General features: G+C 70.5%; 42 protein-coding genes (1 of these 42 running past the window's edge). 33 read left to right on the forward strand and 9 right to left on the reverse strand.

The window, feature by feature from the left end; all coding sequences use genetic code 11:
* The 5 genes in view from ACIBZJ_RS05525 to ACIBZJ_RS05545 are tightly spaced (at most 16 nt apart) and all read left to right on the forward strand, a layout consistent with a single transcriptional unit that may run on beyond the window.
* Positions 1-155 carry the 3' end of a phosphotransferase family protein gene (locus ACIBZJ_RS05525; RefSeq protein WP_395925795.1) on the forward strand. The gene continues 886 nt to the left of window position 1, outside the view, so the window shows 155 of its 1,041 coding nt (coding positions 887-1,041); the start codon falls outside the window, past its left edge; the stop codon is at positions 153-155.
* Between the two features lies 1 nt (position 156).
* Complete coding sequence (locus tag ACIBZJ_RS05530; RefSeq protein WP_395925797.1) at positions 157-906, forward strand: SDR family NAD(P)-dependent oxidoreductase; 750 nt, start codon at positions 157-159, stop codon at positions 904-906.
* Positions 907-922: 16 nt separating this feature from the next.
* Entirely contained in the window at positions 923-2,224 is a 1,302-nt protein-coding gene (locus ACIBZJ_RS05535; RefSeq protein WP_395925799.1) for an acyl-CoA dehydrogenase family protein, read from the forward strand.
* On the forward strand, positions 2,221-3,477 hold the full coding sequence (locus ACIBZJ_RS05540) for an acyl-CoA dehydrogenase family protein (protein ID WP_395925801.1): 1,257 nt from the start codon (positions 2,221-2,223) through the stop codon (positions 3,475-3,477). Before ACIBZJ_RS05535 ends, ACIBZJ_RS05540 begins: the two co-directional genes overlap by 4 nt.
* Positions 3,474-4,562 carry an acyl-CoA dehydrogenase family protein gene (locus tag ACIBZJ_RS05545; protein WP_395925803.1) on the forward strand — a complete coding sequence of 363 codons (1,089 nt, stop codon included), beginning with the start codon at positions 3,474-3,476 and terminating at the stop codon, positions 4,560-4,562. Before ACIBZJ_RS05540 ends, ACIBZJ_RS05545 begins: the two co-directional genes overlap by 4 nt.
* 21 nt (positions 4,563-4,583) lie before the next feature.
* On the opposite strand, the gene ACIBZJ_RS05550 is transcribed toward ACIBZJ_RS05545, so the two are convergent.
* The 3 genes from ACIBZJ_RS05550 to ACIBZJ_RS05560 form a co-directional block, all read right to left on the reverse strand.
* Entirely contained in the window at positions 4,584-5,399 is an 816-nt protein-coding gene (locus tag ACIBZJ_RS05550) for a FadR/GntR family transcriptional regulator (protein WP_395925805.1), read from the reverse strand.
* A 147-nt stretch (positions 5,400-5,546) separates the two neighbouring features.
* Positions 5,547-5,969: a MaoC/PaaZ C-terminal domain-containing protein gene (locus tag ACIBZJ_RS05555; protein WP_395925807.1), complete on the reverse strand. Its 423-nt coding sequence runs from the start codon at positions 5,967-5,969 to the stop codon at positions 5,547-5,549.
* Complete coding sequence (locus ACIBZJ_RS05560; RefSeq protein WP_395925809.1) at positions 5,969-6,460, reverse strand: MaoC family dehydratase N-terminal domain-containing protein; 492 nt, start codon at positions 6,458-6,460, stop codon at positions 5,969-5,971. The genes ACIBZJ_RS05555 and ACIBZJ_RS05560 overlap by 1 nt, the downstream gene beginning before the upstream one ends.
* A 99-nt stretch (positions 6,461-6,559) precedes the next feature.
* Between ACIBZJ_RS05560 and ACIBZJ_RS05565 the strand changes: the two genes are divergently transcribed.
* Together ACIBZJ_RS05565 and ACIBZJ_RS05570 are read left to right on the forward strand one after the other, a co-directional pair.
* Positions 6,560-9,007: a CaiB/BaiF CoA transferase family protein gene (locus tag ACIBZJ_RS05565; RefSeq protein ID WP_395925811.1), complete on the forward strand. Its 2,448-nt coding sequence runs from the start codon at positions 6,560-6,562 to the stop codon at positions 9,005-9,007.
* Positions 9,008-9,098: 91 nt separating this feature from the next.
* Positions 9,099-9,317: a hypothetical protein gene (locus tag ACIBZJ_RS05570; protein WP_395925813.1), complete on the forward strand. Its 219-nt coding sequence runs from the start codon at positions 9,099-9,101 to the stop codon at positions 9,315-9,317.
* A gap of 51 nt (positions 9,318-9,368) precedes the next feature.
* Here the strand turns inward: ACIBZJ_RS05570 and ACIBZJ_RS05575 are convergent, their stop codons facing one another.
* Entirely contained in the window at positions 9,369-10,253 is an 885-nt protein-coding gene (locus ACIBZJ_RS05575) for an SDR family oxidoreductase (RefSeq protein WP_395925815.1), read from the reverse strand.
* Positions 10,254-10,352: 99 nt separating this feature from the next.
* On the opposite strand from ACIBZJ_RS05575, the gene ACIBZJ_RS05580 reads away from it, so the two are divergent.
* From ACIBZJ_RS05580 to ACIBZJ_RS05655, 16 genes are all read left to right on the forward strand, one after another.
* On the forward strand, positions 10,353-10,778 hold the full coding sequence (locus ACIBZJ_RS05580) for a Zn-ribbon domain-containing OB-fold protein (RefSeq protein WP_395925817.1): 426 nt from the start codon (positions 10,353-10,355) through the stop codon (positions 10,776-10,778).
* Positions 10,778-11,950 carry a thiolase family protein gene (locus ACIBZJ_RS05585; protein WP_395925819.1) on the forward strand — a complete coding sequence of 391 codons (1,173 nt, stop codon included), beginning with the start codon at positions 10,778-10,780 and terminating at the stop codon, positions 11,948-11,950. Before ACIBZJ_RS05580 ends, ACIBZJ_RS05585 begins: the two co-directional genes overlap by 1 nt.
* Complete coding sequence (locus ACIBZJ_RS05590; RefSeq protein ID WP_395925821.1) at positions 11,947-12,990, forward strand: NAD(P)-dependent alcohol dehydrogenase; 1,044 nt, start codon at positions 11,947-11,949, stop codon at positions 12,988-12,990. The genes ACIBZJ_RS05585 and ACIBZJ_RS05590 overlap by 4 nt, the downstream gene beginning before the upstream one ends.
* Complete coding sequence (locus tag ACIBZJ_RS05595) at positions 12,987-16,391, forward strand: thioester reductase domain-containing protein (protein ID WP_395925823.1); 3,405 nt, start codon at positions 12,987-12,989, stop codon at positions 16,389-16,391. The genes ACIBZJ_RS05590 and ACIBZJ_RS05595 overlap by 4 nt, the downstream gene beginning before the upstream one ends.
* Positions 16,391-17,284, forward strand: coding sequence for an enoyl-CoA hydratase (locus tag ACIBZJ_RS05600; RefSeq protein WP_395925825.1), 894 nt, complete (start codon positions 16,391-16,393; stop codon positions 17,282-17,284). The genes ACIBZJ_RS05595 and ACIBZJ_RS05600 overlap by 1 nt, the downstream gene beginning before the upstream one ends.
* A 129-nt stretch (positions 17,285-17,413) precedes the next feature.
* Entirely contained in the window at positions 17,414-18,037 is a 624-nt protein-coding gene (locus ACIBZJ_RS05605) for a TetR/AcrR family transcriptional regulator (RefSeq protein WP_395925827.1), read from the forward strand.
* Between the two features lie 138 nt (positions 18,038-18,175).
* The gene (locus ACIBZJ_RS05610; protein WP_395925829.1) at positions 18,176-19,402 is read left to right on the forward strand and encodes a cytochrome P450; all 1,227 of its coding nucleotides are present in this window, start codon (positions 18,176-18,178) and stop codon (positions 19,400-19,402) included.
* Positions 19,399-20,883 carry an aldehyde dehydrogenase family protein gene (locus tag ACIBZJ_RS05615; protein ID WP_395925831.1) on the forward strand — a complete coding sequence of 495 codons (1,485 nt, stop codon included), beginning with the start codon at positions 19,399-19,401 and terminating at the stop codon, positions 20,881-20,883. The genes ACIBZJ_RS05610 and ACIBZJ_RS05615 overlap by 4 nt, the downstream gene beginning before the upstream one ends.
* On the forward strand, positions 20,880-21,755 hold the full coding sequence (locus tag ACIBZJ_RS05620) for an SDR family NAD(P)-dependent oxidoreductase (RefSeq protein ID WP_395925833.1): 876 nt from the start codon (positions 20,880-20,882) through the stop codon (positions 21,753-21,755). Before ACIBZJ_RS05615 ends, ACIBZJ_RS05620 begins: the two co-directional genes overlap by 4 nt.
* A gap of 72 nt (positions 21,756-21,827) precedes the next feature.
* Positions 21,828-22,220, forward strand: a complete 393-nt coding sequence (locus ACIBZJ_RS05625) for a Zn-ribbon domain-containing OB-fold protein (protein ID WP_395925835.1) — start codon at positions 21,828-21,830, stop codon at positions 22,218-22,220.
* Between the two features lie 11 nt (positions 22,221-22,231).
* Positions 22,232-23,425, forward strand: a complete 1,194-nt coding sequence (locus ACIBZJ_RS05630) for a thiolase family protein (protein WP_395925837.1) — start codon at positions 22,232-22,234, stop codon at positions 23,423-23,425.
* Positions 23,426-23,450: 25 nt separating this feature from the next.
* Positions 23,451-23,747, forward strand: coding sequence for a hypothetical protein (locus ACIBZJ_RS05635; RefSeq protein WP_395925839.1), 297 nt, complete (start codon positions 23,451-23,453; stop codon positions 23,745-23,747).
* Positions 23,748-23,762: 15 nt separating this feature from the next.
* Entirely contained in the window at positions 23,763-25,256 is a 1,494-nt protein-coding gene (locus tag ACIBZJ_RS05640; RefSeq protein ID WP_395925841.1) for a class I adenylate-forming enzyme family protein, read from the forward strand.
* Positions 25,249-26,124: an alpha/beta fold hydrolase gene (locus tag ACIBZJ_RS05645; RefSeq protein ID WP_395925843.1), complete on the forward strand. Its 876-nt coding sequence runs from the start codon at positions 25,249-25,251 to the stop codon at positions 26,122-26,124. Before ACIBZJ_RS05640 ends, ACIBZJ_RS05645 begins: the two co-directional genes overlap by 8 nt.
* Before the next feature lie 32 nt (positions 26,125-26,156).
* Positions 26,157-27,281, forward strand: a complete 1,125-nt coding sequence (locus ACIBZJ_RS05650) for an amidohydrolase family protein (RefSeq protein WP_395925845.1) — start codon at positions 26,157-26,159, stop codon at positions 27,279-27,281.
* 123 nt (positions 27,282-27,404) lie between these two features.
* Entirely contained in the window at positions 27,405-28,427 is a 1,023-nt protein-coding gene (locus ACIBZJ_RS05655; protein WP_395925847.1) for an alpha/beta hydrolase, read from the forward strand.
* Between the two features lie 86 nt (positions 28,428-28,513).
* On the opposite strand, the gene ACIBZJ_RS05660 is transcribed toward ACIBZJ_RS05655, so the two are convergent.
* From ACIBZJ_RS05660 to ACIBZJ_RS05670, 3 genes are all read right to left on the reverse strand, one after another.
* A complete protein-coding gene (locus ACIBZJ_RS05660) occupies positions 28,514-29,587 on the reverse strand; it encodes an enoyl-CoA hydratase/isomerase family protein (protein ID WP_395925849.1) in 1,074 nt (357 codons plus the stop codon).
* 122 nt (positions 29,588-29,709) lie between these two features.
* Positions 29,710-31,086, reverse strand: a complete 1,377-nt coding sequence (locus tag ACIBZJ_RS05665) for an amidohydrolase family protein (RefSeq protein WP_395925851.1) — start codon at positions 31,084-31,086, stop codon at positions 29,710-29,712.
* The gene (locus tag ACIBZJ_RS05670; protein ID WP_395925853.1) at positions 31,080-32,192 is read right to left on the reverse strand and encodes a CoA transferase; all 1,113 of its coding nucleotides are present in this window, start codon (positions 32,190-32,192) and stop codon (positions 31,080-31,082) included. Before ACIBZJ_RS05670 ends, ACIBZJ_RS05665 begins: the two co-directional genes overlap by 7 nt.
* 398 nt (positions 32,193-32,590) lie before the next feature.
* Here ACIBZJ_RS05670 and ACIBZJ_RS05675 point away from each other — a divergent pair, with 398 nt between their 5' ends.
* Both ACIBZJ_RS05675 and ACIBZJ_RS05680 read left to right on the forward strand, forming a co-directional pair.
* Entirely contained in the window at positions 32,591-33,100 is a 510-nt protein-coding gene (locus tag ACIBZJ_RS05675) for a YbhB/YbcL family Raf kinase inhibitor-like protein (RefSeq protein ID WP_395925855.1), read from the forward strand.
* 213 nt (positions 33,101-33,313) lie between these two features.
* Complete coding sequence (locus tag ACIBZJ_RS05680; protein WP_395925857.1) at positions 33,314-34,666, forward strand: CHAT domain-containing protein; 1,353 nt, start codon at positions 33,314-33,316, stop codon at positions 34,664-34,666.
* Between the two features lie 59 nt (positions 34,667-34,725).
* Here the strand turns inward: ACIBZJ_RS05680 and ACIBZJ_RS05685 are convergent, their stop codons facing one another.
* Positions 34,726-35,676: an alpha/beta hydrolase gene (locus ACIBZJ_RS05685; RefSeq protein ID WP_395925860.1), complete on the reverse strand. Its 951-nt coding sequence runs from the start codon at positions 35,674-35,676 to the stop codon at positions 34,726-34,728.
* Positions 35,677-35,786: 110 nt separating this feature from the next.
* Here ACIBZJ_RS05685 and ACIBZJ_RS05690 point away from each other — a divergent pair, with 110 nt between their 5' ends.
* The 5 genes from ACIBZJ_RS05690 (at position 35,787) to ACIBZJ_RS05710 (ending at position 43,684) form a co-directional block, all read left to right on the forward strand.
* Entirely contained in the window at positions 35,787-36,257 is a 471-nt protein-coding gene (locus ACIBZJ_RS05690; RefSeq protein ID WP_395925861.1) for a MarR family winged helix-turn-helix transcriptional regulator, read from the forward strand.
* A 474-nt stretch (positions 36,258-36,731) separates the two neighbouring features.
* A complete protein-coding gene (locus ACIBZJ_RS05695; protein ID WP_395925863.1) occupies positions 36,732-39,866 on the forward strand; it encodes an FtsX-like permease family protein in 3,135 nt (1,044 codons plus the stop codon).
* On the forward strand, positions 39,863-42,556 hold the full coding sequence (locus ACIBZJ_RS05700; RefSeq protein ID WP_395925865.1) for an FtsX-like permease family protein: 2,694 nt from the start codon (positions 39,863-39,865) through the stop codon (positions 42,554-42,556). The genes ACIBZJ_RS05695 and ACIBZJ_RS05700 overlap by 4 nt, the downstream gene beginning before the upstream one ends.
* Before the next feature lie 286 nt (positions 42,557-42,842).
* Entirely contained in the window at positions 42,843-43,526 is a 684-nt protein-coding gene (locus tag ACIBZJ_RS05705) for a DsbA family oxidoreductase (RefSeq protein WP_395925867.1), read from the forward strand.
* Positions 43,523-43,684 carry a hypothetical protein gene (locus tag ACIBZJ_RS05710; protein ID WP_395925869.1) on the forward strand — a complete coding sequence of 54 codons (162 nt, stop codon included), beginning with the start codon at positions 43,523-43,525 and terminating at the stop codon, positions 43,682-43,684. The genes ACIBZJ_RS05705 and ACIBZJ_RS05710 overlap by 4 nt, the downstream gene beginning before the upstream one ends.
* On the opposite strand, the gene ACIBZJ_RS05715 is transcribed toward ACIBZJ_RS05710, so the two are convergent.
* Positions 43,681-44,091: a winged helix-turn-helix transcriptional regulator gene (locus ACIBZJ_RS05715; protein ID WP_395925871.1), complete on the reverse strand. Its 411-nt coding sequence runs from the start codon at positions 44,089-44,091 to the stop codon at positions 43,681-43,683. The genes ACIBZJ_RS05710 and ACIBZJ_RS05715 overlap by 4 nt on opposite strands.
* Positions 44,092-44,184: 93 nt before the next feature.
* On the opposite strand from ACIBZJ_RS05715, the gene ACIBZJ_RS05720 reads away from it, so the two are divergent.
* From ACIBZJ_RS05720 to ACIBZJ_RS05730, 3 genes are all read left to right on the forward strand, one after another.
* Entirely contained in the window at positions 44,185-44,865 is a 681-nt protein-coding gene (locus tag ACIBZJ_RS05720; protein ID WP_395926040.1) for an SDR family NAD(P)-dependent oxidoreductase, read from the forward strand.
* Positions 44,866-45,037: 172 nt separating this feature from the next.
* Positions 45,038-46,267, forward strand: a complete 1,230-nt coding sequence (locus tag ACIBZJ_RS05725) for a cytochrome P450 (RefSeq protein ID WP_395925873.1) — start codon at positions 45,038-45,040, stop codon at positions 46,265-46,267.
* Positions 46,264-47,025 (forward strand): MBL fold metallo-hydrolase, encoded by a 762-nt coding sequence (locus ACIBZJ_RS05730; protein ID WP_395925874.1) that lies wholly within the window; start codon positions 46,264-46,266, stop codon positions 47,023-47,025. Before ACIBZJ_RS05725 ends, ACIBZJ_RS05730 begins: the two co-directional genes overlap by 4 nt.
* The last annotated feature ends 732 nt before the right edge of the window (positions 47,026-47,757 follow it).

Genomic DNA, 47,757 nt, shown 5'->3' on the forward strand with positions numbered 1-47,757 from the left:
AGTGCCTCGCGCTGTTCAAACTGGCGGTGATCCTGGAAGGCACCTACGCCCGCGAAGCGGCCGCCGGGGTACCCGAGGCGGACAACTCGATGGCGCATCTGGTCCCCCGGCTCACGACCGCCGCTGCGGACTTCGCCCGTGGGAGGCGGGTCTGAGGTGGGTGCCTTCGACGGAAGAGTCGCCGTCGTCACCGGCGGGAGCCGGGGCATCGGCTGGTCCATCGCTGATGCGTTCGCCCGCGAGGGCGCTGACGTGGTGATCGCGAGCCGCAAATTCGACGCCTGTTCGGTGGCGGCGGACCGGCTGCGCGCCGAGTACGACGTCCGGGCGCTGCCGGTTGCCTTCCACGCGGCGCGGTGGGACGACTGCGACCGGCTCGCCGAGACCGTGGACAAGGAGTTCGGCCGGTGCGACGTACTCGTCAACAACGCCGGGATGTCCCCGTCGTACCCGAGCCTGCGCGAGGTCGACGAGGCGTATTACGACAAGGTCAGCGGCGTCAACCTCAAGGGGCCGTTCCGGCTCTCGATCCTGCTCGCCGAGCAGATGAGCGACGGCGGGGCGATCGTCAACGTCAGCACGATCGGCTCGCTACGCCCGGGCGTCGACGAACTGGTCTACGCCTGCGCCAAGGCCGGGCTCAACGCGCTCACGGTCGGCCTGGCGGCAGCCTACGCACCGACGGTCCGCGTGAATGCGCTGCTCCCGGGCCCGGTCGAGACCGACATCGCGTCCGGCTGGAGCGACGAGACACGGGCGACCGCGGTCGGCTCGATGCCACTGGCTCGCATGGGCCGGGCCGACGACTTCGCGGGCCCGGCCCTGTGGTTGGCCGGCGCCGACTCCGCGTTCGTGACCGGCACCCTGATCCGCGTCGACGGCGGCTTGTACCGCCAGACGTCCTGACCGCGAGGAAACGACCATGTGGGAGTTCAGCACCGAGCCCGAGTTCGAGAAGCAGCTGGCGTGGATGCGCGACTTCGTCACCGCGGAGGTGGCGCCGCTCGAACTGCTCTGGCCGCACCACCACCACAAGGTGCCGCCGCCCTGGCTGCGTGCGGTCATCGACCCGCTCAAGGACGAGGTGCGCACGCGTGGGCTCTGGGCCTGCCACCTCGGACCCGAGCTCGGCGGGCAGGGATTCGGCCAGGTCAAGCTCAGCCTGATGAACGAGATTCTCGCGCCGTACCAGTGGGGTCCGACGATCTTCGGCGTGCAGGGACCCGACACCGGCAACGCGGAGATCCTCGCCCACTACGGCACCCCCGGCCAGAAGCAGCGCTACCTGGTACCGCTACTGAACGGCGAGATCTTCTCCGCGTTCTCGATGACCGAACCCCAGGGCGGCGCGGATCCCACCGGCTTCCGGTGCGCGGCTCGGCCGGACGGCGACGGCTGGGTCATCGAAGGCGAGAAGTTCTTCACGTCGAACTCCGAGGAAGCCGCGCTGCTCGTCGTCATGGCGGTGACCGAACCGGAGGCCGCACCGCACCGCCGGATGTCGATGTTCCTCGTGCCACGGGAGACACCCGGCATCCGGACCGTCCGGCGCACTCGGTACATGAACGAACCCGACGACGCCATGGATCACGCGCTTCTCCGTTACGACAACGTCCGCGTCGCGGCGGAAGGTCTGCTCGGTGCACCCGGTCAGGGCTTCGAGATCGCGCAGACGCGACTCTCCGGAGGCCGCATCCACCACGCGATGCGCGCGGTGGGCCAGGCGCAGTACGCCTTCGACATGGCGTGCGAACGCGTACTGAGCCGCACGACGCGCGGCCGGGCGCTCGCCGACCAGCAGCTCGTCCAGCAGGCGATCGCCGAGAGCTACGCGCAGATCGAGCAGTTCCGGCTGTTCGTGCTGCGCACCGCCTGGCGCATCGATCAAGGCGATGGGTATGGCACCGAGATCCGGCGTGACATCGCGGTGGCCAAGGTGCTGTCCGCGCAAGTCGTCGCCGACGTGGTGAAGCGCGCGATGCACCTGCACGGAGCGCTGGGGCTGTCCGACGAGATGCCGTTCGGTCACCTCTGGTCGCAAGCCCCCGGCTACGGCATCTGGGACGGCCCCACCGAAGTGCACCTGGCGTCCGCGTCCCGGCTGATCCTGCGCGGCGCCCAGCCGGCCGAGGGCGATTACCCCACGCAGTGGCTACCGCCGCGCATCGAGGCGGCAAGGGCCAAGTACGCCGAAGCACTTCGAGCTGAAGCAGAGGTCCGATGATGATGGACGATTTCGTGGCCTCGGCCCGCGCGTTCCTGGATGGAGCCGCGGAGCGACGGCACGACTCGGCGCGCGCATGGGGCAGCGGCTCCGACCGCGTGACGTACTTCAGCGACGACGTACCCGACGTCGCCGCGGAGAAGGTCCAGGCGGGGCGGGCGTGGCAGCGGCGCCGCTGGGAGGCGGGCTTCGGCTGGATCACCGGGCCCGCGGAGTACGGCGGTGCCGGGCTGACCACCCTTCACCAACTCGCCTACGACACCGTCGAGGCCGAGTACGACGTCCCCGACACCGGTGTGCTGTCGGTGATCGGGCTGGGCATGATCGGCCCGACGATCCTGACGCACGGCACGCCGGCGATCCGCGACCGCTACCTCGCCGCGATGTACCGGGGCGAGGTCATCGCCTGTCAGCTGTTCAGTGAGCCGGGGGCCGGCTCCGACCTGGCGGGTGTCGAGACGCGCGCGGTGCGCGACGGCGACTCGTGGCGGCTCGACGGCCAGAAGGTGTGGACGTCGGTCGCCCAGCACGCGGACATCGGCATGGCGCTCTGCCGGACCGATCCCGACCAGCCCAAGCACCGGGGCATCACGGCGTTCCTCCTCGACCTGCGCGCCCCCGGCGTAGAGGTACGGCCGCTGCGCCAGATGAGTGGCGGCGCGGAGTTCAACGAGGTGTTCCTCACCGACGTCGTGGTTTCCGACGACCATCGGCTCGGCGACGTCGGCAACGGCTGGCGGGTCGCGCTGACCACCCTGATGAACGAGCGCGCGACCGTCGGCGGCGGACAGTCCCCCGTGGCCGGTGCGCTGTCGCTCCCCTACCTGGTCGGACTCCTGAAGTCCCAGGGCCGCGACCAGGACCCCGCCGCACGCCGCGCGCTCGCCGAGTTCTACGCCACCTACGCCGCTACCGGGTACCTGAACCGCCAGGCCCGGCGGCGCCTGGAGTCCGGTGAGCACCCCGGGCCGGAAGCGTCGGTGTCGAAGCTCATGTACGCCCGCAACCTGACTCGAGGAGCCCACCTCGCCGCGGAGATCGCCGGCCCCAAGCTGGTGGCCGACACCGGCGAGTGGGGCACGTTCGCGTGGACCGAGCTGCTGCTCTCGGTACCCGCGCTGCGCATCCTCGGCGGCACGGAGGAGATCATGATGAACATTCTCGCCGAGCGGGTCCTCGGGCTGCCCAAGGAGCCGGGCGTCGACCCGAACACCCCGTTCCGCGAGCTCAAGCGGGCCGGTGGTGCGGCATGAGCGACGAACTCGAGGCTCTCCGCGAGAGCCTGCGCGACTTCCTGGCGACCAAATCCGACGCTCGACGCGTCGTCGACGGCGACGCGGCGTACGACCGAGCCATCTGGAGGCAGATGGCCGAACAGCTCGGGCTGCAGTCGCTGGTGCTGCCCGGCGACTACGGCGGCGACGGGTACGGCTTCGCCGAACTGCGCGTCGTGATGGAGGAGATGGGCCGGGCGCTGCTGCCCAGCGCGTTCCTGTCCTCCGTGGTGATGGGAGCGTCCGCGCTCGTGGCGTCGGGGGACGCCACCGCGCAGTCGCTGCACCTGCCCGCGCTCGCCGCGGGCGACACCACCGCCACGTTTGCCGTCGCCGAGGGTGCCGGGTCGTGGGATCTCGACGAGATCGGTACCCGGGCTGACCGCGAGGGCGACCACTGGACGCTGACCGGCGAGAAGTCGCTGGTCGTCGACGGAGCCACCGCGGAGTTGGTGCTGGTGGTCGCCCGCACGGGGGCCGGACCCAGCCTCTTCGCAGTCACCGGCGACGCCGAGGGGCTGACCCGCGCGCCACTGCGCGCACTGGACCCCACCCGCAAGATCGCCCGGTTGACGTTCGCCGGTACTCCCGCCGTGCTGGTGGGCACCGATGGCGGCGCCGGACCGGTCGTCGAGCGGGTTCTGCGCCTGACCGAGGCGGCACTGGCCGCCGAACAGGTGGGCGGAGCGCGGGCGTGCCTGGAGGCCAGCGCGGTCTACGCGCGGGAACGGCGTCAGTTCGGCCGGGCCATCGGATCGTTCCAGGCCGTCAAGCACAAGTGCGCCGAGATGCTCTCCCGGGTCGAGCTGGCCCAGGCGGCCGCGACGGAGGCCGCGGACGCAGTGGACAGTGGGGACGCGGCGGCGGCCACCGCAGTGGCCCACGCTGTGTGTTCAGAAGCCTTCATGTTCGTGGCGGCCGAGAACATCCAGGTGCACGGCGGCATCGGCTTCACCTGGGAGCACCCGGCCCACCTGTACTACCGGCGCGCCAAATCGTCACAGCTGCTGCTGGGTGGACCTGCGGTCTACTACGAACGCATGCTGCGACGGCTGGGCGTGTGACCGGCGGGCGCCACCCCTGAATCAGGGGTGGCGCTGGCCGCGCGCCGGCATTTCCATGCCGCTGCTCATGAGGTCGAGCACGGTCTCGCCGTCGCGCGGCATCATGAACTCGCGGGATTCGGTGAGGTGCTTGCGCCACAGCTCCTCGGCGCCCGACGGCATTCCCGATTCGATCAGGTCGACGACGCGGTGATGCGCCTTCAACCCGAGGCTCAAGCCGAGGTCGTCGCGCGGGGCGCCGAGGTGCTCCTCGACCCACTCCCAGTTCGCCAGTTCGATGATGTGCTGGACCATGCCGGTGAGCACACCGAGGGTCTGGTTACCGGCGAGCTCGATGAGCAGGGCGTGGAATGCGGTGTGGGAGCGGATGGCCGCGCGCGGGTCGTCGGCGAGTGCGTCGTGCTCGTCCAGCATCGCGCGCAGGCGGGCGACGTCGTCGTCGGTGCGCCGCTGCGCGAGCAGCCCGGCCACCGGCGGCTCGAGGAGCATGCGCGCCTCGTAGACGTCGTCGAGGGTCGTGCCGCGGTGTTCCAGGATGAGCCCGGCGTAGCGCGCCGCGACGTCGAGCTTGGGCATCAGCACACGCGCACCACCACGCGGGCCGCGACGCACCGTGATGAGCGACTCGGACTCCAGGATGCGGTAGGCCTCACGCAGCGTCGGCCGCGACACGTTGAACAGGGTCAGCAGTTCGGCCTCGGAGGGCAGCGCGTCGCCTTCCTTGAGGTCACCGCGCACGATCTGGCGGCGCAGTCGACCGGCGATCAACTCCGCGGCCTTCGGCAGCCGCATCGGACTCAGCAGATCAGAGACACCGGACTGCACGGCCTCGGCCACGACGTTTCCTCCACGCCCGCGCGAGCGGACCCCTATGAACAGTGACCTGATTATGCTACACGCGGGCCCCGGTGGGAGACTCCGGACTCCTCAACCCCGATCAAATCGCACAAGAGGTGCGAACCTCTAGCGGTTGGTCCCCGACCGTCAGGGGTCGAGGCGCGCCGTCGCGGTACCGCTCAAAACCACGTCACCGCGGTGACTACGCGTGACCACCTCGAGGTCGACGATCGGGTCCCCCGCGACCTCCGTCAGTCCGGTCACGGTGACCGTGGTGGTCAGCGTGTCACCGGGCCACACCTGACCCTTGAACCGAACGCCGAACGTCTTCAGACGTTCGTCACCCACCCAGTCGGTCAATGCCTTGCCGGTCAACGCCATCGTGAGCATTCCGTGCGCGAACACACCAGGGAACCCGGCCGCCTTCGTGGCGAACACCTCGTCACTGTGCAGCGGGTTGTAGTCGCCGGAAGCACCCGCGTACATCACCACCTGCGTCCGGGTGAGGTCGTCGACGACCACCACCTCGCGCGATGCTCCGACCTCGATGTCTTGGCTACGGAGTGGCATCAGGCAACGGCCTCGCCCGGGGCGCGCCCGGTGACCACGCCGACCATCCGCGCGGTGACGACCAGGTCTCCGTCCTGGTTGCGGTAGTCCACGATCGTCTCGGAGAAGCGGAGGGATCCGCCCCGCCTGCCCTCCTTCGTCCAGCTCTCACCCTCGCGGCTCTCCGCGCTCAGCACGTCGCCGGGACGGAGCGGACGGTGGTAGGTGAAGTGCTGCTCGGCGTGCAGGCCCGTCCCCTCACCCTCCGCACCGGCGCTCGGCGTACCGGTGGGCTCCCGGCCGGATCCCATCCACGGCCGCCCGGGCTGCGGGCGCAACGGGTAGTCGGGGTCGAACTGCGCACCGGCCATGACGAACGTCGGCGGCGCGGTGACGGTGCCCAGCGCCGTCTCCCCCGCTGTTTCCTCGTAGTACGCCGGGTTGGTATCCCCGATCGCCTGGGCGAACATCCGGATGTGCCCGGCTTCGACCGGAAAACGAGCCACTGACATGCTTCACTCCCTCGTTCTAATTAGTTAAATTGTTTATTGCTTCTATCTCAATGCCATGGTTCCATTCTGTGACTTGGCTAACACTGGACAGGGAGCGACATGACGCAATCGATCCTCGACGGGCTCACGGTCCTCGAGTTCGGTGCCGGCAGCACGCCTGCCGCACTGGCCGGCGTGATCCTCGCCGACAGCGGCGCGCGCGTGATCAAGGTCGAGCCGCCCGAGGGCGACCGCATGCGCACCGCGGCTCCGTCCGGTCACCTCTTCTACAACCGGGGCAAGGAGAGCCTGGTCGCCGATCTGCGCACCGCGGAGGGCCAGGAGCAGGCCCGCGCCCTGACAGCAGCCGCCGACGTCGTGATCTCGGGGTTCGCGCCCGGCACCGCCGAACGCTTCGGCATCGGCTACGACGAGCTCCGGCAGCTCAACCCGCTGCTGGTCCACTGCGCGATCAACGGGTTCGGCTCGGAGGGACCGTACGCCAAGATCAAGGCCTACGAGCAGGTCGTGCAAGCCAAGGCCGGCATCTTCACCCTCGGGTACGGCGGCTTCTACGGCTACCGTCCCGGCCCCATTTACTGCAACTCGTCGTTCGCCAGCAATGGCGCCGGTCACCTCGCGGCGTCGGGAATCCTCGCGGCGCTCCTCGTCCGCGAGCAGACCGGGCACGGGCAGTCGCTGGAGGTGCCGCTCTACAACGGCATCTCGCCCTCGGACTACTACGGCACGATGACCTGGCTCTGGGACAACGGCAAGGTGACGTTACCGTCCACCCCACGGGCGGACGGTGACGAGCCGACGCGCTCCGCCCCCTCCGTGGTCGCGAGCCGGTTCTCCTACATGCCGTGCACCAAGGACGGCCGGTTCGTGTACTTCACCGCGATGCTCCCGCACCAGACGCGTGCGGTGTGTCGCGCGCTGGGCATCGAGAAGATTCTCGACGAGGAGCGGTTCGCGAAGGCCCCGCTGTTCGGATCGGCCGAGGACGCCGAGGCCTACGAGGACGCGATCTGGCAGGTGTTCCGCACCAAGACGTACGCCGAGTGGGACGAGCTCCTGCGGAACGAGCTCGACGTCGCCTACGAGCTGACCCGCACCAGCGAAGAAGGCTTGGACCACCCCCAGGTCCGGCACAACCGCGAGGTGCTGACGCTTCAGGACCCCACCGTCGGGCCGGTCGAGCAAGTGGGGCCGATCGCTCACTTCGACGTCACCCCCGTCGCGGTCACCCGGTCCGCACCCGCGCTGGGTGAACACAACGGGCCGCTGAACGGCCCGTCACCGGTCACGCCGAGCGGTGGCAGCCCGGAGTATCCGCTGGCCGGCTTCACCGTCGTCGAGTTCGGCTACTTCTTCGCGATGCCGTTCGCCACCCAGACCCTCGCCGCGCTCGGAGCCCGCGTCATCAAGATCGAGGACCAGCGCGGCGACCCGATGCGCTCGGCGTTCGGCGCGCCCGAGACGGGCGCCGCACGGGTGATGGAGGGCAAGGAGAGCATTTCGGTCAACCTACGCACGCCGGAGGGACGGAAGGTCATTCACGACCTCGTCAGCCGTGCGGACGCATTCGTCAACGGGTTCCGGTCGGGAATCGCCGAGCGCAACGGACTGGACTACGACACACTCTCGGCGCTCAACCCGGAACTGGTCTATCTGCACGCGACCGGCTACGGCGTCGACGGTCCGTCGTCGACCCGGCCGGTTTTCGCGCAGTGCGCCATGTCCGTGGCCGGGGCCATCAACCGCCAGGCGGGCTTCTGGATGGACCCCGAACTCACCACCGGGATGAGTGTCAACGAGGCGCAGGTGGTCATCATGCCGCGCCTGCGCGCGATGGTGGACGGCGACTCGAACGCCGCTCTGGCGTGTCTCTCGGCTCTGACGCTGGCGCTCTACCACAAGCGCCGGACAGGGAAGGGTCAGTACCTGACCACGTCGATGCTCGGCAGCAACCTGTGGGCCTACGCCGACGATGCGATCCGGTACGAGGGCAAGCCGCCGCTGCCCGCGGCCGACCCCGGCCTCAACGGCATCCAGGCGTCGTACCGGCTGTACCAGGCCGCCGGCGGGGGCTGGGTGTTCCTGGCCGCGCCGAGGCAGTCGGAGTGGGAGAGGTTCGCCGCCGCGGCCGGGCGTCCCGATCTCGTCACGGACGACCGGTTCGCGACACCCGAGTCCAGGGCAGCGAACGACGAGGCACTCGTCGCGGAACTCGAGACGCTGTTCGCCGGCCGGAAGGCGGCCGAGTGGGAGGCGGCGATGGTCGAGCAGGGCGTCGCGTGCGTGGAGTGTTTTCCGGAGACCATGTCGGAATTCACCGCGACCGACCCGGTGCTCAAGGAAACGGGCCTGGTGACCGAGGTCGACCACCCGCTGTTCGGCCGGATCCTCCGGCACGGCCTGCCGGTCCGGTTCTCCGAGACCCCGGGCCGGCTCGCCGCGGGCTGCCTGTGCGGTGAGCAGACACGGTCGATCATGACCGAGCTCGGTTACCCCGCGTCGACGATCGAGGACCTGGCGAGCAAGGAAGCGGTCTTCACCCGATGACCGATGGGGCTGACATCGCGGCACTCGTGCTGCGCGTCGCCATCGGCGGCACGATCTTCGCGGCTCTGATGGCCAACCGGGATACGAGTACGTGCTGAACCTGGTCTTGGCGGCGTGTGCGATCGGTGCGCTCGGCGGAGCCGCGCTGCTGCTGGCGACGTCCTGGCGCCGCCGACGCCCCCCGGAGCCGACCGTCGCTTCCGCGGCCGCCGCAGCCACCGGCCCGGCCGAGACGGCCGCCGCGCCGACGGAGACAGCGGCGGCGACCGCCCCGGCTGGTGCGGCTCAGCCGACCGAGACCTCCGGCTGACGCTACGCCGAGGGCCCGGCCGCGGAGTGCGGCCGGGCCCTCGGCGTGCGGTCAGTACGGGCGGCGCAGGTCGAACGGAAAAGTCGCGAAGTGAGCCGCTTCCTTCTCCAGCTCGCCCACCGTCCAGCGGGACTTCTTGTCGATCGAGTCGACGATCGCCCACGGCTGGAACAGGTGCACGGATCCTCCGTGGACGAAGAACACCCGCCCCGCGATCGGGCAGTCCTTCATTGCGAGGTAGGCCACGAACGGGGCGATGTTTCCCGGGTCGTCGGCGTCGAACACGCCGTCCTCCACGCTGCCCATCGCGAACTCGGTCAGCCGGGTACGGGCCGCCGGGGCGATCGCGTTGGCCCGCACGCCGTACCGGCCCAGCTCCTCCTGGATGATCATCGTGAACGTCGCGATGCCGCTCTTGGCCGCACCGTAGTTGCTCTGTCCCACGTTGCCGAACAGGCCCGACGACGACGCGGTGCTGATGATCGAGGCGTCCACCGCTTCCCCCGACTTCGCCTTCTGACGCCAGTACCGTCCGGCCGCCCGGGTCGGCATGAAGTGCCCGCGCAGGTGCACGCGGATCACGGCGTCCCACTCCTCGTCGGACATGTGCACCAGCGTCCTGTCGCGCAGGATTCCGGCGTTGTTGACCAGCACGTGCAGGTCGCCGAACGTGTCCAGCGCGCTCCGGACGAGGTGGTCGGCCCCCTCCGCGTCCGACACGTCGTCGCCGTTCGCGACCGCCTCACCACCCGCCGCGCGGATCTCGTCGACGACCTGCTCGGCCGGTGAGGCGTCGCTGCCGGAGCCGTCGCTCGCGCCACCGAGGTCGTTGACGACCACCTTGGCGCCCTCGGCGGCGAACAGTAAGGCGTGCTCGCGCCCGACTCCGCGTCCGGCGCCCGTGATGATCGCGACCCGGCCGTCCAGTGCACCCATGCGACTCTCCTTCGCCTCTCGCCGATATTCAGGTAGATCATTGCGTGCATTAAGCCGGAACGCTAGCGTCGGCCGGAATACCGACGACGAGGGGACACCGTGACCAGCGACGCCGAAGTGGCTTATCGACTGCCGGATGTCGTGCTCGACGCGGACACCGTCGGTTACTACCGCGGATGGCTGGAGCGCCATCTGCTCCTCAACCGCTGCGCGGAGTGCTCCACGTGGCACCACCCACCCAAGCCGGTCTGCCCCGAGTGCTGGTCGAGCCGGGTCGAGCCGACCGAGGTCAGTGGGCAGGGCACGATCCACCTGCTGGTCTGGCTACGGCAGGGCCCGCCGGTCGACGGTGTGACCTACCCGCATCCGGTCGCGACCATCGAGCTGGACGATCAGCCGGGCCTGCGCTACACGAGCACGCTGGTGGGCGCGCGCCGGGGTAGGACCGCGATCGGCAACCGGGTCAGACTCGTCTGGATCGAACGCGCCGGCGAACCCTTCCCCGCGTTCGAGGTGGTCCGCTGATGGCCCGCAACCCGATCAAAGACCAGATCGCGATCGTCGGGGTGGCCTCCACCGGCTTCACCCGCGACGGGCAGCGTTCGCGCGACTCCCTCGTCGCGCAGGCCTGCATCGACGCGATCCGCGACGCCGGAGTGAGCAAGCACGACATCGACGGCGTCGTCGGCGGGCTTCCCAGCGCACACCGGGTCGTCTCGATGCTCGGCCTGCCCGAGGTCACGCACTACACCAGTCAGCCGCCGCCGTTCGTCTTCTCGATCGTCGACGCGATGAACGCCCTGTTCTCCGGATCGGCCGACGTCGTCCTCGCCTACCACGCGATGTTCCGCAACCCGGCGGTGTCCCGCGCCGCCGCGTCCGACCCGCTCCGGCGCAACCTCGGCTGGGGCGGGGCGCCCGCCCCGCATCCCTGGCGCTCCGACCCGGAGTCGGTCGCCGGTTCGGTGGGATACACCGCCTGGGCCAGCCGCTACCTGCACGAGTACGGGGCCCGGCGGGAACACCTCGGCTACGTGGCGATCAACGACCGGACCAATGCCGGCCGCAATCCCCTGGCCGCGATGCGCGAGCCGCTGACGATGGACGACTACCTCACCGCTCGCATGGTCCGCGACCCGCTGTGCATCCTCGACATGGACCTCCCCGTCGACGGCGCCGACGCGTTCGTGCTCACGACCGTCGAACGGGCCCGCGACCTGACCGACACCCCGGTGCTCATCCACGCCGCGACCGCCGGCACCACCGCGAAGAACGACGAGGACCAGATTCCCGGTCTGCACCACCACGGGCAGCAGGTCGTCGTCCGCGAGCTCCGGGAAAAGAGCGACCTCTGGATCCCTGACATCGACGTGTACTTCCCCTACGACGGGTTCAGCTTCATCACGCTCTCGTGGATCGAGAACCTCGGCTGGTGCGGCCCCGGCGAAGGCGGAGCCTTCGTCGAGAGCAACTGGGACAAGGACGGCAACCGCATCCTCATCGACGGGCGCATCCCCGTGAACCCGCACGGTGGCGCGCTGTCGGAGGGCGGCACGCAGGGCTCCGGACACATCCGCGAGGCCGTGGTGCAGCTGCGCGGGCAGGCGGGCGAGCGCCAGGTACCCGGCGCTCGCACCGCGTTCCTCACGCCGGGGGGCTTCTTCTTCAACGCGCAGGGGCTGGTGCTCCGCACATGATCCGCGCGCACGGCTACGCCGCGCACGAGCCCGGCGGAGCGCTCGTGCCGTTCGCGTTCACCCGCCGCGATCCCGGCCCCGGCGACGTCGTCCTCCGCATCACCCACTGCGGGATCTGCCACTCCGACGAGCGCGCGGTGAGCGGGTGGATGCCCAGCGCGTTCCCGCTCGTCCCGGGCCACGAGATCATCGGCGAGGTCACGGCCGTCGGCGCGGACGTCAGACGGTTCCGCGGCGGCGACCGGGCCGGCGTCGGCTGCCTGGTCGACTCCTGTCGTGCCTGCCCGGCCTGCGACGCGGGTGACGAGCACGCCTGCCACCAGCGAGCGACCCCGACCTACGGCGGTCGCGACCGGATCACCGGTGAGCCGACCCAGGGCGGATACGCCGATGTCCTCGTCGTCGACGAGCGGTACGCACTGCGTGTTCCCAGCGCACTGGACCCGGCGGGTGCTGCACCACTGCTGTGCGCGGGCATCACCACCTACTCGCCGCTGCGCCACTGGGGCGTCGGACCGGGACACGTCGTCGGCGTGGCCGGGTTGGGTGGGCTCGGCCACCTGGGGGTGAAATTCGCCAAAGCCTTCGGCGCCGAGGTGGTCGTTCTCACCACGTCCGCCGGCAAGGCCGCGGCCGCGATCGAACTCGGCGCGGACCGGGTCGTCGTGTCGACGTCCCGGGAGCAGATGCGCGCGGCGGCCGGGAGCCTCGACTTCCTGCTGGACACGGTTTCGGCCCCGCACGACGTCAATGCCTATCTCTCGACGCTTCGCCGCGACGGCACGCTCTGTCTGCTGGGCATTCCGGCCGAGCCGTTCGGCATCACCGCGCTTCGACTCATCGGTGGCCGGCGGAGCCTCACGGGCTCCGCGATCGGCGGCATCCGCGAGACCCAGGAAATGCTCGGCTTCTGCGCCGAACACGGCATCTCGACCGACGTCGAACTGATCCGGCCCGACCGGATCGGCGAGGCCTTCGACCGCATGCTTCACAGCGACGTCCGCTACCGGTTCGTACTCGACCTCGGGAGCCCGAATTGAGCCCGTTCTACGCGCGCCGCGTGCAGGAGCTCGCCCGCGACGACCGGCAGCTGCAGGCCCTCGCGCCCGACGCGGCGGTGCTCGCCGACCTCAACGCCCCGGATCAGTCCCTCGAACGCATCGTGACCACGTTGCTCGACGGTTACGCGGAGCGGCCCGCGCTGGGCGAGCGCAGCTACGAGGTCGTGCACGGGGCCCGTCGCTACCTACCCGAGTTCGACACGCTGACCTACGCGGAGCTCGGAACCCGGGTGCGCAGCCTGGCCGGTGCGTGGCAGCACGATCCCGACCATCGCCTGGGCCCGGGTGAGTTCGTCTGCGTGCTGGGGTTCGGCGGCGTCGACTTCACCGTCGTCGACCTGGCCACGGTCTACGCACAGGCCGTCGGGGTACCGCTGCAGCCCACGCTCGCGGGGGTCGATCTCACGAAGATCATGACCGACACCGCACCCGCCGTGGTCGCCGCCGGCATCGACGCCCTACCGCTCGCCGCCCAGCTCGCCGGCGGCCAGCCCTCGGTGCGCAGTCTCCTCGTCCTGGGTTACGAGGAGCGTGTCGACGACGACCGCAAGCTGTTCGCCGCGGCCGAGGAGGAGCTGGCGCGCAGCGGATCGCGGGCCACGCTCGTCCGGCTCGACGGCCTGGTCGCTCGGCGGCATCCCTGGGCACCGCTGTCGCCCTCACCGGAGGGCGACGACCGGATGGCGCTGCTCATCCATTCGTCCGGATCGACGGGCACGCCCAAGGGCGTCATCATGGACGACCGGTACGCACGGACGCAGTTCACCGCGTCGGTGCCGGTGCCGCTGCCCGTCGTCCGGCTGATCTTCGCCCCGCTCAACCACCTGATGGGACGAGGCGCCCTGTACACCACCCTCGCCCGGGGTGGCACCGCCTACTTCACGGCACGACCGGACATGTCGACGTTGTTCGAGGACTTCCGCCTGGTACGCCCGACCGAAGTGGCGATGTTCCCGCGCGTCTTCGAAATGATCCATCAGCACTACCTCACCGAGACCGCTCGACGACCCGACGCCGACGTCCGCGAGGAGATGCGCGAAACCCTGCTCGGTGACCGAATCGCGTTCATCCTGTCCGGCTCCGCGCCGACGACGCCGGAGATCCGCGATTTCATCCGCGAGACGTTCCCCGTCACCTTCGCCGATGCGTACAGCACCACGGAGGCCGGTCCGGCCGTCTTGATCCGCGACCGCATCAACTGGGACGCGGTGATCGACTACAAGCTGGTTGATGTTCCTGAGCTGGGCTATCACACCAGCGACGAGCCCTACCCCCGCGGTGAGCTGTGCGTGAAGGCACGCATCCGCACGCCCGGCTACTTCAAGAACCCCGAAGCCACGGCCCGCCTGTTCGACGCGGACGGCTTCGTGCGGACCGGCGACATCATGGAGCAGCGCGGCCCGGACCAGCTGACCTATCTCGACCGGCGCAACGATGTCCTCAAGTTGGCGCAGGGCGAGTTCGTCACGCTCGGCGCACTCGGGGCCACATTCGAGACACTCAGCGACGTCATCTCCCAGATCCATCTCTACGGCAACTCGGCGCGGGCGTTCCTGCTGGCCGTCGTCGTGCCGGAGCCCGGCGCGGTGGCCGAGCGCCTCGGTGCGGATCCGACCGGGGCACAGCTACGCGCACTGATCCGCGGCGAGCTGACGAACGTCGCGGCCGAGGCGAACCTGCGCTCGTTCGAGGTGCCCCGCGACTTCCTGATCGAGCCGGAGCCGTTCAGCCATGCGAACGGACTGCTGTCCAGCGTGCACAAGCGCATGCGCCCCCGATTCGACGAACGTTACGGGGCCCGGCTGGAACGGCTCTACGAGGAGATCGCGCGAGCGCAGGACGCGGACCTGCGGGCCCTGGGCGACCCGTCGTCGGCGATGACCCCGTTGGAGCGGATAGGCAAGGCGCTGGAGGCATCACTCGGCCTCGAGCACGTCGATCCGGAAGAGCCGCTGAACTTCACCGATCTCGGTGGCGACTCCCTCGCTGCGGTGGGCTTCTCCCAGCTGCTCGGGGGCATCTTCGGCGTCGACGTGCCGGTGAGCGCGATCCTGAGTCCGGCCGGCAGTCCGGCGCGCTGGGCCCAGCTGGTCGAACAAACCTCGGGCGCAGGCCCCACGTTCGCCTCGATCCATGGTGAAGGCGCGACGACCCTGCGCGCCGCGGACCTCGACATCGACAGGTTCCTGAGTGGCGCGGCCGTCGCCGCCGAGCTCCCGTCCACCGAAACCCGAACGGTCCTGCTGACCGGCGCCACCGGCTTCCTCGGACGGCACCTGTGCCTGGAATGGCTCGAGCGGCTGGACGCCCGCGGAGGAAAACTGGTGTGCCTGGTGCGGGCCGTGGACCCAAGCACCGCCCGCACGCGGCTCGACGCCGCCTTCGACGGAGATCCGGAGCTGGCGCGACGGTTCCGCTCGCTCGCGGCAGGCCGCCTGGAGGTTCTCGTCGGCGACGTGGATGCGCCACGGCTCGGTCTGGACGAGCAGACCTACTCACGGCTCGCCCTCGACGTCGATCGCATCGTGCACCCGGCGGCACTGGTCAATCACGTGCTCGGGTACGGGGATCTGTTCGGCCCGAACGTCGCGGGAACGGCGCGTCTCGTCGAACTGGCTCTCGCCGGGCGTCGCAAGCACTTCGATTTTGTCTCGTCGATGGCCGTGACCGCGTTACTGGACGGCCGACCCGACGAGGACACGCCGCTGCGCGCCGAAGTAGAGCTCACCGAGCGGTACACCGCCGGATACGCGGCCAGCAAGTGGGGCGCCGAGCAGCTGCTCCTGAGCGCCCACGCCCGTTATGCGCTACCGGTGAGCATCTTCCGCGGCGACATGATCCTGCCGCACCGCGTCCACCGGAAGCAGGTGAACGTTCCGGACGTGTTCGTGCGGCTGCTGACCAGCCTCATCGCCACCGGCATCGCCCCCTCCTCGTTCTACCGGCCCGGCTCGGGCCCGGCCCACTACGACGGCCTGCCGGTGGACTTCGTCGCGGCGTCGATCGTCGAGGTCGGCCGCCTCCCCCGGGAGGGCGCGGAGACGTTCCACGTCGTGAACTCCCACTGGGACGACGGCATCTCGCTGGACACGATCGCCGACTGGATCGACGCGGCGGGCTACCCACTGCGACGCGTCGCGCCGTACGGAGAGTGGCTGCGCCGGTTCGAAGACGCGTTGCGCCATCTGCCCGAGGACCAGCGCAGTCGCTCGTCGCTGGCGGTCATCGACTCGCTGCGCACGCCGGCGCGGGCCGGCGTCACCGCCGGTAGCGCCCGGTTCGACGCGTCCGCCGGTCCGATACCGCACCTCACGCAAGAACTGCTGACGTCCTGGCTGGCGGATCTCCACCAGCTGGGTCTCGTACCGGAGGCACAGTGATGGACAGTTACCGCTGGTTGCTCTACGACACCGAAGACGACGGCACGATCGCGGTCATCACGCTCAATCGGCCCGAGCACCGCAATCCGCAGAACCGTGGCCTGCTGGTGGAGCTGGACGACGCGTTCGGCCGGGCGGAGGCCGACGACGACGTCCGGGTGGTGATCCTGCGCGGAGCCGGCGCCGCGTTCTCGGCCGGGCACGACATGGGCCGCGTCTCGGCCGCCGAGCGGGCCCCGGGACCGGGCCAGCACCCGACCTACCGGGAGAACGGTGGCACCAAAGGCGGCGTCGAAGGCTGGTGGCGTCAGGAGTGGCACTACTTCTTCGACAACACCCGGCGTTGGCGCGACCTGCGCAAGATCACGATCGCGTCGGTCCAGGGGCCGGTCTACTCCGCCGGTCTGATGCTCATGTGGGCGTGCGACCTGATCGTGGCGGACGAGACCGCGGTGTTCGCCGACGTAGTGGGAACCCGGCTGGGCATGTGCGGCGTGGAGTACTTCGCGCACCCGTGGGAGTTCGGCCCCCGGAAGGCGAAGGAGCTGCTTCTGACCGGTGACTCGCTCTCCGTCGACGAGGCGCACCGGCTCGGGATGGTCAGCAAGGTCTTCCCGGCTGGGCGTCTGGAGTCGGACACGATCGAGTTCGCCCGGCGCATCGCCGAGCGGCCCACGGCGGCGGCGCTGATGATCAAGGAGTCGGTCAACCAGACCCAGGACAACCAGGGCTTCTACAACGCCCTGCAGGCGGCGTTCACGCTGCACGAGCTGAACCACGCGCACTGGGCCGTGATGTCGAAGGGCGAGAGTCTGATCCAGACGCCGGAGCTGGGCGGACCCGGCTGGCAGCAGGCCCGCCCGGTGCAGCCGCTCGACCCGCACCACCCCTGAGTCCTCCGTTCACCACGCGCGACTCCACGGCCCGGGTCATGGCCAGGTCGATGCGTCCCGCTCGGTCCAGGTCGCTGCGGCCGCGATGCTGATCACTCTCCGCCCGGCCCGCCAAGCACAATGACGGGCATGGCTACTTCCACCAACCGCACGCGGCGCCGGCCCGAGGAGGTCCGCTCGCTACTGCTGGGCGCAGCTCGCGAGCTGTTCACCGAGGTGGAGTACGACCGCGTCAGTACCCGCGCCATCGCGGAGCGGGCCCAGGTCACCCACGCCACGCTGTTCCGGCATTTCACCAGCAAGGAAGACCTCTTCGTCGCCGCGGTGTTCAATCCGTTCCGCGAGTTCATCCGCGACTACGTGCGCCGCTGGACCGACGGCGGCCACGGGCGGAACTCGTCGATCGACGACACGCGGGTGTTCGTCGAGGGTCTCTACGCTCTCTGCCACGACAACCGGCGCATGCTCGCCACCATGATCGGCCCCATCTCCGGCGGGCCGTCGCGTAACGTCGCCGGGCTGCTGGAAGAGTTGTTCGCCGAGCTGCAGGCGGAGGTGACCGATGAGGTCACGGCGACCGGTAGCCGGACCATCGAGGTGAGCTACGCGGTCCGCTTCAGCTTCGCCCTGATCTTCGGCATGGCCGTCCTCGACGACGCGCTCTACGCCGACCCGGCTTCCCGCCCGGACCAGCCCGTCCTCGCCCAGGAGCTCGCCGGCTACATCGTTCGCGGCTCGTCCCTGCGCGACTGACCGTCACACGCGCTCGCGGTGCGACCAAGATAGCGGCGGTATCTTGACACACCGCTCCTGGCACGCCATCGTTGCGCCGTAGCGGTCAAAGATCTAACTCTTCCGGACTGAATTCCCTTAACGACGAGGGAGTGCGTCATGTCCACCGACAACGTTGTCAGACCACCGTTCACCTTGGCGGAGTTCCTCGACAGCTGGGACGAGGAGAGCCCGCAGCGGGCGTTCTCGGAACTCGCTCGCGGTGACCTCCGCCGACGCCCCGACGACGGAACGGAGGTTCTTGCCTCCCGTGCCGAGATCGTGGAGTTCTTACGCCATCCAGCGGTCCGCGCTACCGACGGCGTCCACTACAACATGGGCGCGCAGCGGCCGCTGATCCCGCTCGACCTCGACGGCGATCGGCACCGCTTCTATCGCCGGTTGCTCGATCCGTTGTTCTCGCCGAGGAACGTCGCCTATCTCGAGTCCCGGATCCGCACCCGGACCAGCGCGCTGATCGACGAGTTCATCGAAGCCGGCGAAGCCGAGTTGATGGAAGCGCTGTGCGGGCCCCTGCCGTCCCTCATCTTCATCGACCTGCTCGGCCTCCCGCTCGAGGACCTACCGGTGTTCCTCGACTTCAAAGAGGCGGTGGTCCGCCCGCACGGCGCCACCCTCGCCGAGCAGCGCGAGTACATGAACCGGGCCGGCCAGGTCACCTACGACTACCTGGTGTCCGAGTTGGCCCGTCGGCGGGCGAAGCCGTCGACCGACGATCTCATCGGCGGCTTCCTCACCACGACGGTCGACGGCCGGACGCTGACCGACGAGGAGATCGTCGACATCTGCTACCTGCTCGTCATCGCCGGCATCGACACCGTCACCAGTTCGCTGTCCTGCCAGCTCGCGTGGCTCGCCAAGCACCCGGCGGAACGGGCGCGCATCGTGGCCGACGAGTCGTTGCTGGGGCGCGCCGTGGAGGAGATCCAGCGCTTCGAATCCCCGGTACCCCTCGCCCACCGCTGGGTCGCCGAGGACATCACGATCAACGGCCGCGCGTTCGCGGCGGGAACCACCGTCGAAGTGCTCTGGGCCGCGGCGAACGTCGACCCCGCGAACTTCGACGACCCGCTCACCGTCGACTTCGACCGGCCGCACAACAACCACGTCGGCTTCGCGGCGGGTCCGCACCGGTGTCTCGGCACGAATCTCGCGCGGCTCGAACTGCGCGTCGCGCTGTCGGAGTTCCACCGGCGCATCCCCGACTACCGGATCGCGCCCGGAAACACGGTCGTCTGGATCAACTACGGCGTTCGCGCGGCGCTCTCGCTCCCGATCGTCTTCACCCCCGATCGTTTCGCTCCCAGAAACGGAGGCTCCCAGTGAACTTCGAGCCCGAAGGCAGACTGTTCATCGACGGTCAGTTCGTGGAGGCCGCCGGTGGTGACCGGTTCCCGGTGATCAGCCCGGCCGACGAGACCGTGGTGGGCACCGCGGCCGACGGCCGAGCCGAGGACGTCGAGGCTGCCGTCACCGCGGCCCGGCGCGCCGCGGACGAGACCGACTGGGGCACGAACCACGCCTTCCGGCAGACCGTGCTGCACCAGTTCCAGGCCGCGCTGCGGAAAGAGGCGGACACCGCCAAGCAGATCCAGGTGGCCGAGGCAGGCACCCCGATCTCGAACATGGGCTCGCACGTCGACGTCCAGGTCGACGACATGAGCTTCTTCACCGACCTGATCGGCCGGTTCGAGTGGGAGTCCGACTTCGGTGTCTACACGGGCGTGGGACTGCCCAGCGCGCGTCGCGTGCGTTACGAGCCCTACGGCGTCGTCGGTGCGATCACGCCGTGGAACGCCCCTTTCATGTCGGACATCTGGAAGATCCACCACGCGCTGTCCACCGGCAACACGGTGGTTTTGAAGACCGCACCGGACACGCCGCTCACCGGCGCCTTCATCGCCAAGGTCGCCGCCGAGCAGACCGACCTGCCGCCGGGCGTGCTCAACGTGATCAGTTCGCAGGACAAGGCCCTCGCCGGCGAGGCGCTCACCGGCGATCCGCGGGTGGACATGTTCCACTTCACCGGCTCGCACGTCGTCGGCCAGCGCATCATGCAACGCGCCGCGGTCGGTATCCGGAAAGCCTGCCTGGAGCTCGGTGGCAAGTCGGCGAACCTCATCCTCGACGACGCCGACCTCGACCTGGCCGTGCCCCTGAGCGTCGGCTGGTGCATGTCCAACAGTGGCCAGGGCTGTGCGCTGGCCACCCGGCTCGTCGTGCACGCCTCTCGCTACGACGAGGTGCTCGAGCGGCTCGCCGCCGTGGTCGGTGCCACGCCCTGGGGCGACCCGTTCGACCCGGCCAACGTCGTCGGCCCGATCGTCAACGGCTCCCAACTCGACCGGATGGAAGGCCTGGTCGACCGAGCCGTCGACGCCGGTGCGCGGGTGCTGGTGGGCGGGCGGAAGGGCACGTCGCCGACCAACGGCAAGGGCTTCTGGTTCGAACCGGCCGTCGTCGCCGACGTCGACGAGAATGCCGAGCTCGCGCAGACCGAGGTCTTCGGCCCGGTGCTCACCGTCGTGCGTTACGACGGAGGTGACGACGAGGCCGTGCGCGTGGCCAACAACTCGCGCTACGGGCTGTCATCCTACATCCAGACGACGGATCCCGAGCGCGCGTGGCGCCTGGCCAACCGGATGAAGGCCGGCACCGTCAACGTCGGAGCCTCGTTCTACCTCTCTCCCGACACGCCGTTCGGCGGCTACGGCATCAGTGGGATCGGCCGGGAGCACGGCGAGGACGGCTTCCGCGAGTACCTGCAGGCCAAGACCATCTCCACCCCGGCTCCGGTGACCGCGTGAGCCGCCTGGCCGGTAAGACCATCCTGATCACCGGCGCGGGATCGGGCTTGGGACGGGAGAGCGCGCTGCTGTTCGCCTCCGAGGGCGCACAGGTCGTCGTCACCGACGTCGTCGAGTCCCGCGTCGACCGGGTGACAACAGAGGTGCGGGGCGCCGGCGGCTCCGCGGTCGGCATCAAGACCGACGTGCGTGAACTGGCCGAGTGCCAGGCCGCCGTGCAATTCGCGCTCGACACGTACGGGCGGGTCGACGGGTTGATGGCCTCGGCCGGCGTCCCCGAGGAGGGCTTCGGAACACTGCCGTTCGAGGACATCTCCGTCGAGGGCTTCAAGAGCATGCTCGACGTCAACCTGACGGGGGTTTTCATGGCCGCGAAAGCGGTCGTGCCGACCATGAAGAAGCAGGGCAGCGGCACGATCCTGGCGGTCTCGTCGATGGCGGGTTTCGCGGCCTACCCCGGCTTCCCCGGGTACGCCGCCGCCAAGCACGGCGTCAACGGACTGGTCAAAGGCATGTCGTTGTCGCTGGGCAACCACGGGATCAGGGCCAACGCCCTGTGTCCGGCACACGGGATGAGCATCAACTTCGCGATGCCTCCCGACGCGGAGGTACTGGGCAAGAGCTACGAGGAAATGCAGCCCTGGGACAAACGGGCCACGTCCATTCCGCTGAAGCTCGACCGGCCGCCGTCGCTGAAGGACAACGCCTACGCGGCGCTGTTCCTCATCTCGGACGAGTCCGCGTACATGTCGGGGGTGTGCCTACCGGCCACCGACGGCGGCAACCTCGCGCGGATCTCGATCATCTTCCCCGGAGACCTGGGCGACAACGCCGGCGTTCTGCCGCCCCAGCTCGCAGACGAGCTGGGATAGCGGCCCCAAACGCTTCCGCGCCGCACCTCCATCGTTTATGGTGCAATCATCTACCTAAACCTGGAGGTCGGTGTGGAGCGCATCTCACTGGTGGACTACCTGGTGCTCGACGGCGAGCCTCATCTCGTCGCGCAGGAGTGCACCGGATGCGCTGCCCGGTACTTCGATCGCCGGAGCGCCTGCGCCAGTTGTGAGTCCACCACGTTCCGGCCGGTCACCGTGCCGCCGGAAGGCACCCTGCGCACCTTCACGATCGTCCAGTTCGCGGCGGAGGGCGTTCCGGTGCCGTTCGTGGCCGGCGTCGTCGACTGCGGTGGCACCAGCGTGCGCGGCAACGTCGTGAACACGCCACCCGACCCCGAGCACGTGACGCTGGGGATGCGCCTCCGTCTGACGACGGTGCCGGTCGGCACCGATGCGAACGGTGTCGAGGCGGTCGGCTACGGCTTCGAGCCGGTCAACTGAGAGGGGCCGCAGTGTCCGAGAACGTGTGGATCGTCGGGATCCAGATGACGAAGTTCGGCAAGCACAAGGACAAGGACGTGCTCGACCTCGGCGCCGAGGCCGCGCTGGGCGCGTTGGCCGACGCCGGCTTGACGATGAAGGACGTCGGCGTGATCGGTGCCGGCAACCTCATCGGGGACAGTGGGTTCGGCCAGTTGCTGCAGAAGCAGATCGGCCAGACCGGCGTTCCCGTGTACAACGTCGCCAACGCGTGCGCGACCGGAGCCACCGCTCTGCGGGTGGCCATCATGGCGATCAAAGCCGGTGAGACCGACTGCGGCCTCGCGGTCGGCGTCGAGAAGCTGGCCGGTGCCGGGCTCCTCACCGGCAACGCCGCCCAGGACGACACGGACTGGGTGCGCCGAGGCCGGTTCGGCGCCGTGGCGCCGCTGGACGGACGGGTCGGCACGGAGACGATGCCCGGCGTGTTCGCTCAGATCGGCATGGAGTACGGCCACAAGTACGGCGGTGCCGACTTCGAGCTCTTCGCCAAAATCTCGGAGAAGAACCACGCCCACTCCACGCTCAACCCCAAGGCCGCTTACCAGAAGGCGATGACCTTGGAGCAGATCATGAACGACGTCATGATCGCCTATCCGAACACCCGCCCGATGTGTTCGGCCAACTGCGACGGCGGTGCGGCTGCCGTCGTCGTCAGCGAGACCAAGCTCCGCACGCTCTCGCTGGAGCAGCAGCGCCGCGCGGTGAAGATCAGCGCGTCGGTGCTGACCAGCGATCCGTGGCAGGAGGCCTGCCAGGTCCTGCCCGACATCAACACTCTGACCAGGCAGGCCGCGACCACCGCTTACGAGCAGGCCGGCATCGGTCCCGACGACCTCGATCTGGTCGAGCTGCACGACTGTTTCGCCACCGCTGAGCTGGTGCACTACGACAACCTCCAGCTCTGCGAGCCCGGCGGAGCCGTCGACTTCTTCCGGTCCGGCGCCCCGTGGCGCGACGGCAAGACCCCGGTCAACGTCTCCGGCGGCCTGCAATCCAAGGGGCACCCCGTCTCGGCGACCGGAATCGCCAACATCTGGGAGGTCGCCACCCACCTGCGCGGGGAGGCGGGACCCCGGCAGATCGCCGACGCCAAGGTCGGCCTCGCCCACGTCATCGGCCTCGGTTCGGCCTGCGGTGTCCACATCCTCGAAAAAGCTGCCTGACCCTCCCGATCGAAAGGCCCCTCGAATGCGCGTCGGTTCGCGATGGAAGAGCACCGTCGACACGACCGAAGTCATGGTCATCCGCGGCCCGTCGGGCGACGTCGACCTGCGCTGTGGTGGCCACCCGATGGTGACCACCGCAACCAGCGGTGGCAACACGCTGGATCCCGCGTTCGCGGACGGTACGCAGGTCGGCAAGCGGTACGTCGACGAGTCGATCGGACTCGAGGTCCTCTGCAGCAAAGGCGGCCCGGGCTCTCTCGCGGTCGCCGATCGCCCGCTCGCGCTGCGCGAGGCCAAACCGCTGCCCACCTCCGACTGAGGGACGGCACACGCCATGAACATCGCGCTCCTGCTGGAGATGGCGGCCGAGGGCCTGCCCGATCGCACCGCCGTGGGCTCTCGCGGCAGCGGCACCACCTACGCCGAGTTGCTCACCCGAGCCCGGCGCGCCGCCGGATTCGTCCGCGCGGATCCGGCCGCACGCCGGCTGGCGATGCTGGACCTCAACTCCGGCACGCTGCCGGTACTGCTGTTCGGCGCGGCTCTGGCCGGCGTTCCCTTCGTCCCGCTGAACTACCGGCTCGCTGACGACCGCCTCCGCGATCTCGTCGCGCGGAACGTGCCGGCGCACCTCGTCGTGGATCCACCGGTGATCGACCGCCTCGGTGCGACCGAGGGGCTCGCCGTCATCACCCGGGCGGAGTTCGAGGAGCGGCTGATCACCCAGGTGCCGCAGGAGACACCGGCCGACGAGGACGACGAGGCCGTAGCGGTGCTGCTGTTCACGTCGGGCACGACCGGCCCACCCAAAGCGGCCGTCCTGCGCCACCGGCATCTGACCTCCTACATCCTCAACACCAGCGAGTTCGCGTCGGCCGGCGAGGACGAGGCCACGCTGGTCAGCGTCCCGCCGTACCACATCGCGGGTGTGTCAGCGGTGCTGTCGGCGGTGTACGCGGGCCGACGACTGGTCTATCTACCGGCATTCACCGAGCGCGACTGGGTGGCGCGCGCTCGCGACGAGGCGATCACGCACGCCATGGTGGTGCCCACCATGCTCGGGCGAATTCTCGAAGAGCTCGAGTCCACCGGAACGCGGCTACCGTCGCTCACCCATCTCTCCTACGGCGGCGGGCCGATGCCGACACCCGTCGTCGAGCGCGCCATGCGGTTGCTGCCGCACGTGAATCTGGTCAATGCCTACGGCCTGACCGAGACGTCCTCGACGATCGCGATCCTGACGCCGGACGACCACCGGACGGCCGCGACGTCGGACGACACCACCGTCCGCGCCCGGCTCGGCTCGGTGGGCAGGGCGACTCCGGCCGTCGAGCTGGAGGTCCGGGACCCACTCGGCTACCCGGTGGCGACCGGAGAAGTCGGCGAGGTGTGGGTCCGCGGCGAACAGGTCGCCGGGGAGTACCTCGGAAGCGACGCGTCGGACGGGTGGTTCTCCACCCGCGACAGCGGCTACCTCGACGCCGACGGCTACTTGTTCCTGGCCGGCCGGCTCGACGACGTCATCGTGCGTGGCGGGGAGAACATTTCCCCCGGCGAGATCGAGGAGGTGCTGCTCCAGCATCCCGATGTCGCCGAGGCCGCCGTCGTCGGTACCCCTGACGAGCGGTGGGGCGAGCGTGTCGTCGCCTACGTGGTGCCTACCGCGGGTGTCACCGGGAGCGAGGCCGACCTACAGCACCACGTGCGGACGCGGCTACGGTCCACCTGCACGCCCGAGGAGATCCACTTCCTCGACGAACTGCCCTACAACGAGACCGGCAAGCTGCTGCGCCGGGTCCTCCGGGCCAGAGCGAGTACTCGTGTCTGAGGAACTGGAGCTGCTCCGCGAAGCCGCCCGGGAGCTGGACGCACCGCTGCCGGTCGTCGAGCGGCTCGACTTCAGCGATGTCAGCATGTTGCGCTGGGGGCTGGGGGTACCCCGACTGGTGTTCCTGCACGGTGGCGGGCAGAACGCGCACACCTGGGATTCAGTGCTGCTCATCCTTGGACGGGCAGCGCTGGCCGTCGATCTGCCCGGCCACGGACACTCCGCTCGACGCGCCGATCACGACTACTGGCCCTGGCAGAACGCTCGGACGCTCGCGCCGGTGGTGATCGGCCACGACTCGGTGCTGCTGGTCGGCATGTCGCTCGGCGGTCTCACCGCGATCCGGCTGGCCGCCCGCCGGCCGGACCGCATCGCGGGGCTCGTAGTCGTCGACGTCACGCCCGACGTGTCCCTGCGGATGCCGACGCTGACTCCCACCCAGCGGGGCAGCACCGCGCTGGTGGACGGCGTCGGCAGCTTCGCCACCCGCGAAGAGATGGTCGAACTGGCGGTACGCGCCTCACCACGACGTCCGGCAGCAGCCGTCCGGCGTGGAGTTCTGCACAACACACGCCGACGCGACGACGGCCGCTGGGAGTGGCGCTACGACCTCGGCGGGCACCCGGCACCGGACTTCACCCCGCTCTGGGACGACGTCGGACGCCTGCGCATGCCGACGTTGCTGGTGCGCGGGGGCGAGTCGGCATTCGTCTCCGACGACGACGAAGAGACGTTCGTGCGGACCGCACCGAACGCGCGGGCGATCACGATGGCCGGAGCCGGGCATGCGGTGCAGAGCGACAAGCCCCGCGAGTTGGCCCAGATCGTCGACGAGTTCTTTCGGTCGTCTGCGCAGTCGCACGTATAGTTAGAAGATCTACCGCTCAGGAGGAGCGCACCATGGAAAAAAAGATCTGGGCGAACTCCGGCGACTCACACTTCCTCGAGCCCGGCGACCTGTTCCAGGAGATCATGCCGCCCGCCCTCGCCGAGCGCATGCCGCGATCGGTCAAGGGCGACGACGGCTGGGAAACCGTCTACATCGACGGCGAGTCGTTACGCCGCCCCCTGCCCAAGCCGATCCGGGACGGCGAATTCAAGGGCCAGACGATCGAGACCCTGTCGGTGCGCCCACCCGGTGCCGGTGACGTCGCGCAGCGGGTCAAGGACCTCGACCAGGAGGGCATCTGGGGCGAGGTGACGTTCCCGTCGCTGGGCATGTGGGCCAACTACATCAAAGATCCGGAACTGATTCGCGAGGGCACCAAGGCCCTCAACGACTGGGCGATGTCGGAGATCCAGCACAAGGCGCCGAAGCGGCTGATCGCGACCGCGACCCTTCCGCTCCTCGATGTCCAGGACACCGTCGCCGAGGTGCACCGCGTGGCGGCCAACGGCTATTACGCCGTGTTCATCCCGACCGTGCCGCCGCCGGGCCGACCGACCTGGAACAGCGAAGAATGGGATCCGGTCTGGCGGGCGATCGAAGAGACCGGGCTGATCCTGTCCATCCACATCGGTACCGACGGCGAAACCGTCATGTACCGCGGCCCGGGTGGGGCGGTGCTCAACTTCAACGAGACCACGTACGGAGGGCAGCGGGCGACCGCACAGCTCATCGCCGGCGGGGCGCTCGATCGGTACCCGAACCTCAGGATCCTGGTCTCCGAGGGCGGCGCCGCCTGGGCACCCTTCCTGGGCGACCGCATGAACGAGGCCTACCGGCAGCACTCGATGTTCGTGCGCCCGGTCCTGTCGATGCCTCCGAAGGAGTTCATCTACCGGCAGGTCTACGTCTCGTTCCAGCACGACGAGACCGCGGTGCAGACCGTGCTGGGCATGAACTACCGGAACGTCATGTTCGGTAGCGACTACCCCCACCTCGAAGGCACCTACGGCCACACCCAGAAGACTCTCCACGAACTGTTCGAGGGCGTGGACCCGGCGGTGCGCCACCGAATCACCGTGGGCGCGTTCCTGGATCTGTTTCCGCACATCGGCGAGCCCCCCGGCAACGCTGCCTGACCGAAGGAGTCCCCGCGCCGATGCTCTCGGCGAGAGGGACGGGTTCAATCGGCTGCGTGCTGAGTCCGTGCGGGCTCAGCAGGCGGCCGAGCCGTCAGTCCGCACGCGACCCGAGGGGCAACGATGCGCTCTTTCGATCTGAAAATCGATGTGACGGGCCGGACCGATCTACCGGGTAACCTGCAGACGGCGGTCACCGTGCACGTGCCGGACTCCGTGGACGGCTCGGTGCCGGTAATCGTCGGTTTTCCTGGCGGCGGATTCGGCCGGCGCTACTACGACGTGCGCACTCTGCCCGGCTACAGCCAGGCCGAGTACCACACTGGCGACGACTTCGTGTTCGTGGCCTGCGACCATCTGCACGTCGGCGACAGCGACCATCCGGACACCTTCTCGCTGACGTACGAGAACATGGCGGCCGCGAACCATGCGACGACGGAGTCGGTCGTCGCGGGCCTCCGGGCCGGCAGCCTGGCCGACGATCTCCCGGCCATCGAGGTGGCGTCCGTTGTCGGTATCGGCCAGTCGATGGGCGGTTGCTTGCTCACGGTGCAGCAGGCCAACCACCGGTCGTTCGACGGCGTCGCGATGCTCGGGTGGAGCGGTGTCTACACGAATTTCCCCGCGCCCGACGGGTCCCGTCTGACTTATCCGATGCCGCTCCGGGGCACAGACGTACGTCCGATCGCGGACCAGGTGCTCGGTGTCGTAGCACCCGACGACTCGCACTACCGATTCTGTTTCCATTGGCCCGACGAGGCGGTGGAACTCATGGAGGCCGACCTTGCCTCCTACCGTCCTTACACGGGCGTCGTACGGGGGGATGCCGCCACTCCGTGGGGAAGCGCAACGGTCCCTGCCTGCGCGATAACAATGATGACGCCAGGCGCGGTGGCGTCGGAGGCAGCGGCCATCAACGTACCCGTGCTCGTCGCCAGCGGCGAGCGGGACACCGTCCCCGATCCGTGGGTGGAGCCCGGCGCCTACCGGAGTAGTCGACATGTCAGTCTCGCCGTCGTGCCGCGAATGGCACACATGCACAACTTCGCTCAGACACGCACCCAGCTCTGGGACATCATCGGCAAATTCGCGCGGAACGTCCCCGTGTCTGCGCACGGCTTAGCCGCGGCCGAACTCCCGGACTGAGGCCGAACACCTCGTACGTCCGCAGGGCGGCCCGGAAATGCGATCTGCTCTCGACCGCCCGATGCCGGCGACGGCGACCCGGGTCGTCAGGTGGGCGGGGTGTCCTCCACCGCATCCACCAGACCCCACTCCAGCGCGAGCAACGCGTCGACGCGGCGACCGGACAAGCCGATCCACGCCGTGCGCTGCCGCCCGATCCTCCGCGGGAGGCTGACCGTCCCGCCTGCGCCGGGTATCAAGCCGAGCCCCACCTCCGGCAACCCCGTCGACGCGTCCGGCGCCGCGACGACCCGCCCGGCGAACGCCGGGAGCTCGATGCCCCCACCGAGACACGCGCCGTGCAGGTACGCGGTGGTGCGGGCCGCTACGGAGTGCAGGAGACGAGCGGGGCTGCGGGTGAGGCGGATCAGATGGCCCAGTGCCGGGTCCGGGCGGCTGCCGAATTCGTCGAGGTCACCGCCCGCGCAGAAGTCAGGTCCGTCACCGCGCAGCTCGACGGTGAGATCCGGGTCGGCGACGGCAACAGAGAACGCGTCGGCCAGCGCGTCGCGCATCGCCGCGTCGATGGCGTTCCGGCGCCGAGGCCGGGCCAGCGTCACGCGCAGAACGTCGCCCACGCGCTCGACGTGCACTCGCTGGGGATCTGCGTCGGCCGGCTTGGCCGGCCGGCGGCTACGCCACCGGGTGAACTCGGAGCCGGACTGCAGCGCCGAGTAGGCCGCCGACTCGGCGGCCAGCCCGACCGGAACGTCCGGTCCTTCGGCTCCGCGCAGGAGCAGGGCGAGCGACGCGGCAGCGATCGGTGCCGCGTCGGCCACCGCGGTCAGCGCCGCCAGCCCACCGGCGATCCCGTCGTCCGGAGTGACGTAAGGGCGCGGAGCATCCGGGTCCTCGGTGAGCAGGACGTCGCCCAGGAGCAACGGCACGTGACCGGACCCGGTGAACACCGCGGGATCGGGCACCGAGAGCACCACCGCGCAGGGAAGCGCCCGCAGATCCACCGCGGACCGGCTCGGGTCGACGATCGCGGCCAGCCCGGCAGCGGACGCGCCATCGGCAACTTCGACCGCCAGCAGCGGCTCCCCGAGTGCGGCGGAGAACGTCTCCGTGGCCTTCGGATCCCCGAGCGCGTCGAGCAACTCGCGTACACTGAGGATCACCGCAGTGCCCTCCGACTGCCTCTGAGCGCTTCCCCTCGGGCCGGGGCGGTCGCACGGATCGTCATGCCGGGTGTGTCCTCCTGTGCGTGTCGAAACGGGGATCTCAGTAAACGCTGCGCCTCCTAGCCGAACGTCGCCCGCACGTGCGTCGACGAGGGATCGCGCAGCACCACCTCGAGCGGGACGTGGAGCAGACACACGTCCGACGGCTGGCCCGGCGCGATCCTCCGGCGGCCGCCCGCGCGATCGGGGTCCTCGAGGAACAGTCGGAGCGCCTCGGCCGGGTAGATCCGCTCGTGCGGGCCGAGGACCTCACCATCCGGTGTCCGGCGGGTCACCGCAGCGGCGATAGCCACCCAGGGGTCGGCCGGCCCGAAGGGCGCGTCGGTCGCGGCAGCGACGGTCACCCCGGCGTCGAGCAGCGACCGGACCGGGTACAGCCAGTCCCGTTCCGGCGCCGGCACGTCCCGGCGGTACACGTCGCCGCGGTCCGCGAGAAAACCCGGGTTCGTCACGACCGCGATCCCCTGCCGGGCCAGCCGCACCGCCGATCCGGGAGGCACGACCCCGGCGTGCTCCACCCGGTCGCCAGGAAGGCCACCGGCGTCCTCGATCGCGGCCAGCAGCGTCACCAGTTGCTCGACGGTCACGCAGTGCACCGCCACCGGGAACCCGGCTCGATGACTGCCCCGGATGGTCTCGGCCAGTTCGCCCGCCTCGGGCAGTGTCGTATCGTTCAGAACGATCTTGTGCGGGCCGACGCCCGGGCCGGTGATTCCCGGCGGGGACATGAGCGTGAGGTGCTGTGGAATGGCCAGGGCGGCCAGCGCATCGGTCTCGGATTGATCACGTCCGGGCGTCGCGTCGGTGAACCGCGTGACGCCACGCGCGGCGGCCTCGCCGGTCAGCGCGGACAGCGCGGCCGGGAACGGATCGGGCTCCGCGCGGCGAATGCGGTCCCGAAGCCAGTCGTCGAGCCGGTACAGGCGCCCGGTCGGCGCCCTGGAGGCGTCGCGCTCGATCCCGGCCGGCCCGGCGTTCTCAGCACCAACTACGCGTAGCGCCGCGCTGTTGAGCACCCACATCGCGCCGGTGCGGTGCTGCACTCGTGCCGGCCGGGCGCCGGTGAGCGCGTCGAGCCGGTAGCGGTCCAGCGCGCCACCGGTGCTCTCGTGCCAGCCGACGCCGCGCAGCCACGCACCGCTCGGCGCGGACACCGCCCCATCCCGCACGCGGCGGTCGAACTCGCCCGGATCGCGAACGGAGCCCAGCGGCACCGACCACCGCGTCGCGGCCCACGCCCGCAGATGCACGTGGTGATCGTGCAACCCGGGGATCAGCGCACCACCGTCCGCCGTGACGACGTCCTCACCCACCTGCGCCGCCAGCCCTCGCCCCACCGCGACGATCCGCCCCGCCCCGGTGCGGCCACCCTCGCCGGGATCGATGCGGACGTCCACCCCGGCGACGCCGTCGACCTCGGCGCCCTGAATCAGCACGACGCATCCTCGTGACGCAACCCGCCCGCCTCGTCCCGCACGTGGGCGTACCACGGCCCGTCGCCGGGCGCCGCTACCCAGCCGGCGACCCCCGCCATCGCGACGTCCACCAACTGACCGCCACCCGCCCGCCACGACGCCAGCCCCGCGGCCGCTGCGAGCAGACCCGTCAGCGGGTCGGCGATCGCATCGCCGCAGAACACCGGCGTGCCGTCGGGCGCGGACGCCACCAGTCCACCGGCCACCGCCGCATCGTCGCCGAAGGCGACCCGCTGCCCGGGATCAGCCCGGCCGTAGCCGGTGATCGAAATCCAGATCCGCCCGGAACAGGCCGCCAGCCACTCCTCGGCACGCAGCCCGAGCCGCGCCAGCGCTCGCGGCCTGCTGCTCTCGATCACCACGTCGGCCTCGGCCGCCAGCGCGGCCAGCGCCGCCCGCCCCTCGGCGGTCGCGAAATCGACGACCACGCCGGCGTGCCCAGCGTGCAACTCTTCGTAGAACGCGGCCGGACCGAACCGCGCACCGTCCGGACGCCGGACGTCCTCCACCTTCACGACCTGCGCACCGGCCCGGCCCAACAGGTGAGCGCAGAGCGGCCCCGCCCACATGGCCGACAGATCCAGGACCAGCGGAGCATCCGGCATCCGGCTCGCCTCGCCGAGAACGTGCCTCCGCAGCGGCGGCAGCTCGCGTTCGCTGCCCGCTACCGCCGCCGGAATCCCGAGCAGTTGTGCACGGCCGACGAGAGCCTCCGCCGGACGGTCCGCGGCCGCGGCCGTCAGCACGGCCCACGGATCCGATCCGACCTCCGCCTCGAGTAGCGCGGGAAGGAGTTCGACGTCGGCGGGGCGGGACAGGTTCACTGCGACCCACCCGTCGGCGGCCCGCAGCAGCCGACACGTGCCGTTCACGGAAATGCGCCCGCGACGCCGCCAGCCGTGCAGCATCGCCCGGTCCGCCAGCACGCCCGCCGGATCGACGTCCAATCCCGGAAGACAAGCGAGCAGCGCGCCGATCCGGCCCGCGGCGGGCTCGGCAGGCGCCGTCGGCGGCCCGTCCGGCAGGCCGGTCAAGTCGGCCAGCCCCCAGCGGAACCAGCTCTCCACTGCACACGCGGGAGTCGTCGCTTCTACGGGATGCGCCGCTTCTCGCCGCAGCCCCGCAGGCGCAACGGTCGTCTGCGGCCGGCACCGTGCAGTGAACACCGTCCGACGATAGCGGCGTACGGCCGGCAGTCCGACCACCGCGTCGAGGTTTTCCCTGGTGCGAGCCGTCCTCAGGCTGGGTCGGGGTCAGGGTGATGGCGCGGTGCAGGCCCACGACGTTTCCCGGTCCCGGGCGTTGCCGAAGGCCTCGAAGGCTCGCCAGCAGAGGTTGGTGCGTGGCGAACGGTAGACCGCTATCCGCAAGCGCCGACCGACCCGGACCCCGGCGTAGATCGGCCCGGACCCACGTCGTCGAGCGTGCTGACGAGTGCCAAGATGGAGCCGTGATCCGTCGGGCTGTGTTGCTGGCCGCCGTCGTAGGGCTGCTCGCCGGTTGTGATGCCCCGCCATCCTCCGCACCGACGTCGGTCCCGACCGGTCTGGTCGTCGCCACCGACACGTTTGGCGACGGCGAGACGATCCCGCCGAACTTCACCTGCAAGGCCGCGGGTTATCGACCCACGGTGAGCTGGACGCCGACCCCGGCAAAGGCGTTCGCCCTGGTCGTCGACGATCCTGATGCGCCGAAGGGCGACTTCTACCACTGGATCGTCACCGACCTCCCCGCCGGCACGAACAAGCTCGGCGCTACGGTGCCCGCCAGCGCGCACCAGGCGAAGAACTCCGGTGGCACCGTCGGGTGGACCCCGCCCTGTCCGCCGTCGGGCACTCACCACTATCGGTTCACCGTTTACGCCCTGAGCGCCCCCACTGGCGTGGCGGCTGGAGCCTCGCCGGAGAAGGCCGTCGATGCGATCAAGGCGAAGGCGACCGAACAGGGAGAAATCACCGGCCTGGTTTCCCACTGACTGCGTGACATCGGACCGGGAGCCGGGCCGGTACGGCTCTCGCGAGCGGTGGGGACCTCCGGGGCCGTCACCGCGAGCCCGACGACTGGAACAACCAGGGAAGCCCGGCTCTTCACCGAGTACCGGCGCACCGGAGACGCCGCACTCCTCTCCGACAGCATCCGATGCCTCCGCCGAGCGCTGGACCTCTCGACGGACGAGCACCGGAACGCGATGCCTACCTTTCGAACCTCGGAGGCGCGCTCGTCGAGCGGTTCCGCCTCTCCTCCGACCCGTCCGACGTCGGCCTCGCGATCGACCTGCTCAGCCGGGCCGTCGCGCGGGTGCCGGCGGGCCACCGCAACCTCGGCGGGTACCGATCCAACCTCGCCGCGGCGCATCAGGCCCGGCGTCGCCCACCAACACGACGAACTGCTGAATCGGATCCGCCAGGTACCCGGGTTCGAGCACTTTCTCCGGCCTGCCCCCTTCGACGTACTGCGCCGGGCCGCGCAGGGCGGGACGATCGTCCTCCTCAACGTCAGCGACGAAGGCTGCCACGCTCTGGCCGTCACGACCGACCGCGCCACCGCGATCCCGCTGCCGATCGACGTGGGAACCGTTGCCGCACAGACCTTCGTGTACCTGAACGCTCTCGAAGAACTCGAAGCCGCCCCGGCCGGGACGCCAGACGGGGATGCCGCCGAGGCCCACCTCGACCAGACCCTGGCCTGGCTCTGGGACGCGGTCGCCGGCCCGGTCCTGGACGCGCTCGGCCACACCGACACACCCGCCGACGGCCGTCCGTGGCCCCGGGTCTGGTGGTGCCCCACCAGCGGGCTCACGATGCTGCCGATCCACGCGGCCGGATATCACGGCGCCGCCGACGGACGCGCGGTCATCGACCGGGTCGTCTCGTCCCACACCCCGACGCTCGGCGCGCTCCTCCGCGCGCGCCGGCCCAGCACCACACCGGCGGCCGGCGCGCGATCCGTCCTCGCGATCGGCCTGCCCCGGACTCCCGAGCCGCCCGGGCTGCCCGACCTGCCCGGCGTGGACGCGGAACTGGCCATCATCAGGCGACACGTCCGGCGCCCGGCTCCCCGCGTACTCGTCGGACCGGCGGCCACCACCGCGGCCGTCCTCGATCTCCTGCCGGCGCATCCGTGGATCCACCTGGCCTGCCACGGCTCCCAGAACCTGACCGAGCCGTCGGAGAACGCCGTCTACCTCTACGACGGCCCGCTGAGCGTCCCGCAGATCGCCCGGCTACGACTCGACGACGCACAGATCGCCGTGCTGTCGGCCTGTCAGACCGCCACCGGCGGACGGTTGCTGGAAGAAGCCCTCCACCTCGCGGCCGGCTTCCAACTCGCCGGCTACCGCCACGTCATCGCTGCTCAGTGGACCATCAACGATGCCATCACCCCGCGGCTGACCGACCTGCTCTACCGCGCGCTGGCGGAGGACGGCACTCCGGACCCGGCCCAGGCGGCAACGGCCCTCCACCATGCCCTGCGCTCGCTCCGGGCCCGGCGCCCCGGCCGGCCGGTCCTCTGGATGCCCTACCTTCACATCGGGCCCTAGCTACTGCTCCCACCCCGGGACCCGGGACGAGGCTGCGTCCGCCCTGGTTACCGCGATCCTCACGACTCGACCGTCAGGCGAGGCGCCTGGCCGACCGGCGCCGCCGGCCCGGTACCGACAAGGTGATCGCGGATGAATCGGGCGGCCCGGTCGAGCGCCGCGGCCCCTTCCTCGAGCAGGCCAGAAAACGCCTGGAAGACGTGCGGCACGTCGGGGACGACGTCCAGGATCACCGGCACGTCGTCGGCCGCGGCCCGGACGGCCAGACGGGTGGCGTCGTCCAGCAGGACCTCGTTCGATCCGGCTTGGACGAGGAGCGGGGGCAGGCCGGTCAGATCGGCGAAGACGGGGCTGACCTTCGGGTCGGCCGGATCGATGTCGGTGCCGCTCAGATAGTCGGCGACCCTGGTGCGAATGGCCGCCGCGGTGATGTTCGGGTCAGCGGTCGCTTTGGTACGGAAACTGGCCCCGCTCACCGTCAGATCGGTCATCGGAGAGAACAGCACGGCTGCGGCCGGCTGCGCGAGCGCCGCCGACCGAATGGCCAGCAGGAGCTCGACGGCAAGGTTCCCGCCGGCCGACTCACCGGTCACGACGATGTTCGCCGCGCTTCCTTCACGCTCGAGCAGGGCCCGGTAAGCGCTGACCGCGTCCTCGACGGCGGCAGGATAGGGGTTCTCCGGAGCCAGGCGGTAGTCGACCGTGACGACACTCAGTCCGGCCAGACGGGCCAGGCTCGTGGCCAGGCCGACCGACCCGGTGGCCGAGCCGAGAGAGAACCCGCCGCCGTGCAGGTGAAAAAGCACTCCGGAGGCGTCCACGCCGGCCACGTCCGCAAACACGACGGGCACGCCGCCGAGTTCGCCGGTGGAGGTCCGGACGTCGTCCGGCAAGGGATGGGCGGTCAGCATGTGCTCCAGCAACGATCGCTGGATCGCGACCTCGCCGCCGAGATCGAAGTCTGCGTCCCGGAGGAGTTGATGGATCGCGGTGCGCTGCTCGCTGCTCATGATCATTCCTGTCTGCAGGTGGTGGATGCGACGCATTGCGGCGCCAGCAACCTACGATAGCGCTAACTAGCTTAGCCCTAAGCTAGTTGTGACTAAGCTAATGTCGAGCCATGGACGATGCCGGCCTGCGGAAGGTTTTCGATGATCTGGTGCGGTTCGAGACCGTGCTGTGGAACAGCGTCGATGCCCGGTTGCGACGCGAGCACGACGTCACGCTCGGCGGTCTGAACGTTCTGATGGTGGTCGAGGCGACAGCACTGTGCCGGGTGTACGACATCGCGGAAGCGCTGGCCATCACGGTCGGCGGCGTCAGTCAGGCTGTCGACCGGCTCGAGAAGCCCGGCCTGCTCTCCCGCAGGCCGAATCCGGAGGACCGCCGCTCATCCCTCGTCGAACTGACACCGACCGGCCTGAGCCTTCTCGAGGCGGCACGAGCCACGTTGGACGACGAACTCGATCGGCAACTGCGAGCACCGTTGTCGGCGAGCGCCCTCACCCACCTCGCCGGGGCTCTGGACACAGTGCGCCGCGCTGCTACACCGGGCCGCGAAGGGCCCGGACCGGGGACTCGGGAAAGCTAGCCCCCAACGAGTCGGCCGACGCCACGACGGCGCGTACGACGTGAAGACCTGGAAGGCGGAGATCCACACCGCCCGGATCCGGGCGAAGATCACCGCTGGAAGTCCGAGCCTGTCACGGCCACTGTGGGCCACCTCCGGTCGTTGAGCCAGACCTGAGGCGGCCCCCGACCGTCCTTTACCGGCACCCGGACTTCGCCACTGAATCCCCCGTGCCGGACGGCCACTACCCATTCTTCATTGCTCTGGCCGATCACTGTCGTGATCGGAGGCTGCGAGTCGTGCCGGCTGGGCGGGAAGAGCGCTTCGTGTGGCGTCGGGCTTGCTGCTCCGCCCGGTGGCGAAGACCCGCGCCCGGGCCGGGAGCTTCCCCGTCGATCCCGTGAGACCGCTTTCACTCGGGCTCCGTCCACTGTAGGTTCAGGCCCGGTCACAGCCGGGGAGGGCCATGTCCGACGCACAGGCCAGGTCGCTGTCGTGATTCGCCTGGTCGTGCGGCGCGCCCGCGCACAGTGGCCCCTGCTCGGCTGTCTGCTCGCGGTGCTCACGCTCGGCGCCACGCTGCTCGGCACCTGCGCGCTGCTGGTCACCCGCACCTCCGACCGAGCCGTCGAGGTCGCCGCGTCCCGCACCTCGGCCGCCGAGAACAGCGCCACGGTCTACGCGGTGACGATCCGGGCCGTCGACGCCCGATCGGTGGCCACCGACGCCCGGAACTTCCTGACGTCGACAGTGGCGCCGTTCGACGCGACCACCACCACGCGCGTCTCCACGGTCATGCAGCGGCTACCGGCGGCCAGCGACACCGGCCGTGGTCTGCTCAGCGAGGGCTATCTCTCCGCCGTCGACGACCTCGAGCGCGCGGCCACGCTCGTCGCCGGGCACTGGCCGCGGGCAGGCGCCCGGCAAGCCGCGCTCTTCGACACCACGGCGCGGCTGCTCGGGCTGGACGTCGGTGACACCGTGCGCCTGGGGGCACCGGTGGGCAGCGCTCCGGCCCGGCCGATCGACCTGACCGTAGTCGGGCTCGTGCACCCGCGACCCGACGCCGGCTGGGACCGGGATCCGCTTCACGGCGCGGGCTTCGACCCGGACCCCACCGAAGCCAGCTACGCGCCCCGGGTCAACGCGTACGGCCCATTTCTGACACCGCTCGAGGACCTGCTGTCCGCCGGCTCCTCGATCGACCAGCTCGAGGTCACCGCTCGCCTCGACCTCGCCTCGCCGACCGGCCGCGAGCTCGACCAGCTCGACGCCTCCCTGGCGGGGGCCGACCGCAGGCTCTCCGCGCTGCTCGGTGATCGTGCCGACTACGACCGCGTCAACTCACCGATCCCGGACGTCATTCACGACGCCCTCCGACAGCGGGAACTCGTCTCGGGATCCGTCCTGGCCTTCGCCTTGGTCGGGGCACTGCTCGCGGCGTGTGCACTCGCGCTCGCGGGACGACTCGCCGTCGCTGTGCGCGGCGACGAACAGGCGCTGTTCACCGCGCTCGGAACCAGCGGCGGGCAGCTGGCGTCGATCGCCTCGATCGAGGCCGCGCTGCTCGCCGCACTCGCGACAGCGACGGCGATTCCGGCCTCGTCCCTGCTGCATGCCGCGCTGACACACTCGGCGCCGCTGTCCGACGCCGGGCTCGCCGCGTCCCCCACCGCCACACCGACGCAGATCCTCGCCGCCCTCGCCGGCGCCTCGGCGCTCGCGGTCCTGCACGTCGTGTTGGCGCTGCGTCGGGTTCCCGAGAGCGACGGCCGTCGCGCGCACCGCGGTCCGCTCGCCCGCTCCAGCGCCGACGTGCTGCTGTGCGGACTGGCGGCCGTGGGCTGGTGGCAGCTCCGCGCCCAGCCCGCCGCCGAGGACACCCGGGTCGACGTCGTGCGGGTGCTCGCCCCGGCGCTGATTCTCGTGGCGTGCGTGGCCCTCGTCCTCCGCGTGCTTCCCCCGGTCCTTCGCCGGGCCGAACGGCTCGCGGCGACGTCCCGGGGACTCGTGTTCCCCCTGGCGGCGTTCCAGGCCGCGCGCCGGCCGCAGGCGTTCGCGGCCGGCCTGCTGATCGGGCTGGCTTGCGCGGTCGCGACGTTCGGCACCGCGTTCGGCGCCACCTGGACGGCGTCCCAACACGACCAGGCCGACCTGGCCGTCGGCACCGACCTCGCCCTCGCCCTGGCCGGACCACCCACCGCCGGGCAGGGCGCGCCGATAGGAACAGCCACCGGCGGGGTCCTCAGCCCGATCTCCGTCCGGAATATCGCCATCGGGCAGTATTCCAGCGAGGCCGGCCCCACTCCGCAGCTGGTCGCGATCGACACCACGCAGGCCGACGCGGTACTCCGCGGACGCACCGACCGGACGTGGGCCGCGGTGACCGAGCCGCTCTCCCCCACCACCCGGGTGAGCGGCCCCCAGTTTCCGCCGGCCGCGGCAACGGTTCTCACGGGCACGGCCAGCGCCGGGCCGGTCGCGGTCGCACCCCGGCTCGTGCTCCAGGACGCCACCGGGGTGCGCACGACCTGCAGCAGCCCACCCGTACCGCTCGACGGCAATCCGCATCCGTTGCCCGCCTGCGCGGCCGTCCGTGGGCTTCACCTCGTCGCCGTCGGGCTGCCGGTCACTACCGACCTGCCGCCGGCGCGCAGCCACATCGACGTGTCGCTCACCCTGCCCGGCGGGGTGACCGCCACTACGGCCGACTGGAGCGTCCACGCAGCAGTCCGCAACACCGGCCAGCTCTCCGGATCGACGATCACTGCCACCGGCACCCGGATGCGCGTCACGTCGGACGTGTCGTTCACGGATCTGGGTGACGAGAGCCGCGTGCTCGTCGCCACGACCTTCCCGGATCCCGGACCGGTCCCGGTCGCGATCTCCACCGCTCTGGCCGACGTCATCAGCGCAGGCCCCGGAACCCCGCTGCACCTTTCGATCGGCACGACGCCGATCGCGGCCGAGGTCGTCGGCGTCACACCCGCGATCCCCTCCGCGCCGGGCCGGCCCGCCGCCATCGCCGATGTGGACACGCTCTCCCGGGCCCTGATCACGCACGGCGACTTCGAGTCACCCGTCACCGGATGGTGGGTCGGCGGTCCCCGCGCCGATGCGGCGAACGCCATCGGCCGGCTGCACATCGGTGAGGTCACCACCCGCGCGTCGGAGACCGAACAGCTGACCCGCGGGCCGCTCCGGGCGTCGCTTCCGGCGGTGCTCCGAATGCTGGTCGCGGCCTCGGCTCTTCTCCTGTTCGCCGGGGTGATGCTCCACGTGTCCTACGACGTCCAGCGTCGCGCACTGGAGGTCGCTCGGCTGCGGGGGCTCGGTCTGTCGAGGAGGGAGATCCGGTCCGCGCTCCTGCTCGAGCACGCGGCGGTCCTGGGTCCGGTGCTGGCGGCGGGAGCGGTGATCGGCTCCGCCGCGACCTGGGTCCTCACCCCGCTGCTGATCCGCTCCGACACCGGGGCCGCACCGGTTCCGGCGGTGGCGGGTCACTGGCCGTGGCCGTCGATCGGCGCGTTGCTGGCCCTGCTCGTCGTCGGGACCGGGCTGGCCGTGGCCGCCGTCGTCCGCGTGCAAGCGCGCCGGGCCGACGCCGCGCACCTGCGGGTGGCGTCGTGATCCGCCGTCCGGACATCCGTATCCACTGGCCCAGCGTCCGCGGCCGGGCCCGCGCGGATGTCGGACCGCTGGGGCTGGTCGCCGCCGTCGTGCTGGTCGTGACGCTGCTCGGGGCGGCGGTCCCGCAACTGATACGCGCCACGGCCGACGACGCGACCCGGGACGCCGTCCGCCGGGCCGGACTCGACTCCGACGTCAGGGTCGACTCGCGCTGGCCCGACGACTACGGACTGGTCGGCGGGCGGTTCCGTTTCGAGCGACTGGCCGCGGACGTCGACGACTTCCGCGCCCAGGCCGTGGACACGCTCGACCCCCGGCTGCGTGCCGCGCTGCGCCGGCCGGTCACCACGGCGTCCAGCCTCTCGCTGCAGATCACCGACGCCAGCATTCCGCGTCGGTTCCAGCTCAACTACGTCCAGAACGACCACGGGGGTCCGGACGTGACCTGGGTCGCCGGGCATGCGCCCCGCGGCACGGTCGACGGCGACGTCGTGATCGATTTCCCCGGCCCACCGTGGGAGGTCCAGGTCGGCCTCTCCGAGACCGAAGCGGCGGTCCTGAAACTCCGGCCCGGCGACCACGTCCCGGTCGAGGACGCGCAGCGCACCCCGTACAACGTGCTGGTCAGCGGCATCTTCCGGCCGGTCGATCCGAACGACCCGGCGTGGCAGGTCGTCCCCTGGCTGCTACGCGGAGTTCCCGGCCTGGACAGCCCGTACAGCAGCCGCTTCGGCGGGATGCTGTCCGCGGAGTCCCTGCCCGACGGGCGGCTCGCGGTGCCCCCGGACCAGTTCCGCCGCACCGTCTGGTTCACCACCGATCCCGGGAAACTCGGCTGGGACTCGGCGCAGCGACTGGCCCGCACCGTCGTCGCACTCAAAGCCCGCTCCGGGACGTCCACGCAGTACGACACCACGCCGAAGTGGGACACCCGGCTCGACGACGTCCTGCGAGGCGTCCGTGACCAGGTCGCCGCCGCGCGGGCACAGGCGTCCCTCCTGCTCATCGCCGTCCTCACCGGGGCGGTGCTGGTACTGCTGCTCACCGCTGACCTGATCGCCCGGCGGCGGTCGACGGCACTGGCCGCGGCCCGTGAGCGCGGTGCCTCGCTCCCCAGCATCGCTGCCGAACTGCTGGTCGAAGCGGGCGCGGTGGCACTGCCCGCGGCGGCGCTCGGGCTCGTCCTGTCACTGGTCCTCGTGGGCGGGGCGGCGATCGGCGGTGCGGCCACCGTGCTGACCGCTGCCCTCCTCGCCGGCCCGGCGCTCGGCACCCTCGTCGCGGCCCGGGCCACCCGCGACCGGCGCACACCGGCCAACCGCACGGCCCGCCGCCGGCACGAACGCACGACGCAACTACGCAGTGCTGCGGTCGACGTCGCGGTCGTCGCCGCCGCGGCCGCGGCCGTGGGGGCGCTGCGACAGCGCGGCATCCAAACCGGAGGCGACGGTGCGTTGCCTGCGAGCGCGCCGACCTTGGTCGCGGTGGCCGGGTCGCTGCTGCTGCGGCGGCTGATGCCCGTCGGCATCGGGTTGACGCTCCGTCAGCTCCAGCGCTCCCGCCGCCTGCTGGCCGTTCTCGGCGCCGCACGCGCCTCCGCGACCGCCGCCCGGACGCTGCCGCTGCTCGTCCTGGTCACCACGACGACGCTCGCGACGTTCGCGCTCACGCTCGGCACGACCTCGTCCCGGGGTAGCGAAGACGGAGCCTGGCGCGTGGTCGGTGCCGACGCCCGCCTCGACGTCTCGGCCAACTCCCCCCGGCCGCGCCTTGCCATCGCCGCGGAGATCGCCGCTGCGCCCGGCGTCGACCAGGTAGTGACGGCGCAGATCGACGAGGGTGTCCGCGTGCTGGCGGACGGGAACCGGCTCACCCCGGGTCTGGTGGTCGCCGACTCCGCCGAACTGGCCGCGCTGCTGCGCCACTACCGGCTTCCGGACACCGCGGACCTGGAGCGGCTGAAGGGCTCTCGGCCCGGCCCGATTCCGGTTCTCGTCCGTTCGAGTGACGACAGTCTGCGCCCGGGAATGCACCTGCAATTGAGCCGGGCTCACGGGCCGCCCGTCGACCTGGTGGCCGTCGGCACCGCTCCCGCCGTCAACGGCGCCGAAGACCTCATCGTCGCCGACGCGAAAGCAGGACTGGGTTTCGAGCCGGACACCGTCTGGGCCAACGGACCCGGTGCGGCCCGGGCGATGCACCGAGCGGACGGGCAGGTCGTGGTACGCAGCGACATCCTGCGCGCGCGCACCGGCGCACCGTTGAACGCCGGCCTGATGGCCCTGGATCGCGCCGCGGCCGGGACGCTGCTCGTCCTCGGGTCACTGGGTTTCGCGCTGGGCGCGGCGGCCAGCGCCCCGGAACGCTGGAGCACCCTGGCTCGGTTACGCACCCTCGGTCTCCGCCCCCGCGACACGCATCGGGTCGCTGCCATCGAGCTCCTTCCACCGGTGCTGGTCGCGATCGTGAGCGGGCCGCTGCTGGGCCTCCTGCTGGTGAGACTGACGTTCAGCGCGCTCGCGCTGCGCACGCTCACCGGTCAGACCGAGAACCCCTCCGTGGTCGCGCCGTGGTGGCTGCTCGGTGTCACCGTCACGCTGCTGCTCGGTGTGCTGATCGCCGTGGTGGCGGCCGAGGCCGCCGTGCGTCGCTCCCGCCGCCTCGGCGACGTCCTCCGTGTCGGTGGCTGAGACGCCCGAAGGACGCCGTGCCGGGGCGTCGGCGCGGCGCGCGCCCGGCGCCTGGCCCGGCTGGGCGCGGACGTCGTCGTCACCGACGTCGCGCAGGCGGACGAGGACTGGCAGCAGACCCAGGACGAGCTCGCCACCCAAGAAGCGGCCACCCCGCTGGTCACGCGACGCTGCGGCTTGCCGGTGTAGCCGCCGGCGGCGACCGCCACGCACTTCAAAGTGCCTTTTGTAACCCTCGCTCGACACACTCACAATGTGGTTACGGACCAATCGTGAGGTGATGAGAGTGGAACAGCGCAGCACAGCCGAACCGGCCCCCGTCGTCGTTGAAGTCTGGGCCGACCTCGGGTGCCCCTGGTGCTACGTCGGCAAGCACCGGCTCCAGCGTGCGATCGAGGTTCGGCCCGACGCCGACCGCTTCCGGATCAAGATCCGCTCCTTCGAGCTGAACGCCGACTCCCCGAAGGAGCCCGAGCCGATCGAGGCTGTCTTCATGCGCAAGCACGGCGGCGACCCCTCGGTCGTCCTTCAGGCCGAGAAGCGGATCCGGGCGATCGCCCACAGCGAAGGCCTGGAGTTCGACCTCGACCGGAAGAACGCCAACACGTTCAACCTGCACCGCGTGATGCACTTCGCCGAGCAGTCCGGCAAAGGCCTGGAGTTCTTCTCCGAGATCCAGGACCGGTTCTTCTCCGGCGAGATCGACCCCTACGCCACCGGCACCATGGTCGAGGTCGCACAGTCCCTCGGCCTCGACGGGGACCGCGTGCGCGACGTCCTCGCCGGCGACGAGTTCGCGGACGAGGTCCGAGCCGACGTCTCCGAGGGCACGGCGCTGGGCGCGCGGGGTGTGCCGTTCACGGTCTTCGGCCGCCGGATCGCGGCGTCGGGCGCTCAGTCCGTGACCGCCTACGGCCGGGCCCTCGACCAAGCGCTCGAAGCCCTCGCATCCGAGGAGGTGCCGGCATGAGCGAGAGCACACCGATCCCAGTGCTGACGGTCCTCGACTCCGAGCCGGTCGGCTTTTGTGAGCCGGACAGCGACTACTGCGAGGTCTCCGGACTGCGGGCCGAGGCACCCGAGAGCAGCGACGAAACCGACCCCACCGCACCGGGCGCGGAGCGCTAGGCCCTGGCCGACTTCTCGCGACCGACGCCGCTCAGCTCGTGCTCGCGTCGGCTGGCGGCGACGTCCTCGTGATGGCCGGCCGCCCAGCCCGCGAGCGTCATCACGGCATCGAGTAGCGACCGCCCCAGCGGGGTCAGGTCGTACTCGACCCGGGGCGGTACCTCGGCGTAGGCCGTGCGGTTGAGCAGCCCGTCACGCTCCAGCGCCTTCAGCGTCACCGTGAGCATCCGCTGCGAGATGCCCGGGATGCTCGCCTGCAGCTCGGAGTATCGCAGCGGCTCCGAGCCCAGCGTGCTGATGATCAGCACGGTCCACTTGTCGCCGATCCGGTCGAGCACCTCGCGGATGAACGCGCTCTCCTGCGGCCAGGCCCGGCACGGCCCGCTGATCGTCCTCGCTGTCGCCATCTCGTCCGCCCTCCGCATCCACGAACTCCGACATGCAGCCCTCCTGGTCTGCTGCCACACCACAAGTATGTAACGAATCGAAGGGAACCAGGACTGTCCACCATCGCCATCGTGGGAGCCGGACCCGGCCTCGGGCTGTCCATCGCCAAGGCCTTCGGCAGCCACGGCTTCTCCGTCGCCCTCGTCTCCAGGACGCAGACCAGGCTCGACGCCCTCGCCGCCGAGCTGACCGACGCCGGGATCGAGGCCGCAGGCTTCGCCGCCGACGTCATGGACCCCGCCTCCGTCGCCGCCGCATTCGACCGCATCAAGGAGCGCTTCGGCGAGGTCGACGTCCTCGAGTACTCGCCCGCCCCGCACAACCCCGTCCCCGGGCTGAGCAACCCGACCCCGCTCGAGGCCGACCGCGCCAGCATCCAGCCGCAGATCGACTACTACCTCTACGGCGGCATCGCCACGACTGAGCAGGTCCTGTCCAGCATGATCGCGCGCGGGTCGGGGACCGTCCTCTACACCACCGGCGGATCGTCCACGGACCCGATGGCCGGACCTGCGGAGTTCACCGCGACCGCCATCGGCTCGGGCGCGCTACGCACCTACGCTCTCAAGCTGCACCAAGCCACCGCCGGAACCGGCGTCTACGTCGCCCACGTGCCGATCTTCGCGTGGATCGGCACCGGCGGCCCGGGCACCCAGCCCGACGTCATCGCCCAGCACTACTGGAGCCTTTACACCACCCGCGACGGAGCGGAGCACCCCTACGCCGCTCCGTAACCCAGCGCTCTACCGCCTTCGTCCACAAAATCGGCGCCGGAACGTACTGGAGCCGGGAGAATCCGCACGGTAGCGTCTCACCCACGCTCCGCACCCATCACCCCACGGACGCTCGGCGACGAAGAACCCGAACAGCACCTCTACCGCGCTCGTGGCAGAGAAGGGCTCGCCCGTGAACCCCGACGTCGTCCGGCTGCTGAACCGGCCGTTCATGGCAGACCCGTATCCGGCCCTGGCCGATCTGCGCGAGAACCACGCGGCGGTTCCGGTGGAGAACGGCGGCTTCCGGATGTGGCTGATCACCCGCTACGACGACGCCCGCTCGCTGCTCGCCGACCCCGGCCTGCTGGTGGACCTCGTCGAGCACCGCCACGTCGTCGTCGCCCAGAATTTGCTGGACATCGAGCGACGGGCGAAGCTGCCCCGCCAGATGCGTCGCAGCGTGCTGCAGCAGGACGGCGCGCACCACCGCCGGCTGCGTGACCTCGTGACCGGGCACTTCACCCCGGCGCGCCTCGCCTCGTTGCGGCCCCGGATCGAGCGGATCGCCACCGACCTGCTCGACGAACTGCCCACCGACGAACCGGTCGACCTGGTCGCACGCTACTCCCGGCCGCTGGCGGCCACCGTCGTCTCCGAGCTGTACGGCGTGCCCGAGAAGGCCCGCCGGCGCTTTCCGGTGTGGGAGATGGCGCTGCTCACCGCGCCGAGCAAGTCCGAAGTGGAGGACGCCGCACTGCGGTTGCTGGAATTCGCGGGCGAAATGATCGATCGGAAACGCGAACAGCCGGGCGACGATCTGTTCACCGAGCTCGTCCGGGCCCACGCGGCGGGCGGGTTGGACGACGACGAACTGGTGTCGATGATCCCGCTGATGCTGAACGCGGGAATGGAACCGGCCAGCGCGATCTCCAGCGGTGTTTTCACGCTGCTGTGCCATCCCCGGGAGCTGGCCCGGCTGCGCGACGACGCCGGGCTGCTGACCGCGTGCGTCGAGGAGGTCCTGCGGTTCGAGACCCCGTTACGGATGCTCGTTCCGCGGCTCCTCGATCATCCCGTCGAGCTGGCCGGCGTCACCGTTCCGGCCGGTGAGCTGCTGCTGATCTCGGCCGGTGCGGCCAATCGTGATCCCTCCCGGTACCCCGACCCCGATCGATTCGACGTCGGCCGCGACACCCGGGGGCACCTGGGATTCGGGCACGGCGTGCACCGCTGCCTGGGCGCCGAGCTCGGCCGGCTGGAGACCACGATCGCGCTGGGCACGCTGTTCGGCCGATTTCCCGGCGCTGACCTGGCGGTCCCGGCTGAGGACGTGCGGTGGCGCCCAGGGATGCTGATGCGTCGCCTCGACGCCCTGCCGGTGATCCTGCGTCCCGCCGGCGCGCGTCGGGAAGGGCGGTGAGTCCGACCGCCCCGGAGTACGGGGTGCTGCGCACGGTGACGCCGATCGCGTCGGTGCTGCTGGAGGAGAACCCGGGGCCGATGACGCTCGACGGCACGAACACCTGGATTCTGCGCGCACCGGGTGAGCGGACCTGCGTCGTGGTCGACCCCGGCGAGGCCGACGTCGAGCACCTGACCCGCGTCGCGGACGCCGGCCGGGTCACGTTGATCCTCCTCACCCACCGGCACGTCCACCACGTGGAGGGCGCACCGTGGCTCGCGGCCCGTACCGGGGCCCCGATCCGCGCCTACGACCCGACCCGGTGCCGGGACGCCGAGCCGCTCACCAGCACCGAGACGATTCGCGCGTCGGGCCTGGAGATCCAGGTCGTCCACACCCCCGGGCACACCGACGACTCGGTCTGCTTCCGGGTCGGGAAGGCGGTGCTCACCGGCGACACGATCGTCGGCCGCGGCACGACGATGGTCACGTCGCTCGGCGACTACCTGGACACTCTCCGGCTCCTCGCCGCGATCCCGGACGCATTAGTCCTGCCCGGCCACGGCGACGCGCGGTGCGACCTGGCCTCGGTCGCCGGCGCGTACCTGGCCCACCGGGAGGAGCGGCTCCGGCAGGTCCAGGACGCGTTGACCCGGCTCGGTCCCGACGTTTCGGCGAGCGCGATCGTCGACGTGGTGTACGCCGGTCTCGACGCGGGCCTGCGCGGGCCGGCCGAGAGGTCGGTGGAGGCGCAGCTGGAGTACCTGCGCCGCTGACCCAGCCGCCGCGGTCGGCTGTGCGTCGGTCGTCGTCGTCGCCGGCGGCGTCGAGTCGACGACCCGGGCGCCGCGGGTGCTGCCCACACTTCCCGGTGAACAACCTGACCGCAGTGCCCACGACGCGGCCGGGAGCCGGTCGCCGGCATCGCCGGGCGCGGTGCCTTCGCTCTCGGCCCGCAGGACTCCGGTTGTTGTGCCCGGTGGACGCGGCCACCCGCGCGCACCCGCGGGCATCAGCCGGGACGCCGTCGGCGCGGTCGCACTCAACGAGGTATCGGTGTCGGGCTGGGTCTCGCTGTGACGCTCGTGAGCGTGACCGCTGTCGCGACCGTGCTCCAGCCCGTCCGACCGGAACACGAGGAAGAGGGCGTCCACCTTCGTCCAGTCCGTGACGGACTGGAGGGCGGTGACCACCCGCTGGACGACGTCGTCCTTGACGAACCACTGATTGGTGCCGGTCGGCATCGTGAACCAGTCCGTCCACGTCCCGTCAAGCTGCACGGGGCCCTGGACGGCCCCGGTGACGAGCTGAACGGTCAGGCGGCTGGTCGACAACTCACGGTAGAAGGCGTCGACGCTGCCGGGACCGACAAGCACGTCGCGCCAAGTCGTCTTGGCCGCGGACGTGGTCGGCGCGGACGTGGTCGGCGCGGACGTGGTCGGCGCGGACGTGGTCGGCGCGGACGTGGTCGGCGCGGACGTGGTCGGCGCGGACGTGGTCGGCGCGGT

The sequence above is a fragment of the Cryptosporangium sp. NPDC051539 genome, from assembly GCF_044454545.1.
Classification (GTDB): Bacteria; Actinomycetota; Actinomycetes; order Mycobacteriales; family Cryptosporangiaceae; genus Cryptosporangium.

Excerpts from the sequence above, each read along its gene's own strand:
- ACIBZJ_RS05535 (WP_395925799.1), top strand. The coding sequence starts at position 923 with ATGTGGGAGTTCAGCACCGAGCCCGAGTTCGAGAAGCAGCTGGCGTGG.
- ACIBZJ_RS05540 (WP_395925801.1), top strand. The coding sequence starts at position 2,221 with ATGATGATGGACGATTTCGTGGCCTCGGCCCGCGCGTTCCTGGATGGA.
- ACIBZJ_RS05545 (WP_395925803.1), top strand. The coding sequence starts at position 3,474 with ATGAGCGACGAACTCGAGGCTCTCCGCGAGAGCCTGCGCGACTTCCTG.
- ACIBZJ_RS05555 (WP_395925807.1), bottom strand. The coding sequence starts at position 5,969 with ATGCCACTCCGTAGCCAAGACATCGAGGTCGGAGCATCGCGCGAGGTG.
- ACIBZJ_RS05560 (WP_395925809.1), bottom strand. The coding sequence starts at position 6,460 with ATGTCAGTGGCTCGTTTTCCGGTCGAAGCCGGGCACATCCGGATGTTC.
- ACIBZJ_RS05565 (WP_395925811.1), top strand. The coding sequence starts at position 6,560 with ATGACGCAATCGATCCTCGACGGGCTCACGGTCCTCGAGTTCGGTGCC.
- ACIBZJ_RS05575 (WP_395925815.1), bottom strand. The coding sequence starts at position 10,253 with ATGGGTGCACTGGACGGCCGGGTCGCGATCATCACGGGCGCCGGACGC.
- ACIBZJ_RS05585 (WP_395925819.1), top strand. The coding sequence starts at position 10,778 with ATGGCCCGCAACCCGATCAAAGACCAGATCGCGATCGTCGGGGTGGCC.
- ACIBZJ_RS05590 (WP_395925821.1), top strand. The coding sequence starts at position 11,947 with ATGATCCGCGCGCACGGCTACGCCGCGCACGAGCCCGGCGGAGCGCTC.
- ACIBZJ_RS05600 (WP_395925825.1), top strand. The coding sequence starts at position 16,391 with ATGGACAGTTACCGCTGGTTGCTCTACGACACCGAAGACGACGGCACG.
- ACIBZJ_RS05605 (WP_395925827.1), top strand. The coding sequence starts at position 17,414 with ATGGCTACTTCCACCAACCGCACGCGGCGCCGGCCCGAGGAGGTCCGC.
- ACIBZJ_RS05610 (WP_395925829.1), top strand. The coding sequence starts at position 18,176 with ATGTCCACCGACAACGTTGTCAGACCACCGTTCACCTTGGCGGAGTTC.
- ACIBZJ_RS05635 (WP_395925839.1), top strand. The coding sequence starts at position 23,451 with ATGCGCGTCGGTTCGCGATGGAAGAGCACCGTCGACACGACCGAAGTC.
- ACIBZJ_RS05640 (WP_395925841.1), top strand. The coding sequence starts at position 23,763 with ATGAACATCGCGCTCCTGCTGGAGATGGCGGCCGAGGGCCTGCCCGAT.
- ACIBZJ_RS05650 (WP_395925845.1), top strand. The coding sequence starts at position 26,157 with ATGGAAAAAAAGATCTGGGCGAACTCCGGCGACTCACACTTCCTCGAG.
- ACIBZJ_RS05655 (WP_395925847.1), top strand. The coding sequence starts at position 27,405 with ATGCGCTCTTTCGATCTGAAAATCGATGTGACGGGCCGGACCGATCTA.
- ACIBZJ_RS05680 (WP_395925857.1), top strand. The coding sequence starts at position 33,314 with ATGCCTACCTTTCGAACCTCGGAGGCGCGCTCGTCGAGCGGTTCCGCC.
- ACIBZJ_RS05685 (WP_395925860.1), bottom strand. The coding sequence starts at position 35,676 with ATGAGCAGCGAGCAGCGCACCGCGATCCATCAACTCCTCCGGGACGCA.
- ACIBZJ_RS05690 (WP_395925861.1), top strand. The coding sequence starts at position 35,787 with ATGGACGATGCCGGCCTGCGGAAGGTTTTCGATGATCTGGTGCGGTTC.
- ACIBZJ_RS05710 (WP_395925869.1), top strand. The coding sequence starts at position 43,523 with ATGAGCGAGAGCACACCGATCCCAGTGCTGACGGTCCTCGACTCCGAG.
- ACIBZJ_RS05715 (WP_395925871.1), bottom strand. The coding sequence starts at position 44,091 with ATGGCGACAGCGAGGACGATCAGCGGGCCGTGCCGGGCCTGGCCGCAG.